The organism is Halorientalis brevis, assembly GCF_023077655.1.
In genome coordinates, this window is sequence record NZ_JALLGV010000004.1 from 557,372 (window position 1) to 612,914 (window position 55,543).

Annotated in this window: 58 protein-coding genes (2 of these 58 cut by a window edge); 28 read left to right on the forward strand and 30 right to left on the reverse strand. The window is 66.0% G+C overall.

The genetic code is table 11. From position 1 onward, the window contains the following. Positions 1-531, reverse strand: partial view of an NAD-dependent epimerase/dehydratase family protein gene (locus tag MU553_RS11025; RefSeq protein WP_247376897.1) — the 5' portion only. 441 nt of this gene lie to the left of the window's left edge; the window shows 531 of its 972 coding nt (coding positions 1-531); its start codon is at positions 529-531; the stop codon falls past the left edge of the window. A gap of 3 nt (positions 532-534) precedes the next feature. After that, positions 535-1,704, reverse strand: coding sequence for an NAD-dependent epimerase/dehydratase family protein (locus MU553_RS11030; RefSeq protein WP_247376896.1), 1,170 nt, complete (start codon positions 1,702-1,704; stop codon positions 535-537). Between the two features lie 144 nt (positions 1,705-1,848). Here MU553_RS11030 and MU553_RS11035 point away from each other — a divergent pair, with 144 nt between their 5' ends. After that, positions 1,849-2,496, forward strand: coding sequence for a hypothetical protein (locus MU553_RS11035; RefSeq protein WP_247376894.1), 648 nt, complete (start codon positions 1,849-1,851; stop codon positions 2,494-2,496). A gap of 338 nt (positions 2,497-2,834) precedes the next feature. On the opposite strand, the gene glmS is transcribed toward MU553_RS11035, so the two are convergent. The 5 genes from glmS to MU553_RS11060 all read right to left on the reverse strand — a co-directional run bounded on the left by glmS (position 2,835) and on the right by MU553_RS11060 (position 8,860). Further along, the gene (gene glmS / locus MU553_RS11040) at positions 2,835-4,625 is read right to left on the reverse strand and encodes a glutamine--fructose-6-phosphate transaminase (isomerizing) (protein ID WP_247376892.1); all 1,791 of its coding nucleotides are present in this window, start codon (positions 4,623-4,625) and stop codon (positions 2,835-2,837) included. Next, on the reverse strand, positions 4,625-5,818 hold the full coding sequence (gene glmU / locus MU553_RS11045) for a bifunctional sugar-1-phosphate nucleotidylyltransferase/acetyltransferase (RefSeq protein WP_247376890.1): 1,194 nt from the start codon (positions 5,816-5,818) through the stop codon (positions 4,625-4,627). Before glmU ends, glmS begins: the two co-directional genes overlap by 1 nt. A gap of 111 nt (positions 5,819-5,929) precedes the next feature. Beyond that, positions 5,930-6,787 (reverse strand): CheF family chemotaxis protein, encoded by an 858-nt coding sequence (locus tag MU553_RS11050; protein ID WP_247376888.1) that lies wholly within the window; start codon positions 6,785-6,787, stop codon positions 5,930-5,932. Between the two features lie 225 nt (positions 6,788-7,012). After that, positions 7,013-7,867, reverse strand: coding sequence for an undecaprenyl-diphosphate phosphatase (locus MU553_RS11055; RefSeq protein ID WP_247378074.1), 855 nt, complete (start codon positions 7,865-7,867; stop codon positions 7,013-7,015). 54 nt (positions 7,868-7,921) lie between these two features. Continuing rightward, positions 7,922-8,860 (reverse strand): ferritin family protein, encoded by a 939-nt coding sequence (locus tag MU553_RS11060; protein WP_247376884.1) that lies wholly within the window; start codon positions 8,858-8,860, stop codon positions 7,922-7,924. A 176-nt stretch (positions 8,861-9,036) separates the two neighbouring features. Here MU553_RS11060 and MU553_RS11065 point away from each other — a divergent pair, with 176 nt between their 5' ends. After that, positions 9,037-9,690, forward strand: a complete 654-nt coding sequence (locus tag MU553_RS11065; protein WP_247376881.1) for a helix-turn-helix domain-containing protein — start codon at positions 9,037-9,039, stop codon at positions 9,688-9,690. 52 nt (positions 9,691-9,742) lie between these two features. Here MU553_RS11065 and MU553_RS11070 read toward each other — a convergent pair whose 3' ends face one another. From MU553_RS11070 to MU553_RS11090, 5 genes are all read right to left on the reverse strand, one after another. After that, positions 9,743-9,994 carry a type II toxin-antitoxin system HicA family toxin gene (locus MU553_RS11070; RefSeq protein ID WP_247376879.1) on the reverse strand — a complete coding sequence of 84 codons (252 nt, stop codon included), beginning with the start codon at positions 9,992-9,994 and terminating at the stop codon, positions 9,743-9,745. A gap of 3 nt (positions 9,995-9,997) precedes the next feature. Next, positions 9,998-10,267, reverse strand: coding sequence for a type II toxin-antitoxin system HicB family antitoxin (locus MU553_RS11075; RefSeq protein WP_247376878.1), 270 nt, complete (start codon positions 10,265-10,267; stop codon positions 9,998-10,000). A 138-nt stretch (positions 10,268-10,405) separates the two neighbouring features. After that, positions 10,406-11,956, reverse strand: coding sequence for an aldehyde dehydrogenase family protein (locus MU553_RS11080; protein WP_247376875.1), 1,551 nt, complete (start codon positions 11,954-11,956; stop codon positions 10,406-10,408). 113 nt (positions 11,957-12,069) lie between these two features. Beyond that, a complete protein-coding gene (locus MU553_RS11085) occupies positions 12,070-13,644 on the reverse strand; it encodes an SLC13 family permease (protein ID WP_247376873.1) in 1,575 nt (524 codons plus the stop codon). Between the two features lie 83 nt (positions 13,645-13,727). Further along, positions 13,728-13,982: a hypothetical protein gene (locus tag MU553_RS11090; RefSeq protein WP_247376871.1), complete on the reverse strand. Its 255-nt coding sequence runs from the start codon at positions 13,980-13,982 to the stop codon at positions 13,728-13,730. A gap of 241 nt (positions 13,983-14,223) precedes the next feature. Here MU553_RS11090 and MU553_RS11095 point away from each other — a divergent pair, with 241 nt between their 5' ends. From MU553_RS11095 to rnhB, 4 genes are all read left to right on the forward strand, one after another. Further along, entirely contained in the window at positions 14,224-15,123 is a 900-nt protein-coding gene (locus MU553_RS11095; protein WP_247376869.1) for an esterase/lipase family protein, read from the forward strand. A gap of 52 nt (positions 15,124-15,175) precedes the next feature. Continuing rightward, positions 15,176-16,474, forward strand: coding sequence for a tRNA pseudouridine(54/55) synthase Pus10 (locus tag MU553_RS11100; RefSeq protein WP_247376867.1), 1,299 nt, complete (start codon positions 15,176-15,178; stop codon positions 16,472-16,474). Positions 16,475-16,543: 69 nt separating this feature from the next. After that, positions 16,544-16,729 carry a hypothetical protein gene (locus MU553_RS11105; protein WP_247376866.1) on the forward strand — a complete coding sequence of 62 codons (186 nt, stop codon included), beginning with the start codon at positions 16,544-16,546 and terminating at the stop codon, positions 16,727-16,729. A gap of 63 nt (positions 16,730-16,792) precedes the next feature. Next, positions 16,793-17,440, forward strand: coding sequence for a ribonuclease HII (rnhB, locus tag MU553_RS11110; protein WP_247376864.1), 648 nt, complete (start codon positions 16,793-16,795; stop codon positions 17,438-17,440). A gap of 228 nt (positions 17,441-17,668) precedes the next feature. Here the strand turns inward: rnhB and MU553_RS11115 are convergent, their stop codons facing one another. Both MU553_RS11115 and secF read right to left on the reverse strand, forming a co-directional pair. After that, positions 17,669-19,219, reverse strand: coding sequence for a preprotein translocase subunit SecD (locus tag MU553_RS11115; RefSeq protein ID WP_247376862.1), 1,551 nt, complete (start codon positions 19,217-19,219; stop codon positions 17,669-17,671). Then, positions 19,216-20,106, reverse strand: coding sequence for a protein translocase subunit SecF (secF, locus tag MU553_RS11120; RefSeq protein ID WP_247376860.1), 891 nt, complete (start codon positions 20,104-20,106; stop codon positions 19,216-19,218). Before secF ends, MU553_RS11115 begins: the two co-directional genes overlap by 4 nt. A 300-nt stretch (positions 20,107-20,406) precedes the next feature. Between secF and MU553_RS11125 the strand changes: the two genes are divergently transcribed. Further along, complete coding sequence (locus MU553_RS11125) at positions 20,407-20,760, forward strand: DUF7968 family protein (RefSeq protein ID WP_247376859.1); 354 nt, start codon at positions 20,407-20,409, stop codon at positions 20,758-20,760. Here MU553_RS11125 and MU553_RS11130 read toward each other — a convergent pair whose 3' ends face one another. The 3 genes from MU553_RS11130 to MU553_RS11140 all read right to left on the reverse strand — a co-directional run bounded on the left by MU553_RS11130 (position 20,761) and on the right by MU553_RS11140 (position 23,726). Further along, entirely contained in the window at positions 20,761-22,530 is a 1,770-nt protein-coding gene (locus MU553_RS11130; RefSeq protein ID WP_247376857.1) for a histidine kinase N-terminal 7TM domain-containing protein, read from the reverse strand. It lies immediately after the preceding gene. Between the two features lie 139 nt (positions 22,531-22,669). Continuing rightward, entirely contained in the window at positions 22,670-23,134 is a 465-nt protein-coding gene (locus MU553_RS11135; RefSeq protein ID WP_247377559.1) for a DUF5812 family protein, read from the reverse strand. Positions 23,135-23,180: 46 nt separating this feature from the next. Beyond that, complete coding sequence (locus MU553_RS11140) at positions 23,181-23,726, reverse strand: DUF8056 family protein (RefSeq protein ID WP_247376854.1); 546 nt, start codon at positions 23,724-23,726, stop codon at positions 23,181-23,183. Between the two features lie 111 nt (positions 23,727-23,837). On the opposite strand from MU553_RS11140, the gene MU553_RS11145 reads away from it, so the two are divergent. The 3 genes from MU553_RS11145 to MU553_RS11155 all read left to right on the forward strand — a co-directional run bounded on the left by MU553_RS11145 (position 23,838) and on the right by MU553_RS11155 (position 27,159). Next, positions 23,838-25,157 carry a glucose-6-phosphate isomerase gene (locus MU553_RS11145; protein WP_247376852.1) on the forward strand — a complete coding sequence of 440 codons (1,320 nt, stop codon included), beginning with the start codon at positions 23,838-23,840 and terminating at the stop codon, positions 25,155-25,157. Between the two features lie 591 nt (positions 25,158-25,748). Next, entirely contained in the window at positions 25,749-26,900 is a 1,152-nt protein-coding gene (locus tag MU553_RS11150; protein WP_247376850.1) for a CPBP family intramembrane glutamic endopeptidase, read from the forward strand. Positions 26,901-27,027: 127 nt separating this feature from the next. Further along, positions 27,028-27,159 (forward strand): CopG family transcriptional regulator, encoded by a 132-nt coding sequence (locus MU553_RS11155; RefSeq protein WP_247376848.1) that lies wholly within the window; start codon positions 27,028-27,030, stop codon positions 27,157-27,159. 75 nt (positions 27,160-27,234) lie between these two features. On the opposite strand, the gene MU553_RS11160 is transcribed toward MU553_RS11155, so the two are convergent. Together MU553_RS11160 and MU553_RS11165 are read right to left on the reverse strand one after the other, a co-directional pair. Further along, on the reverse strand, positions 27,235-27,693 hold the full coding sequence (locus MU553_RS11160; RefSeq protein WP_247376846.1) for an NOB1 family endonuclease: 459 nt from the start codon (positions 27,691-27,693) through the stop codon (positions 27,235-27,237). A 13-nt stretch (positions 27,694-27,706) separates the two neighbouring features. Next, on the reverse strand, positions 27,707-27,946 hold the full coding sequence (locus MU553_RS11165; RefSeq protein ID WP_247376845.1) for a PRC-barrel domain-containing protein: 240 nt from the start codon (positions 27,944-27,946) through the stop codon (positions 27,707-27,709). Between the two features lie 206 nt (positions 27,947-28,152). Between MU553_RS11165 and infB the strand changes: the two genes are divergently transcribed. Together infB and MU553_RS11175 are read left to right on the forward strand one after the other, a co-directional pair. Further along, positions 28,153-29,976 carry a translation initiation factor IF-2 gene (infB, locus tag MU553_RS11170; RefSeq protein WP_247376844.1) on the forward strand — a complete coding sequence of 608 codons (1,824 nt, stop codon included), beginning with the start codon at positions 28,153-28,155 and terminating at the stop codon, positions 29,974-29,976. Between the two features lie 76 nt (positions 29,977-30,052). Continuing rightward, positions 30,053-30,283 carry a DUF8015 family protein gene (locus tag MU553_RS11175; RefSeq protein ID WP_247376842.1) on the forward strand — a complete coding sequence of 77 codons (231 nt, stop codon included), beginning with the start codon at positions 30,053-30,055 and terminating at the stop codon, positions 30,281-30,283. Positions 30,284-30,466: 183 nt separating this feature from the next. On the opposite strand, the gene MU553_RS11180 is transcribed toward MU553_RS11175, so the two are convergent. Next, a complete protein-coding gene (locus MU553_RS11180) occupies positions 30,467-30,826 on the reverse strand; it encodes a DUF5811 family protein (protein WP_247376840.1) in 360 nt (119 codons plus the stop codon). 40 nt (positions 30,827-30,866) lie between these two features. Then, on the reverse strand, positions 30,867-31,343 hold the full coding sequence (locus MU553_RS11185; protein WP_247376838.1) for a pyruvoyl-dependent arginine decarboxylase: 477 nt from the start codon (positions 31,341-31,343) through the stop codon (positions 30,867-30,869). A gap of 277 nt (positions 31,344-31,620) precedes the next feature. On the opposite strand from MU553_RS11185, the gene MU553_RS11190 reads away from it, so the two are divergent. Further along, positions 31,621-31,968 carry a DUF7344 domain-containing protein gene (locus MU553_RS11190; protein WP_247376836.1) on the forward strand — a complete coding sequence of 116 codons (348 nt, stop codon included), beginning with the start codon at positions 31,621-31,623 and terminating at the stop codon, positions 31,966-31,968. A 73-nt stretch (positions 31,969-32,041) separates the two neighbouring features. Continuing rightward, positions 32,042-32,314, forward strand: coding sequence for a hypothetical protein (locus tag MU553_RS11195; RefSeq protein WP_247376834.1), 273 nt, complete (start codon positions 32,042-32,044; stop codon positions 32,312-32,314). Between the two features lie 42 nt (positions 32,315-32,356). Here the strand turns inward: MU553_RS11195 and MU553_RS11200 are convergent, their stop codons facing one another. The 5 genes from MU553_RS11200 to pyrH all read right to left on the reverse strand — a co-directional run bounded on the left by MU553_RS11200 (position 32,357) and on the right by pyrH (position 39,680). Next, a complete protein-coding gene (locus MU553_RS11200; protein WP_247376832.1) occupies positions 32,357-34,264 on the reverse strand; it encodes a heme-binding protein in 1,908 nt (635 codons plus the stop codon). 40 nt (positions 34,265-34,304) lie between these two features. Further along, positions 34,305-35,231, reverse strand: a complete 927-nt coding sequence (locus tag MU553_RS11205; protein ID WP_247376830.1) for a zinc metalloprotease — start codon at positions 35,229-35,231, stop codon at positions 34,305-34,307. A 107-nt stretch (positions 35,232-35,338) separates the two neighbouring features. Continuing rightward, a complete protein-coding gene (locus MU553_RS11210; RefSeq protein ID WP_247376828.1) occupies positions 35,339-37,162 on the reverse strand; it encodes a site-2 protease family protein in 1,824 nt (607 codons plus the stop codon). A 98-nt stretch (positions 37,163-37,260) separates the two neighbouring features. Next, a complete protein-coding gene (gene lysS / locus MU553_RS11215; RefSeq protein WP_247376826.1) occupies positions 37,261-38,991 on the reverse strand; it encodes a lysine--tRNA ligase in 1,731 nt (576 codons plus the stop codon). Continuing rightward, the gene (pyrH, locus tag MU553_RS11220) at positions 38,988-39,680 is read right to left on the reverse strand and encodes a UMP kinase (protein WP_247376824.1); all 693 of its coding nucleotides are present in this window, start codon (positions 39,678-39,680) and stop codon (positions 38,988-38,990) included. The genes lysS and pyrH overlap by 4 nt, the downstream gene beginning before the upstream one ends. Before the next feature lie 104 nt (positions 39,681-39,784). Between pyrH and MU553_RS11225 the strand changes: the two genes are divergently transcribed. The 3 genes from MU553_RS11225 to MU553_RS11235 all read left to right on the forward strand — a co-directional run bounded on the left by MU553_RS11225 (position 39,785) and on the right by MU553_RS11235 (position 42,425). Next, the gene (locus MU553_RS11225; protein ID WP_247376822.1) at positions 39,785-40,615 is read left to right on the forward strand and encodes a molybdopterin synthase; all 831 of its coding nucleotides are present in this window, start codon (positions 39,785-39,787) and stop codon (positions 40,613-40,615) included. Between the two features lie 278 nt (positions 40,616-40,893). Then, positions 40,894-41,142, forward strand: coding sequence for a DUF7123 family protein (locus tag MU553_RS11230; protein ID WP_247376820.1), 249 nt, complete (start codon positions 40,894-40,896; stop codon positions 41,140-41,142). 167 nt (positions 41,143-41,309) lie between these two features. Next, a complete protein-coding gene (locus tag MU553_RS11235) occupies positions 41,310-42,425 on the forward strand; it encodes a site-2 protease family protein (RefSeq protein WP_247376818.1) in 1,116 nt (371 codons plus the stop codon). Between the two features lie 12 nt (positions 42,426-42,437). Here the strand turns inward: MU553_RS11235 and thiL are convergent, their stop codons facing one another. Beyond that, on the reverse strand, positions 42,438-43,331 hold the full coding sequence (gene thiL, locus MU553_RS11240; protein ID WP_247376815.1) for a thiamine-phosphate kinase: 894 nt from the start codon (positions 43,329-43,331) through the stop codon (positions 42,438-42,440). Positions 43,332-43,415: 84 nt separating this feature from the next. On the opposite strand from thiL, the gene MU553_RS11245 reads away from it, so the two are divergent. The 8 genes from MU553_RS11245 to truA all read left to right on the forward strand — a co-directional run bounded on the left by MU553_RS11245 (position 43,416) and on the right by truA (position 49,962). Next, positions 43,416-44,459, forward strand: a complete 1,044-nt coding sequence (locus tag MU553_RS11245; protein ID WP_247376813.1) for a lysylphosphatidylglycerol synthase transmembrane domain-containing protein — start codon at positions 43,416-43,418, stop codon at positions 44,457-44,459. Positions 44,460-44,528: 69 nt separating this feature from the next. Next, positions 44,529-44,990 (forward strand): 30S ribosomal protein S19e, encoded by a 462-nt coding sequence (locus MU553_RS11250; RefSeq protein ID WP_247376811.1) that lies wholly within the window; start codon positions 44,529-44,531, stop codon positions 44,988-44,990. Positions 44,991-45,097: 107 nt separating this feature from the next. Then, positions 45,098-45,565, forward strand: a complete 468-nt coding sequence (locus MU553_RS11255; RefSeq protein WP_247376809.1) for an SRPBCC domain-containing protein — start codon at positions 45,098-45,100, stop codon at positions 45,563-45,565. 54 nt (positions 45,566-45,619) lie between these two features. Then, entirely contained in the window at positions 45,620-45,970 is a 351-nt protein-coding gene (locus MU553_RS11260; protein ID WP_247376806.1) for a DNA-binding protein, read from the forward strand. Then, positions 45,971-46,600, forward strand: coding sequence for a DUF7411 family protein (locus MU553_RS11265; RefSeq protein WP_247376804.1), 630 nt, complete (start codon positions 45,971-45,973; stop codon positions 46,598-46,600). A 75-nt stretch (positions 46,601-46,675) separates the two neighbouring features. Further along, a complete protein-coding gene (locus MU553_RS11270; RefSeq protein ID WP_247376802.1) occupies positions 46,676-47,668 on the forward strand; it encodes a DUF7972 family membrane protein in 993 nt (330 codons plus the stop codon). 51 nt (positions 47,669-47,719) lie between these two features. Further along, on the forward strand, positions 47,720-49,024 hold the full coding sequence (hisS, locus tag MU553_RS11275; protein WP_247376800.1) for a histidine--tRNA ligase: 1,305 nt from the start codon (positions 47,720-47,722) through the stop codon (positions 49,022-49,024). A 119-nt stretch (positions 49,025-49,143) separates the two neighbouring features. Beyond that, positions 49,144-49,962, forward strand: a complete 819-nt coding sequence (gene truA, locus MU553_RS11280; RefSeq protein ID WP_247376798.1) for a tRNA pseudouridine(38-40) synthase TruA — start codon at positions 49,144-49,146, stop codon at positions 49,960-49,962. 22 nt (positions 49,963-49,984) lie between these two features. On the opposite strand, the gene MU553_RS11285 is transcribed toward truA, so the two are convergent. After that, positions 49,985-50,143 (reverse strand): DUF7331 family protein, encoded by a 159-nt coding sequence (locus MU553_RS11285; RefSeq protein WP_247376796.1) that lies wholly within the window; start codon positions 50,141-50,143, stop codon positions 49,985-49,987. Positions 50,144-50,297: 154 nt separating this feature from the next. Then, the gene (locus MU553_RS11290) at positions 50,298-52,262 is read right to left on the reverse strand and encodes a cation:proton antiporter domain-containing protein (RefSeq protein WP_247376795.1); all 1,965 of its coding nucleotides are present in this window, start codon (positions 52,260-52,262) and stop codon (positions 50,298-50,300) included. A 274-nt stretch (positions 52,263-52,536) separates the two neighbouring features. Between MU553_RS11290 and MU553_RS23770 the strand changes: the two genes are divergently transcribed. The 3 genes from MU553_RS23770 (at position 52,537) to MU553_RS11305 (ending at position 54,974) form a co-directional block, all read left to right on the forward strand. Beyond that, positions 52,537-54,081: a methyl-accepting chemotaxis protein gene (locus MU553_RS23770; RefSeq protein ID WP_247376792.1), complete on the forward strand. Its 1,545-nt coding sequence runs from the start codon at positions 52,537-52,539 to the stop codon at positions 54,079-54,081. A 98-nt stretch (positions 54,082-54,179) separates the two neighbouring features. After that, positions 54,180-54,566 carry a hypothetical protein gene (locus MU553_RS11300; RefSeq protein WP_247376790.1) on the forward strand — a complete coding sequence of 129 codons (387 nt, stop codon included), beginning with the start codon at positions 54,180-54,182 and terminating at the stop codon, positions 54,564-54,566. Positions 54,567-54,590: 24 nt separating this feature from the next. Further along, the gene (locus MU553_RS11305) at positions 54,591-54,974 is read left to right on the forward strand and encodes a hypothetical protein (RefSeq protein WP_247376788.1); all 384 of its coding nucleotides are present in this window, start codon (positions 54,591-54,593) and stop codon (positions 54,972-54,974) included. 63 nt (positions 54,975-55,037) lie between these two features. Here MU553_RS11305 and MU553_RS11310 read toward each other — a convergent pair whose 3' ends face one another. Further along, a protein-coding gene (locus MU553_RS11310; RefSeq protein ID WP_247376786.1) for an MBL fold metallo-hydrolase crosses the window boundary here: on the reverse strand, positions 55,038-55,543 show its 3' portion. It continues 415 nt past the right edge of the window; the window shows 506 of its 921 coding nt (coding positions 416-921); its start codon lies beyond the right edge, outside the window — the gene reads right to left on this strand; its stop codon occupies positions 55,038-55,040.

A 55,543-nucleotide genomic window follows, 5' to 3' on the forward strand; every position in this document is an offset into this window, starting at 1 on the left:
CTGCATCTCGTGGTCGGCGCAGTAGTCCGCGAGCAGGGACTCGGCCTGGTACTTCGCCTCCGCGTAGGGATTGATCGGATCGGGGTCGACCGACTCGTCGATGTCGGTCGAGAGCGCCCGGCCGTAGATGTTACACGACGACGCCGAGACGACGTTCCCGACGCCGAGTTTCCCCGCGGCCTTCAGTACGTTCTCCGTGCCGTCGTAGTTGACGGCGAACGTTTCGTCGCGTCGGTCGTGCGTGCTCGCCGCGCCCGTGATCGCCGCGAGGTGGATCACCGTGTCCACCCCGCGCATGGCGTTCTCGACGTCGCCGTACTCCCGAACGTCGCCGCGTCGGAAGTCCAGCGCCTGGGCGTCGTCGCCCTCGCCGTCGCTGTCGACCGGGGAGAGCGTCCCCAGCAGCGCGCGGGGCGACCCACTCTCTAAGCTGTCGAGGACGACGATACGATCGACGGCGTCGTCGCTACGTAGCATCGGGATCAGCGCGCTCCCGATGTAGCCGCAGCCGCCGGTGACGAGCACGTCCATCGCCTACTCCTCCAGGACGCCGGGCAGGAACCGGTCCTCGTGGGCTTCGATGGTGTCGTCGTACTGGGTCAGCGTCCCGAAGATGTCACGGACGCCGCCCTCGAAGTCCTGGGCCTGCTCGCCGATGAGGTCCATGTACCGGTCGTTCTCGATCTCCATCTTGTGAGTCTCGTCCTCGTCGCGCGGGTTCTCGAAGTGTTCGACGTCGACGTCGAGTTCGAACTCGTCGCCTACGTCGGCGATTGTCTCTGCGATCTCGACGATGGAAATGGCGCGCGTGACCTGGTTGTACACCGTCAGGTCGTCGGGCCGATCGTCGGGATCGGCCAGCGCCAGCTCTGCGAGGCCTTCGACGGCGTCCTCCAGACTGATGAACGGCTTGCGCTGTTCGCCCTTGCCGTACACCGTGACGGGGTAGCCCGCGACGGCCTGGGCGGCGAAGCGGTGTCCGACGGTGCCGAAGTAGTAGTCGAAGTCGAACCGGGTCTTGAGCCGGTCGTCCCCGCGTGTTTCCTCGGTCTCGGTCCCGTACGTGATCGCGGTCCGGACGTCCGAGATCGGGATGTCGAACTGCGAGTGGGCCAGACGCATGTTGGCCGCGTCGTGGCTCTTGGTCAGGTGGTACCAGCTCCCGGCCATCGCGGGGAAGGGCACGTCGTCGCGCTCGCCCTGGTTCTCCATGACCGCACCGCCCTCGGGGATCGGGAACTCCGGTGCACCGTAGACGCCGGTCGTCGTCGTCTCGATGAAGTGGGTGTCGTTGAGGTCGTGCTCTTCGAGGCCCCACAGGAGGTTCCGCGTGGCCTGCATGTTGTTGTGCTGGGTGTAGTTGGCCCGTTCCCCGTTGATCTGGGAGTACGGCGCCGAGGGCTGGGCGGCCGCGTGCACGATGACGTCCGGCTCGTGGACCGTCAGCAGTTCCTCGACGAAGGACTTCTCGGCCAGGTCGCCCTGCACGAACGAGAGGTTCGTCACGCCGTGGACCTCTTCTGCGGCTTCGATGCGTTCGTCCATCCACCCGACCGGCACTGCACTCACCGAGCCGACCTCTTCGACCCAGTCACGACGGGCGAAGTTGTCGACGGCCAGGACGCGGTCGTCGGTTCGAGTCGCGATTCGCAAGGCGGCGGGCCACCCGATGTAGCCGTCACCACCAGTGACGATGATCGTCATAGTTACTCAGAATGTGAGTAACCGAACTGTGATAAACGTTGTGTCATCGACAGCTGATGCTGATCAGTCCAGATCGACCCAGAAGCGGTTCACGCAGTCGAAATGGCTATACGATCACCGTCTGAGTGACAAACGAACTCGACGATGACAGACTGGGAGCGCGCGCGGTCGACCTCCGTCGTCGCGAGAACCAGCACCGCGGTCGCCGAGCGCCTCGATGCGGCAGCGAACGAGTCACGGATTCGACAGTTTCTCGGGGACGGCGAACGACTGCTCGCCCGCGCGATAGCGACCAGTCGCGCCGGTGCCGTGGGACGGACACTGGATCGGTGGGGTCGCGACTCGTGGCTCTATCGGTGGCTCACGAAAGAGCCCGATCCGGACGTCGTCGTCATCGACCTCCGCGAGACCTGGACGATCAGCCCAATTCTCGCCGTGCTGGATCGAGTCGTGGGGGCCGTCGCGACGGCCGACGAACGTCTGGGCCTCTCGCGAGCGGCCCAGGCAGGTGCGGAGACCGTTCGATCCGCACCGCTCCGGGTCCTCGGAACCATCGCGTTCGTCGCCGTCTTCGTCAACACACTGGCAGCCGTAGCCCTCGGCGGTCTCAGTGACGCGGGCCTCGGCAGCCGCCTCCTGGTGCTGGCGGTCGCCACGCTCGCGACGCGGGTCGACGCGACGTGGGACGAACTCCGCGACGGTCGCGTCGGCTCACTGCTTCTCGCGCTCTTCGAGCCACCGGAGCCACCCGACGAGGGGACCGAGAAAGTCGGAGATATCGAGGACCGCTGACTACCTAGATCAAAGTGAAAATCCAGTCCAGTTAACGCTGATCAGGGAGGAAGGATTTCCATACTTGTCAGTCGTTTGATCTCGGTTTCACTCAGCAAACTGAACAGAGGTAGAGCCGCTGTTCTTCTCCGTCCTCGACTGTCGAACTACCATTCTGCATAGGGCGTTTCAGTTCACTCTACTACTTATAATTTATATTGAGTGGAACGGCCACACGTAGTCGGAGTTGCCAGGATCCCACTGTCTCAACGAGGAGCGTGCGAACCCGCAAGTGATCGCCGTGGATCGACAATTGATACCTCAGTGAGAAAAATCCCAGATTTATATGATGTATTAGATCATTCCACTGTGACGCTTTTCGCCAGGTTGCGCGGCTTGTCGATCGACCGCCCGAGCATGTTCGCGGTGTGGTAGGCGACGAGCTGGAGCTGGACGTTCGCGACGACGGCCGCCACGCGCGGGTGCGTGTCGGGCACTTCCAGCACGTGGTCGGCGTAGCGCTCCACGTCTGACTCCCCGTCGGTCACCGCGACGACCGGGGCGTCCCGCGCTTCGACTTCCTTGACGTTCCCGATGGTCTTGCGAGCCATCTCGTCGTCACCAGTCACGGTAGCAAACACCGGCGTGTTCTCGGTGACCAGCGCCAGCGGCCCGTGTTTGAGTTCGCCCGCCGCGAAGCCCTCGGCGTGCTTGTAGGTGATCTCCTTCATCTTCAGGGCGCCCTCCAGCGCGACGGGGTAGTTGAGGCCACGGCCGATGAAGAAGTACGACTCGGCGTCCCGGTAGGTTTCGGCGACCTCTCTGGCGACCGAGTCGTCGAGGATCTCCTGAACGGCGCTGGGTAGATCGCGCAGCCCGCTGATGACCTCGCGGTCGTCGTCGACCGACGTGATACCTAACGTGAGAAGATTCAACGCCGCGAGCTGGCTGGCGAACGTCTTCGTCGCGGCGACGCCGATCTCCGGGCCGGCCCGGATGTACAGCGCGTGATCGCACTCCCGCGCTGCAGTCGAACCGACGGTGTTGGTCACCGCGAGCGTCCGCGCACCGCGACGACGGGCTTCTCGGAGCGCCGAAAGGGTGTCCGCAGTCTCACCGCTCTGAGTGACGCCGACGACGAGCGCGTCGCCGATCGGCGGCGTGCTCGTGGTGTACTCGCTCGCGAGGAACGCCTGGGCCGGGATGCCGGCCTGCTGGAACAACTGCGTGGCGTACAGCGCCGCGTGATAGCTGGTTCCGCAGGCGACGAACTGGACCGCCCGCGGCGTCAGATCCCCGAGATCGCCCAGGTCGACCTCGCCGGTGAGTTCGCCCACGCGCCCGCGGAGGCACTGCCGGAGCGCGCGGGGCTGTTCGTGGATCTCCTTGAGCATGAAGTGGTCGTAACCGCTCTTGCCGGTCTCCTCGGGGTCCCAGTCGACCGTGTCGACGTCCTTGTCGACCGGTTCGCCGGCGAGCGTCGTCACGGTCCAGCCGTCGGCGTCGATCGCCGCGAACTCGCCGTCGTCCATGTAGATCACCCGATCCGTGTGATCCCGGAACGCGGGCACGTCGCTCGCGAGATAGTAGGCATCGTCGTCGATACCGAGGACGAGCGGCGAGTCGTTGCGCGCGGCGAAGATAGTGTCCTCGCCGGCGATGACGGCTGCGACGGCGTAGCTCCCTTCCAGGTGGGCGATCGCCTCCCGGACTGCCTCCTCGGGGGCGGCACCGTCGGCGAGTTCGTCCTCGATCAGGTGCGGAACGACCTCCGTGTCGGTGTCGCTGCGGAACTCGTGGCCGGCCGTCGAAAGCTGGTCGCGGAGCGACTGGTAGTTCTCGATGATGCCGTTGTGAACCACCGCGACCTCGCCGAGACAGTCCCGGTGCGGGTGGGCGTTCTCGTCGGTCGGCGGGCCGTGGGTGCTCCAGCGCGTGTGGCCGATGCCCACAGTGCCGGAGAGTTCGCGCTCCGAGAGGGCATCGCGCAGGTCGTCGATCTCGCCGGCGGTCTTGCAGACGTCGATGTCGTCGGTTGCGAGTGCGACGCCCGCCGAGTCGTAGCCGCGGTACTCCAGTTTCGACAGGCCGTGGACGAGGACGTCGAGCGTCTCGCCCTGCCGGCCGGCACAGCCGATGATGCCGCACATCAGCGCATCACCTCCGCGGCTTCGGCGATGCGACCGTGGACGTGGACGCCGGTGTGCAGGTGCGCCGAGGGACCCACGAGCGTTCCGGGATCGATGCTCGCGTTGCCGTCGGCGGTCACGCGGTCGGCCAGCACCGCACCGAGTCGCTGGTCCTCGAACACCGTGTTGCCGACGCGAACGTCGGCCTCGCCGCCCGGGGCGACGGTCCCGGCGCCGACGTGGACGTCCTGACCGGTGACGGTATCGAACAGCGTCGACCCGGCGTCGACCCGCGTGTCGACGTCCAGGACCGAGCGTTCGACGGTCGCGTTCGCACCGATCGTGACGTTCCGGCCGAGCGCGGTGTCGGGCCCGACGACGGCCCCGGGTCCGATCTCCGAATCCGGGCCGACGACGACTGGCGCACGGAGCGTCGCGTCGTCGTGAACCAGCGCGTCCTCGTGGACCCAGACGCCGTGGGATTCGGCTGCGGCGTCGATCCGTCCGCGGGCGAGGACCTCGCGCGCCATCTTCAGGAGGTCCCAGGGATACGTCGCGTCGACCCACATCCCCTCACAGCGGACGCCGCGAACCCTGTCGCGATCCATGAGCCTGGCGATGGTGTCGGTCAACCCGAGTTCGCCCTGCGTGCGGGGGGTATCGGCAATCTCGTCGAAGATACCGGTACCGAAGGCGTAGATGCCGGCGTTGATGAGCCGGTACTCGTCGCTCGTCGGTTTCTCGATGAGTTCGGTGATCTCCTCGTTCTGCAGCGAGATCGCGCCGTACTGGCGTGCTTCGGGATGTTCGAGAACAGCCAGGGCGGCCGACGGCTCGTTGCGTTCGAAAGCGTCGACGACGGTTTCGATCATGCTCGTCTCGATGAGTCGGTCACCGTTCACGACGAGCGGCGGGCCGTCGACGGCCGACCGGGCCTGCAAGAGGGCGTGACCACTGCCGAGCTGTTTGTGCTGGCGCACGTACTGGACGGGAACCGACCGGTACGTCGGGCCGAAGTGGTCCTGTACCCGGTCGTGTTTGTAGCCGACGACACACACCAGCCGTTCCATGCCGGCGTCGACCAGGGCGTCGAAGACGTGCTCCAAGATTGGGCGGTTGGCAGCGGGCAGCATCGGTTTCGGGCGGTTGCGCGTCAGCGGGCGCAACCGAGTCCCCTCACCTGCCGCAAGGACGACCGCAGTGCTGACGCTCATACGAAATGGTCACCGTCGCGCCGTTTCAAGGTTCCGACTGTGGCAGTCAGATTTCCGTATCTTCCGATAGTAGCCGGCGTTTAACTATACGTCTGTCCGGTTAGTGACCTACTACTGGTCACTCATTGCGTCGCTCGCCATATTTCTGCCACGTGCATTTAGTTCGACCTCCGTCCGCACGCGGACCTCGTCGACGGCACCGATCTCCAGGAGGTGTTGATAGGCGTCCTCGACCTCGTCGACGGGGATGCCGACGAACTCGGACATCTCGAACGGCGACACGCCAGAGTACAGCGCCATGAGTACCTGACTCTCCTGTTCGTCAAGTTGCTCGACGCTGGCTTCGTTCTTCTCGACTGCCGTCGAAAACAGCGAGTCCAGCGCGTTCGTATGCGCGTTCGTTCCAGTGAGGTAGGTTTCGACGCTCAGATCGTCTTCGGTGTGTTCGACGGAGACGACCAGGCGAGACTTGTCGCGGACCGTCTTCTCGGTCGTGTCGATGTTGCCGACGTTGTCCACGTCGATTGAGAGGCGGCCGTCCGAGAGCGCCATCTTGATCGTGTCGTCGACGTACCGGAACTGCGCTTTCTCCCAGTCGGCCTCCTGAACGACGCCGCCTTTCACCGCCGGGTGTTTCACCAGGATGACTTCGTCGTGGAGGATCGCCCGACAGACCTCGACGTCCAGCGTGCCGTCGGGAACCGAGAGGAAGATGACGTTCCCACCGACCGACACCGCCGTGATGTCGGCCATGTACTCGGTGGCGTCGATGTCCGGTGGGTCCTCTTCGATCTCGACTTTGGCAATCGGCACCGTCTGTTTGTTTCCGCTCGTTGCCAGGACGAGCCGCTTGTTCGTCAACACGAGCCGGCAGGACCGCCACGACGCCCCGTCGTTGACCTGTCCGTCCTTGACGGCGTACAGATAATCCCCCTGCGTGTCCAGCAGTTTCTGTTCACCGTCGCTCATACGTACTGGCGAACACCCCGACGGACAGTAGGCAGTTCGTTCATGTGAGCAGGGTCGCGCGGGACGACGGGAGCACTCTCGCGACGTTAGTCGTCTCCATCTACCAGTTCGATAAGATAAATGTTGCCGGAACGTTTTCAGTTTCGATACGAACGTCGCAGCCGACGCCCGCTGGCGTCACTGACGCCGTCGTCGACGCAACGGTTCGGGAAACGGCGTTCGGACCTACAACACCAGGAGCGCGCCCCCGACGACTGCCAGCGAGCCGAACCCGATGCAGATGCCCCAGAACGCGACGCGACGAGCGAGCGCGACCAGCGCGCCGACGGTCAGATACCCGACGACGCCGCTGACGGCGAGCGCGACGACCGCAGCCCCAGGCGAGATGCCCGCAACGCCCGTGTCGAGGACAGCCAACACGCCGGCACCGAGCGCCGCCGGAATCGAGAGCAGGAAGGAGAGTCGCAGGGAGTCGACGCCCTCGTAGCCCCGCAGGAGCAGCGCGCTGACCGTCGTTCCCGACCGAGAGACGCCGGGAAGGATCGCCAGCCCCTGGAGCCCGCCGACGAGCACCGCGTCGAACAGCGTCGGTCGCTCTTTGTCGGGGCCACCACCGCGAGACTCGGCCACGCGCTGGACGAGGCCACCACCGCGAGACTCGGCCACGCGCTGGACGAGGCCAGTCACGATCAACAGCCCGCCGATGAGCGCGACGAACGCACCGCCGGTCAGGTCCGACACCAGGTGTTCGAGGAGTTTGTACGCGGAGATCGCCACGACGCCGGAGACCGCGGTCCCGACGCCCAGAAACGCCAGGTCAGCCGTCGGCCGCTCGAACGCCGACCGGGGTCGCAGTCCCGGGAGCGTTCGGAGCACGTCGACGATCTCGTCCCGGTAGAAGACCGTCGCGGCCATCGCGGTGCCGGCGTGGAGAAAGAGCGCGTAGCTGACGGCCGCGTCCGGCGTCGCGTCCGCGACGATCGTCAGCGTCAGCGCGATGGTCCCCTCGCTGGAGACCGGCAACCACTCCAGGGCACCCTGCACGACGCCGACGAGCACGGCGACCAACCACTCGTCCATACCGGGCGAGCACACCGGAGAGAGAAAGGCGATTCGGTTAGCGAACGCAGGTCGTCAGTCGGCGGTCGCGCCGGCCTCGCGCTCGTCCATGTCGACGAGTTCGTGGACCGGCGGGACCTCGGCGTCGGCGTCGGTGATGATGTCGATACGGCGCGTCAGTTTGTCGCGCGCGTACGTGACCAGCGGCGTCGGGTCGATCGCGTCGCCGAAGTCGCTGACCGTCCCGGCGACGTGGGGCATCAGGTCCTGCAGCGTGTCCTGGACGACCTGCTCGTCGACCTCGCCGCGCTGGACCGCGTTGCGAACCTTGTGCATCCCGAAGCCGACGTGGCGACCCTCGTCGCTGCGGATCTTGGTGATCCCGTTGACGATGCCGTCGAGGTCGGGCCACTCGCGCAGCGCCACCTCGTCGGATCCCCCGTCGGAGAACGCCGACTGGAAGCCGTAGTAGCCGGTCTGCGCCAGCACGGATTCGACCGTCAGGTGGTAGTGGCAGTAGGCGGTCACGCGGTTCTCGGGCGTGTCCTCGGTCAGGAGCCGTTCCATCGCGGCCTCGGTCTTGTCGAACAGCGCGACGTAGTCGTCGTTGAAGTAGTGCTGAGCCGTCGGGTTGGTCTGCTCGTACCCCAGTTCCTCGGCGACGGGGTCGACGACCTGGCGCCAGTACCGGTCGAAAAACTGGGTGTGCTTTGCTTCCTCGTAGATCTGACTGGAGAGGAACATCTGATCGTTGATGTCCTCAAAGACCAGGGCCAGCGGCATCAGGTCCTCCGTCACCGCCTCCTCACCCGCCCCGAACCGCGAGACGGCCGTCCGGAACTCCTCGAACTCCGCCTCGGTCGGTTCGTATTCGAGGAACTTCTCCTTGTCTTCGGCGAGCCCCTCGATCTCGTAGGGGTCCCAGTGACGGTACACGGCGTTCTCGAAGTAGCCCTGTGCGAACGAGTCCGGATCGAGCCGCATGTCGCGGCTGGCGTCCTCTACCTGTGTCATCGTACACCACGACCAACGCCGGAAACGGCCCTATCCGTGCTGCAAACGTATGTTGGGGCCTTTATCCCGCACTCCCACACCGCGTATTCGACGGTGAAAATCCCGGTTTTCGGGCGAGATAGCGGAAAATTGAACGAACCCCGAAAGACAAGAGGGGGTAGTCCGTCTTGATTGACATGCGCTGCGCAGAGTTGGCGCTGCGGCCAGGGCGGGAGGGGTTTCATCCGGCCGACAGGGCGCTCCTCGACGCCGCCGAGGTCGAGCGAGTCGCCATCCACCACATCAACCAGCTCGACGACGGGACCATCGTCTTCCTCTACCAGTTGCAGGGCGACCTCGACCGAGCGCGGGAGATCATGGGGAACCACGCCGACGTGCTCACGCACAGCATCTCGGGCGACGGCCAGGACCTCATCGCGTACATCCACTTCCAGCCCAACGAGACGGTCGACACCCTGTTCCGACTCCCACAGGAGTACAGCCTCGTCGTCGACACGCCCATCGAGTGCCTGAAAGACGGCGGGATCCGCGTCAGGTCGATCGGTGAACAGGCGACCATCACCCGATCGATCGACCTCATTCCCGACAGCATCGACGTGGAACTGGAGACGATGGGCGAGTACCACCCCGACGACCGACAGCTGTTCTCGAGGCTGACCGACCGCCAGCGCGAGATTCTCGTCACTGCGATCGACGCCGGCTACTACGACGTGCCGCGGAACGCGACCTACGAGGACGTCGCCGCCGAACTGGATCTCGCCCCGGTCACCGTCGGCGAACACCTCCGCAAGATCGAATCGCGAATTCTGAAAGAGATCGTTCCAGGATGAGATCTCGGTCGTTCAAGTTCGATCCAGTATTCAGGGATTCACCACTGGCCAGCTACGAGTTCCGGTCGATCCAGTTACAAAAGTCCTCGAAGTCCCGTGCACCTGCGCTCTCGGCGATGTTCCGGAGGGTCCCCACTCGGAGTTCGTCGTGCAGCGGAACCGTCACCTGCCGACGATCGTCTTCGTTCGTCGGGTGTTCGTAGTACAGTTGCGCGTGGTCACCGGCCGTGCGTCGCCACTCGAACCCACCGACGTTGACCAGCACCTTCACGACCTCCATGCCAGAGAACGGTCGACGGCCCATCGACTAGTTGAGGACGTCTGGCGGCGCTCCGTCGTCAGTCGTATTGTCCTCGGGGTCGATGCCTAGCTCGCGCAGTTCTTCGTCAGTGGGTTCACGCCCGATCTCGCCCTCGTGAAGGGCCACGGCCTCGTCGAGGTTATCGAGCGCGGCCGCTCGGGATTCACCTTGGCTCGTAACACCCGTTTCGACGTCCTTCGCGACCCACCAGTCGTCCTCGCGCCACAGTCGGATCTCCTCTTCGTGTGGCTCCCCGTTCCGCGTCGAACTGGCCATCTCAGTTCTAGTTGCAGGATGACCAGTATAAGCGTTCGGCTCGAACAGAATCGCTCAGCGGAGTTGGGTGCCGGTACACTGTGAAGACCACCGAGCACATGATGTCAACGCACACCTCTACAAAGACCGCTACCGACCTCACCCCATCTTCGGCAGGCCGCCGAAGTTCATCGTCACCGACTTCGTCTGCTGGTAGTCCTCGAGCGTCTCCTCGGAGAGTTCCCGCCCCATCCCGGACTGCTTGTAGCCGCCGTAGGGGCTCGGCTCGAACATGTCGTTCCAGGTGTTGATCCAGACAGTGCCGGCTTCGAGGTCGTCGGCGGATTTCTTGGCGTTGTCCAGGTCGGTCGTCCAGACGCCCGACGCGAGTCCGTAGATCGTGTCGTTGGCCTGGGCCATCATCTCGTCGTAGTCCGACCACTCGATGACAGACAGGACGGGGCCGAACACTTCCTCGCAGGCGACGGTGTCGTCGTTCTCCACGTCGGTGAGGATCGTCGGCTTCAGATAGGGGGCACCCTGCAGCTCCTCGTCGTCGGGCTGTTCGCCGCCGTAGGCCAGCGTCGCCCCTTCCTCGACCGCGGTGTCGACGTACGACTGGACCTCTTCGAGGTGGTCGTGGTCGACGAGCGGGCCGACGTCCGTCAGCGGGGACAGGGGATCGCCGATGGTGAGGTCGTCCGTCGCCTCGATGAATTTCTCCATGAACTCCGCTTTGACGTCCTCGTGGAGGAACAGGCGCGAGCCCATCGTACACTGCTGACCGACGTTGAACCAGGAGGCGATGATGGTGCCCTGGACGGCCTTCTCGACGTCGGCGTCGGGGAAGACGATGTTCGGGGACTTCCCGCCGAGTTCGAGCGAGACGGGCTTGATCTGCGTGGCGGCGTTCTCCATGGTGAACTGGCCGGCCCGCGTCGAGCCCGTCAGTCCCACTTTCTTGACGCCCTCGTGCTGGGAGATGGCGTTCCCGACCTCGCTGCCCGAACCGGTGACGACGTTCATCGCGCCGTTGGGCAGCACGTTCTGGATGGTGCGCGCCATCTCCAGGGTCGACAGCGTCGCGCGCGAGGAAGGCTTGTAGACGACGGTGTTGCCCGCTGCGAGAGCGGGGGCGACCTTCCAGCCGACGAACATCGCCGGGAAGTTCCACGCGCTGATGAGGCCGACGACGCCGTAGGGCTCTTTCTGCGTGTAGGTCAACCGGTCGTCGCTGGCCGGCGGCCGACGGCCCTCGTCGGCGGTGCGACAGAGACTGCCGAAGTAGCGGAACTGCTCGATGGCGATCTCCAGGTCGACGAACGCCGAGTGCTGGTTGGCCTTGCCGACTTCGAGGCTGTCGAGGCGCGCGATCTCGGCGCGTCGCTCGTCGAGGCGGTCGGCGATCTCGAACAGCTTCTCCGAGCGCATCTGCGGCGACACCTGATCCCACTTCTCGAAGGCGTCCCAGGCGGCGTCGACGGCCTCGTCGACGTCCTCGGCGGTCCCGTCCTGGAACCGAGCGAGCGTCTCGCCGGTCGTCGCATCGACCGATTCCATCGTCTCGCCGCTCGTCGAATCGACCCAGTCCCCGCCGATCAGGTGCCCGTATTCGTCCTCGTCGATGACGTCCGCCGCGACGTCGGCGTGTTTCTCCGCGATCGAGTCCCCCACGGCCACCCGTGCTTTGTCGAAGTAGTCGCGTTGCATGCGATGTGAGAACCCTTCACCAGAAGCGGAGTTAGGGGTAGTGCCTCAATAACTCGCATTTTTAAATGGCGCGTGCAGCGGAGAAAGAAATCAGCGTCAGTAGCGGTCAGCGACTAGAAGAGGATCACCGGCCAGACGAACTTGAACATCAGCCAGATGAGGCCGGTGAGCACGAGCGTCATCAGGACGTTCAGGACCATCCCGGCGCGCATCATGTGGCGCTGCTTGAGGTGGCCGCTGCCGAAGACGATGGCGTTCGGCGGCGTCGCGACCGGGAGCGCGAACGCGAAGCTGGCGGCGATCGCGCCGCTGACTGCCAGGAAGACGGCCGCGGAGACTTCAGAGAGGCCGAGCGTGGTGGCGAAGATGCCGCCGATCCCGATCAGGATGGGGACGATGATGGTCGACGTCGCCGTGTTCGAGGTCATCTCGGTGAGGAGGACGACCACGAGCACGACCGCGCCGACGACGAGGATGATGGGCGCGCCGGTCAGCGAGCCGAAGATGGTCTCGGCGAGCCACTTCGTCGCGCCGGTCGCCGCGAGCGCGTCGGCCAGCGCGATCCCACCACCGAACAGCAGGATGGTGCCCCAGTCGATGTCGACGATGTCCTCCCAGTCGACGGTGTCGGCCAGCACGAGCGCGGGGATGGCGTACATCCCGACCATGACGTAGTAGAGCAGTCCCTGGTGGCCGGTGACGCCCAGCACCGTCATCCCTTCGGAGGTGCCAAAGAGCGTGTTGAACCACGTGGTGGGGAGGATACCGAGCCGTTCGACGAGCAGGTCGAGCCCGCCCAGCACCCACAGCCCGGCGGTCGTCGCGAAGATGTAGGCGACGCGGCGGCCGCGCGGGGAGAGCGAGCCCTCCTCCTCGAGGTACTTGCGCGCTTCCTGACGTGCGTCGCTGACGTCGTCGATCTCCGGCGGGTAGAGGCGGAAGGTGAGCAGGTACCAGACCAGCGGGAGCGTGACGGCGACGACCGGCAGGCCGATCGCGAGCCAGTCGACGAAGCCGATCTCGTAACCGAGGATCGCGTTGAGTTGGGTCGCGAGCACCGCGTTGGGCGGCGTCCCGATGAGCGTCCCGACGCCACCGACGCTCGCCCCGTAGGCGGTCCCGAGCAGCATCGAGATCTGCATGTTCGAGAACGCCTCCTCGCTGTCTTCCGCTTCCTGTAACTCGTCGCGCCCGATGACCTGCGCGAGGACGCCCAGCGCGATGGGCGTCATCATCGCGGTCGTCGCGGTGTTCGAGACCCACATCGAGAGGAACGCCGTCGCGAGCATCACGGCGAGGATGAGCCGCCGCGGGGACGACCCCATCTTGGTCATGATCCACAGCGCGATCCGGCGGTCGATGTTGTACTTCTGGAGCGCGTTCGCGATCATGAACCCCGCGATGAACAGGAAGATGAGGTGGTCGGCAAAGCCCGTCAACGCCGCGTCCATGTTGTCGTACACGCCGAAGGCAGTCAGTAGCACCGGGATCGACAGCGCAGTCACGGCCAGCGGGATCGCACCTGTCACCCACAGTACCGCAGCGAAGAACATCGTCGCGATCGCGTATTGTCCTTTCGTCGATAGGTTCGCCGGATCAGCGGCGAATGCGATCAGTCCAGCACCGAGCAACGCCATCGCGAAAACGGCTAATTTACCCTTTTCCGAGTCCGTCTGCAGCTGTATCATTGATACACGTATCTCAAAGAACCCCTCTATTTATCATTTGCTTTCTCTGATAGATGCGTTACCACACCGCGCAACGAGTGACCTCAGAAGTGCGTCACGAGCGCTTCGATCTGATCGGCGGAAAGTTCGGCGCTGTACAACTCGAAGAGCGCGTGCCGGCGCGAAGCGGACAGGCCGCGACTCCCGTTTTCTAGCATCGAGATGTGGGCCTGCATCAGATCGTCGACTTCCTTCTCGACGGTCCGCTGTTCGTAGCCAGCGGCCGTACGCAGCAATCGCCAGGCGTCGGGAGAGATCTCGCCGACGTCGATCGCTGCGGACTCCTCTGACGACTCCATCAGTCGACACTAAACGTGAAACGGCGTAAAAACGTTCGCACCTGACGCGCCACCCGAGTCCGCGCCAGTAAGACAGGTGCAACACTCCGATGATTAGCAGTCGTCGTTAACCAAATCAGTTGCTCAGCAAATTTTCGGTAACTCCAACCACCCTCTCGACTGACATAGGTCGTTATTTTCGCTGCTTTGCGATCGTTGTAAACACATAAGTATATATGACACACGTTCACACAAGACACGTATGTCTACTGATAGGGGGCCAGCAGGATCGCCGGGCCTGCTGGGGAAACTCACGTCGAACCTCATGGAACTGCGGCGCTGTCGGCGGCGCGACGGCTGTCGTCGCGACTGCGCGCACGACCGAACGAGCGACGCGCGGCTCCCTTGGGCGACGGAGGGCTACGGCGGGTGGGGCGGGCACGAGCATCACGGAACCGACCCAGGCACAGAGCAGACCCCGGTCGTGTTCGTGCACGGGAACCAGCGCGACGCCTGTGACTGGGACGTCCACGCCGAGTTCTTCCGGAACCGATCGTACGGCGGCGACGACCTCTGGGCGATCACGTTCGGCAGCGGGAGTCCCTCCCACGACGAGATGGCAGACCAACTGGACGCGTTCGTCGCCCGGGTTCGAGAGTACACCGGCGCGTCGTCCGTCGCCGTCGTATCGCACAGTCTCGGCGTCACGGGCACCCGCTACTGGCTCCACCGCGAGGACCGGTACGACTGGGTCGACACGTTCGTCGGCCTCGCCGGTGCGAACCACGGCACGGTGTTGAACTCGATGGCAGTCCGGGCCGGCCTCACCACGGGCACGTACAAGATGAGTCGCTTCCTCCGGAAGGACTACCACCGCCTGTCCGAGCATCCCCTCGCCGACCTCAACGCCGAGGAGACGCCCGGCGACGTGGATTACTACACCCTCCGGGGGACCGACGACCCGCTGTTCTGGAACTGCCTGGACAGCCCCGCGCTGGAGGGCGCGGAGAACGTCGCCATCACGGCCGACCACGACGGCGTCCGGGCGAGTCTCCCCGCTATCGAGCACGTCTTCGAGTGGTGTAGCGGCCAGAAGCCGTACAACTTCAGGGCGCTCCTCGGGTCCGAGAGCGACGACGGGGACGAGCCCGCGCGTCCGTAGTCGCCGAAGCGAAGGGCAAGGGAATTACGGCCGCCCCGCCTTGAGAGGGGTAATGACTGTCCTCGAGACGGCCCGGCGCGCGATCGACACCGGGCCACTCTGTGACGCGTGTCTCGGTCGGCTCGTCGCCGACCGGAGTTTCGGACTGACTAACGTCGAGCGAGGCCACTCGCTCCGGGTGGCGGTCGCCCTCGACGACGACGAGCCGATCGACGACCTCGAACCGGACGGCGAGTGCTGGGTGTGTGAAGGCGAATGCCAGCGCTACGACGAGTGGGCAGACCGCGCCGCCCACGCCGTCAGGGACTACGACTTCGCCACCTACCAGACCGGGACGAAAGTGCCTCCGCTGCTCGAAGAGAACGACGAGTTGCTGCGGGAGGACGTCGGCCTCGAACCCGACGCCGGCGAACTCCTCAAAAGCGAGTTCAACCGCGAAGTCGGCAAGCGTCTCGGTCGCCTCACCGACACCGAGGTCGACTTCGAGCGCCCGGACGTGCTGGTGTTGCTCGACCTGGCCACCGACGAACTCGACGTCCAGGTCAACTCCGCGTTCGTCTACGGCCGCTACCGCAAACTCGAACGGGACATCCCCCAGACGAAGTGGCCCTGCAACGACTGCGGCGGGACCGGCCTCAAGCGCGGCGCGACCTGTGAGGGCTGCGGCGGGTCGGGCTTTCGCTACGACGAGAGCGTCGAGCAACTGTCGGCACCGGTCGTCCTGGATGCCATGGACGGCGAAGAGGCCGTCTTCCACGGCGCCGGCCGCGAGGACGTCGACGCGCTGATGCTCGGCGGCGGCCGCCCGTTCGTCATCGAGGTCAAGGAGCCCCGGACCCGTGACGTCGATCCCGAGGAGCTGGAGGACGAGATCAACGAGTTCGCCGAGGGGAAAGTCGAAGTCGAGGGGTTGCGGCTGGCGACCCACGACATGGTCGAGCGCGTCAAGGAACACGACGCCTCGAAGACCTACCGGATGGCCGTCGAGTTCGACGAGGCCGTCACCGCCGACGAACTGGACGCCGCCCTCGCGGAACTCGACGGCGCGACAATCCATCAGGACACGCCCCAGCGGGTGTCCCATCGCCGCGCGGACATCACGCGGACCCGCGAGGTGTACGGTATCGACGGCGAGCTGGAAGACGACACGCACGCCACCCTCGAAGTTCACGGGGAGGGCGGCCTCTACGTGAAGGAACTCGTCTCGGGCGACGAGGGGCGCACCGATCCCAGCCTGTCCGGCCTGCTGGGCGTCGGAGCCGTCGTCACCGCACTGGACGTCCTCGACGTCGAAGGCGAGGAGGAGCCGTTCGCGCTCCCCGAGTTCTTCCAGCACGAAGCCGAATCGTAGCGCCGTATTTCTTTCCCGCAACAACGTTTAGGGACCTGAACGACCTCACAGATAGTGAGGAGAGATACCATGTGCCACCATCTTGGAGACGGAGTCATCGACTGGGAGGCCGAGTGGGAAGCCGCCGAAGCCGAAGCCGAAACCGACGAGGCTGAGGGCGCGGACGAGCCACCGGAAGTCGACATCGAAGCGCCACCGATCGGGGAGGTCGAGATCGACGAACCCGAAATCGAGCAGCCGGAACTGGACGACTGACCCGGCCGAGACAGTCGCGAACCCACCGTCTTTATTCCCGTCGCTGGCCGACCAGCCGACAGCATGCAATTCGGCGTCGACGAAGCCGGCAAGGGACCCGTCCTCGGGTCGATGTTCGCCGCGGCGGTGCGTGCCGACCCGGCGGTGCTCCCCGCGGGCATCGACGACTCGAAGAACCTCTCGGTCGCTCGTCGCGAGGAGTTCGCGAGCGCGCTCCGCGCGGACGACCGCGTGACCGTCGGCCTCGCCGAGATTCCGCCGGACCGCATCGACGATCCCGAGACCGACATGAACACGCTCACCGTCGCCGCCCAGGCCGACGCCCTCGACGCGGTCGCGCGAGACGGCGACCGTGGTGCCGTCGACGCCGGCGACACCGACGCCGCCCGGTTCGGCCGACGAGTCGGGGACCACGTCGCTGCCGACCTGGACGTCGTCGCCGAACACGGAGCCGACGAAACGTACGCCCTCGTCGGCGCAGCGAGCATCATCGCGAAGGTCGCTCGCGACGCGCACGTCGAAAACCTGGCCGCCCGGCACGACAGCTACGACGACGTGGGGAGCGGCTACCCGAGCGATCCGGCCACCCGCGAGTTCCTCCGTGCGTACGTCAGCGACCACGGTGAGCTCCCGTCCTGTGCCCGGGCGTCCTGGCAAACCAGCCAGGACGTGCTCGCGGCCGCCGCACAGACGGGTCTCGACGAGTTCTGAGCAGCAGGAAAAGTGCCTGGAAGTGGGGAAATGTGGCGTTTGGGGGGAAACGCCACGTGGTGTGGGGGGGTGGGGCCAGGATCGCTGGGGGCGTCTGGCCGCGCCTGAACGTACGACACCCAGCTACACAAAAGGCAGGGAGCGTTTTCTCGTTTTGAAAACACCTGCGAACGCAGCGGACGAATCGCGAGAAACCCGTTCGGAATCGGACGACTGCAGCGTCGTCGGTTACTCCTCGTACTCGTCGAGCATGAGGTTCCGGAGGATGTCACCGTAGGCCGGCCGCGTGACCAGCACGCCGATGAGGACGCCGACGATGGTGACGATGGCGAACCCGGTCAGGTCACCCAGCGACAGCACCGTCAGCGGGCTCATGGCGATGATGGTCGTCGCCGCGGCGGCGCCGATGACCCAGAACGCCTTCTTGAAGCGGTTCTGGAACACCCTGCCGGTGGCGACGTCACCCTCCTGTAAGATCTCGTCGGCGATGATGATGAGGTCGTCCACCCCCGTCCCGATGACGGCGATGAACCCGGCGATGTGCGAGAGATCGAGCGCCAGGCCGACCGTCGACGCGAAGCCGAGCAGCAGGAACACCTCGGCGGCCGCCGTCCCCAGCATCGGCACCGCGACCCGCGGACTGCCGTAGCGGAGGAAGACGACGAAGCTCACCGCGAGCCAGGCGACCAGGCCCGCGATCACCGAGAACACCTTGAACTCCTGGGCGAGGCTCGGCTGCAGGTAGTAGGTCGTCCCATCGTCGATGGCCAGTTCCGTCGGCAGCGCACCGGCCTTGAGGTTGACCGAGAGCTGCTGTGCCTCGGTCATGTTCGTCGCGGTGATGACGAACGACGGGTCCTTCACGAAGTCGCCGGATTCCATGGACCCCGCGAGCCCACGGCTCATCTGCGCCGCGTAGACGGCTCTGCCGTCCTGAACGGTGTACAGACAGTAGCCGGAGGCGTTCTGCGGGTCCTGGAGCGCAGTCCGTGTCGGACAGTTCGCGATGCCGTCCTGACTCGTGAAGCCGAACCGCTGCATCGCGTTGGAGTAGTTCCGCGCGGCCTCGTCGGTCAGCGCGACGGAGACGTACGGATTAGGCTGTGCCTGGTTCGGGGGCTGTGCCGACCCGATGTTGACGAAGTCCTCGTTGGTCAGCAGCGTCACCTGGCGGTGGCTCCCGTTGTCGGCCGGGAAGTGCGCCACCATCTCGACTTGCCCGCGGTCCGCGATGAGGTTCAACACCTCGGTCCGGTTCGCGTTGGGCACTTCGACGACGACGAAGTGTTGCCCGGTTCCGGACGTGGTCAACCGCGCACCGCCGCCGGTCAGTCCGGCCTGGTTTACCTTCTCGTCGAGGATCGCGACCGCGTCTTCACGAGTCTGTTGCGTGACGCCCGAACGGACGTCGTCGTCGGCCACGTCGAACCCGTTGTCGTTGAGCGCAGTGACGAACGCCTGTTCGGTGACGTTGTCGGAGTACACCTCCACCGCGCGTTCGCGCGCCCTGAAGGTCACGTCGCTCTCCGAAACGTTCAGCGCATTCGCGAGCGCCGCGCGCTTCTGGTTCTCGTTCTCGACGGTCTGACTGATGTTGACGTTCTCGGCAGTCATCCCGACCAGCGGCGCGCGGATACTCGTCCCGCCGGACAGTTCCAAGCCGTACTGCAATCCAGTGGCGCCGTCACCGCCGCTGACGGCCGGTGCGAGCAACGCGACCCCGCTGGCGACGACGAACACGACCAGCAGGACGACGCGCCAGTTCTCGCGCAGGTTCATTGCTTGACCCCCTCGTACTTGTACCAGCGAAGCAGGCTGAGATTGAGCATGTACGTGTTCATCAGGTCAGCCGAGAGGCCGAAGACCAGGACGATCCCGATTTCGGGCAACAGCGGGATGCCCATCAGGTACGCCGCGATGGTCATCACGGCCATCGCCGAAATCGAAGTCAGCGTCATCGTCACACCCGTTCGCATCGCGCGGTAGGTCGACTCATAGAAGCCCCCGCGCCGACGGAGAATGTGGTTGTTGAGCAGCACGTCCGAGTCCACGCTGTAACCGATGAGCATCAGGAGCGCGGCGACGGTCCCCAGCGAGAGCTTGATGCCGAAGACGTTCATCAGCGCGATCGGAATCACGATGTCGGAGAACGCCGAGATCACGACGGCGATCGACGGGACGAACGTCCGGAACAGGATGAAAATGACGAGACTCATCCCGACGAACGCGACGGCGATGCCCATCAACGCCAACTGGACGGAGTCGGCCCCGAAGCTCGCGGCCGTCTCACTCATCGAGATCTGTTCGTACCCGGCCGAACTGATCGCGCTCTGGATCTGCTCGGTGTTGGTCGACTGGGTCGTCACGATGTACCGGTCGCTCCCGCGAACCGGCTGGACCGAATCGACCTGGAAACCGAGATTGCTCTCGATTGCCGACGGCGAGTCGGTCGCGACGATCTGTACCTCTGTGCCTCCGGTGAACGCGATTCCCAAATCAACCGGAGAGCCGGGACTCGCTGGTTGGCCAGTGACGAACAGCGACCAACCGACGAGGATCAACAACGACACGCCCAGCACGGCGAGCGGAATCGCCGCCAGCTGGCGGTTCGTGTACTTCGTGTAGTCGATCTCGGGTAAGCGGTCCGGCAGGTCTCTCACGCTCATCCGGACCACCCCCTGCGCCCGGCTGCCGGTACCTCGAACTCCACCATACGCCGTGGATTGCAACAGCCCCGAATAAGCCTTCTTATCTCGGTGTCACTCGCGCGCGACCGTCCGAGACGTAGCTGACTCTCGCCTCGATACCAGTCCGACGGGATCAGACAACTGAGCCGCACTGTCTGGCAGCGACGTCACCCGGCAGCCGTCGCGGGATTTCCGCGAGGTCAGTGCACGAGACGGCAGTTCCCCGGGCACGTCACACCCGCGACCAAGGGCTTTCTCCCTCGAATCCGTAGGGGACGTATGGTATCCGAACGAGACACCCACGAGGCAGGCGAGGAGACGGAAACAGTCGCTCGTCGGGTCACCGTCTCCTACCCCGCCGACCTCTCGGCGTGGGGCAGAGACCAGGTAGCGACGCCTCATTTCAAAGCGTATCTCCGGAAAACCCACGACACCGCCGAATCCGGCGACACCTGGCCGGAGTTCGTCGGCGTCGGCTGCTGTGGCAACAGCCTGGACGTCCCGCTCCAGATCGAACGAGTCGAGGGAGGCTCGCGCGTGACGAACGAAACGAGCATCGAGTACGAGGTTCGAGAAGCCTGCGACGTCCAGGGCGGCTGGCGCGTTCAGAGCGCCGGCGGCCCGACCCAGTAACTAGTTCGCGTCGACCGGCGACTGGTCAGCAGCCCCCGTCGGGGCCACAGGCTGGCGACGCGGGATCGTGATGGTGACGACGCTGCCGCGCGGCCCGTCGTCGGGGTCCGAGGACCCGTCACCGGCATCCGCCTCCCCCGCCCGGTCGGTGAACTCGATTTCGCCGCCGAGCATCGACACGCCCCAGTTGACCAGCCAGAGCCCCAGTCCGCTCCCGTGTTCCAGCGGCGTCTCCGTCCCTTTGATCAGCACCTCGCGTTCCTGGTCCGGGATGCCCGGCCCGTTGTCGGCGACCGTGATCTCGATCTCCTGGGCGGTCGGGAACTCCTCGACGGCCACCTCGATCCAGGGGTCCGGATGGTCGTTGTGGACGGCGGCGTTCTCCAGGACGTTGTGAAGTACCGATTCCAGAATCCCCGTCGAGCGGATCTCGAGCGAGTCGGGGACCGCCGTCTCGACGTCGATCTCGGGGTACTCGTGGCGAATGGTGTCGACCTGGCGTTTGACCAGCGGCGACAGGTCGATCGGTTGCGGGTCGTTGTGGCGTCGCGACATGATGCGCTCGACTTCGCGGGCTTTCGTCCCCGTCTCGGCCAGGTCCCGGGCGACCATCCGAATGCGATCCGCCAGTTCGGCGTTTTCCCCGTGTAGCTGATCGCTCAGCTGCGTGGCACAGACGTCGATGACGTTCATGTCGTTCCGGAAGTTGTGCCGCAACACGCGGTTCAACACCTGGAGTTGCTGGCGGCGGTTCGTCCGGTCGGTGATGTCCCGAACCACTAGGACGCGGCCGACGGTGCGGTCGTGCTGGTCGCGCAGCACCGAGCTTTTGATCTCGTACTCCAGCGGCCCCGGTGCCGACCAGACGACGGTGGTCCCGCTCTCGGGGACCTCGAACGTCGGGTCCCGGAGGATCTCCTGAACCGGCTGACCGATGACGTCGGCCGCCTCGCAGTCGAACTGTTCCTCGGCGATGGGGTTGACGTCGATGACGACGTCGCCGTCGTCGAGCACGACCACCCCGTCACGCATGTTCCGGACGACGGCGGTGCGGCCGATGCGACGCGTCGCCGGGATGCGATCCAGCAGCTCCGACTTGTACAGCGCGTAGCCGAACGTCACGCCGCTGACCGTGAAAGCGAACGGCGTCAGATCCAGACCCGGGACGGGGGCCTGCCCGGCGATCGAGACGAGGTTCGCCACCAGCGGGACGAGCGCCCCGACGAGCAGGGCGAGCGCCTGATCGGCAAACAGGTGGTCAGCCGTGAACACGAGCCTGAGCAACAGGACGACGCCGGCGAGCACCAGCGTGTACGCGTAGAGGAGATGGACCCAGAACGCCATCCCGTAGGACTGTTCGACGAGCAGCAACCCGCCAGCGGTGACGACATCAGTGTCCGTCCAGACCAGGTGATGCCACGGGTTCGTGACGGCGAGCGTGGCAGTGACTGCCGGAAGGACCGACAACGCGCCAACGGTGCCGCGCGTGACCTCGTCGCCGTGGCCCGTGTACTGCAGCGCGAAGACGAACCACGCGACGGGCGTGCCGACCGACAGCACCAACACCCACCGATGGATCTGGAGCCGAAACAGCCGGTCGTGGAGCGAGAGCGCGATGGCGTACCAACCGATCCAGAGCGCGACCACGACGAGAAGGACAGTCAGCGCTGTCGTGCCCGGTTCGGGCCGTCGTCGCCACGTCACGACGGCGAACCCGAGCGCAACTGCCACCGAGACGGCGAGCGCCAGGATGTACGGTGAAACAAACACGCGACTTGCTACTTCCCCCTACGCCCCCGCGGACGTAACAGTCGCTTACGCCCCTATCTCATTAAGAATACAGCCGGTAGCTTCCGGTTATATTTAAGTACACGAACAGGGGGAAGCGCCGACCTGGAGAGACAGCGTCTCAGGGCAGGTATCGCACGCTGACGACGCCGTCTGCGGCCCGCACCTCGACGTGCGCGACGTCGAGCCGCGCCGCCCGAGCGCGCGTCTCCTCGTCCTCGACGATTTCCTCGGCCGCGTCGGCCGTCTGGTCGGCTGGTACGGTGAGCACGTGGACTTCGCCCTCGCCAGCCCGCTCCCGGGTCGTGAGATCGCCGACCTGCTGGTCGGCCGCCAGGTCGCGCGCCTGTTGGGTCGGCGGTTCCTCGCTGTGTTCGACCGGGATCGTCCGTCGACGGCTCTCCTCCGCGATCCGCCAGGTGACCTCCATCGGCGGTTCCGGTTCGAGCGTCGCGTCCAGGACCTCACCGACGGCGAAGTCGTCGCACTCAGCGAGCGTGTGGACCTGCCCGTCGGCCACGTCCTGGACCACGGCGGACTCCTCGTCGACGTGCGTCACGAGAAACGTCCCGTCTTTCATTGCCACCCGGTAGGGACTGGTGCTTTTTCCCGGTTTCGTCACCGATCCGCCCTCACGTCAGGCGCCGGTGCACGAGATACAGGACGAGCCCGGCGAGCGTCGGCGGCACCAGTCCGTAGATCCCCGGCAGGTCGTAGAACAACTGGACGACCGCGTTCGACGTCGGCTCCTGCTGTTCCGGCGGGATCGAGAGAAGCAACGCCAGATACAGCGAGAGAACGAACACGTACCCCGCAAGCCCGAGCGCGGCGTCGTAGCGTGGCGTCGACCCGGTCCGGCGGTGTCGGCGCGCGACCGACAGCACCGGTGCGATCAGCGGGAACACGACGACGAACCCCACGAAGATGACGAACGCGCGGGAAAAGGAGAACACGCCGCCCGCGGTCCCGGTCGTGTTGGCGACGATACCGACGAGCGAGAGCGTAAACAGGAACGCGATGAGGCCCGCGAGCAGGCCACCGATGACGCCGTACGTCTTGAACAGCAGCGACTCGCTGGCCCGGATCGCGTACGGGAACGCGCCCAACACGCCGTTGTAGGCGTCCTCGTCGGCTGTGCGTTCCTCGTTCGGTGTCTCGCCGCTCGCCGCCTCCGTCATTGGCTCCCCGTAGCACCCCAGCCCCGTTAAGGAACGCGATTGCCGTTCGCGGGAGCCGGGGTGCCGATCCAACGAGGAAGTGTTTTCTCCAGGCGGTGACCAGGGTCGGGTATGAGAGTCGACATCGGTAACGCACTGGCGAGCGTCGCTTCCCCCGGCGTCTCCCGGGACGCGCTCGATCAGCTCGACGAAACCGTCGCCCGCGCCCACGAGCGCATCGAACGGGGCCGGGCCGACGACGAGTTCGGCTACGCCTCGCTGAACCTCCCCGAGCGAACCGACGCCGCGGCCATCGAGGACGCCGTCGAACCGCTCACGGACGCCGAGGCCATCCTCACCGTCGGCATCGGCGGCAGCGCCCTGGGCGCAGCGACTGTCTCGCAGGCGCTCGGCGGCCTCTCTGCCGACGGCGAGAACGCAGACGCAGCCCCGCTGTACGTGCTGGACAACGTCGATCCCGCACGGGTTCGCGAGATCCTGGCCGAAGTGCCGCTCGACCGGACAGCCGTCAACGTCGTCTCGCGCTCCGGGACGACCGCCGAGACGCTGTCGAACTTTCTGGTCGTCCGCGAGGCGATGGAAGCGGCGGGCGTCGACTGGACCGAGCGGACCGTCGTCACGACCGGCGAGGAGGGCCCGCTGCGCGAACTGGCCGACCGCCACGACATGCCCGCGCTGGACGTTCCCGAGGGCGTCCCCGGTCGCTTCTCGGCGCTCTCGGCCGTCGGGCTCGTCCCCGCTGCCATCCAGGGCCACGATATCGAGGGACTCATCGAGGGCGGTCGCGCCGGCGCCGACTCGCTCGCGGGATCGCTGTTCGAGTCGCCCGCCTACGCGTACGGGGCCGTGAGCTACGCGCTGGATCAGCGCGGCGCGTCGATCACCGCGATGATGCCCTACGAGGAGCGCCTGGAGTACTTCGCCGAGTGGTTCGCCCAACTGTGGGCCGAGAGCCTGGGGAAAGACGGGCTCGGTCAGACGCCCGCGCGGGCGCTCGGTGCGACGGACCAGCACTCCCAGCTCCAGCTCTACCGCGCGGGCCCCCGAGACAAGATGGTCACGCTGGTGCGCGCTCGCGAGCGCGCCGACCGGGAGATCCCCGAGACGGACATCGACGGACTCGCCTATCTGGGCGGGTCGTCGCTGGGCGAACTCCTGGACGCCGAGTTCGAGGCGACGGAGGCGAGCCTCGCGGCCGCCGGCCGGCCGAACGTCCGGATCGAACTCGACCGACTCGACGCCGAGAGCGTGGGCGAACTCCTCTACGGCATGGAGGCAGCCTGCATCCTCGCCGGCGAGCTGTACGACATCGAGACGTTCAACCAGCCGGCAGTCGAGTGGGGCAAGCGCGCCGCCCGCGGCCTGCTCGGTGGCGGCGACTTCGAGGAGGCCGACGCCGTCGCCGAGAAGACGGAACTGCTCGTCAAATAGTACCTTTTTTAACGGGGGGATCGCGCTCGCCAGAGGCGAGCGCTCAACCCCCGTCAAAAAATCTACGCTAAAAAAGGCCGCGAGTCGCGCCTACGGCGCGCTCGCGGAGAACCGCGTTCACTTCGTTCACGCGGATGCTGGTGCTCAGTACAGACAATAGTCTTATCAGCGTTTGCGTCAACAATAAATCATGAAGCGAGAGGAGCGGGCTATTTTTGTCGGTGTAATCGGACTTCTCGGAACTGTGATATTCAGTGGGCTGACTGTCTATCCACTTCAGTATAGTCTGTGGGAAGGTGCATTGTTGGCAGGTGGCTTTGTTCTCTTTACGTTGATTGTGTTGGACACGAGATTTTGAGCAGGGAGCGGCTATCCATCGAATACCCGATACGCACACAGTGAACAAGCATCCGCCGAGCGAGCGCAGCGAGCGAGGGGGTTCACTCCGCGCGAATGTAATGAGCGCGGAGCAGTTTTTAGTCCAGGTTTTTGCTTCGGGGGGTGCCCGCAGCGAAGCGAGGACACCCCCGCAGTAAAAAAGTGGGGTCGGAAACGTAGTCACTAAACCGCCAGAGGTCCAGGCACGTAGCAATGGCAACAGCACACGCAGCCGAGGACGGCGCGCCCGCGACCGGCGCCGCGCCGACGCTCGGCCTGGTCCTCGCGGGCCTCGCGCTGGTCGCCTCCTTCCTGCCCTGGACCGGCCAGCCGTCACTCGTTTCCGTCCCCGGAATCGACGGGAGCGCCCTCGCTGCCACCCTCGCGCTCGGGGCAACAGTCACGTTCTCCCTCCGCCGACACGGCACGCTCAACCGACCGCTCGGCAGCACCATGGCCGGCCTGCTCTCGTTCGGGGTCGCCGTCGTCGCACTCGCACGGCTCGTCACGCCTGCGCTGGGCGAGGGAACGACACCCACGCTCGGCCTCGGCCTGCCCATCGCCGGAGTTGCAGGGTTGTTCGCTGCGGTCGTCGCGGTCGCGGACTTCCGTGCGATCACGGACGACCTGCTGTGGACGCAGGTTCGCGCCGTCGCGATTGCGATCGTCATCGGCTTCGCCGGCTTCCTGGTGAGCACGGTCGTCGCCTACTCCTTTGCGATCGTGCCGATGGCGCTCGTCTCCTCGTTCGGGACGAGTCAGATGTACCCGATCGTCACCGCCGGGTCCGGGATCGGTCTGGGGCTGTTCACGCTGGGGTACCTGCGCTATCGCGACCTCGGCCTCGACTACATCGACGTCAAACGGCCCGACCTGCGCGACGTCGGTTACAGTCTCGGCGGTCTGCTCGTCATCTTCCTCGGGGCCGGGCTGGTCTCGTACACGTTCACGCAACTCGGTCTCCCGACCGCGGACAGCAGCATCCAGCGGCTCGCAGAGCAGGTTCCCGAGCCGGCGTTTCTCCTGCCGCTGGTGCCGCTGTCCTGGCTCGCCATCGGTCCCGGCGAGGAACTCGTCTACCGCAACGTCCTCCAGAAGTACCTCTACGAGTCGTTCTCGCGGCGGACGGCCGTCTTCGTCGCCAGCGTCACCTTCGCCGCGATCCACTTCCAGCAGTACGCCGATCCCAATCCCATCGCGATGCTCTCGACGCTGTTTATCGTGTTCGTGCTCTCGCTCGTCCTGGGCTACAGCTACTACAAGTCCGAGAACATCCTCGTCCCCATCTTCATCCACGGGACCTTCAACGCCATCCAGTTCTACGCACTCTACGTCGAGTTGACTGGCACCATGCCCGGTCTCTAGGGCCGCGACCTTCTTTCAGGGACGGACACGAAATTGTACCGTCGAAGGCAACAACCCAGCGCGTCTGCCGCGCGATGAGACGCCTGTCTGACGGGTATTTATCCGCTGAAATCTCCAAGTCAGTAGCATGCCGACCCGTTACTCGGTCGTCTGCGACGACGACCTCGCACGGGAAGTCAAGACGCTGGCCCAGGAGTACGACCTGACCGAAGAGGAAGTGCTCCGCCAGCTGATCGACGTCGGACTGGATCACCTGTAGGTCGCCAGGTGGGACTGGCGGCTGCCCGAACTGACAGCGTACTGTAGAAGCAAACGGCGGAAGCGTTGGGAACGACTACGCGGGATTCTTCCGGGTCAGTTCGCTCCCGCAGATCGGACACCGGTCGTGGTTCTCGTCGAACTCGCGGCCACAGCCGGAACACTGGAACAGCCAGTCGCGCTGTTCGTCGATGCCGTCCTGGGCGATGACCTCGACGGAGACGTCGAGTTTCTCCGCGACGTTCTGCATCGCGTAGTCGTCGGTCACCAGGTGCCCGTCGAGTTCGAAAGCGGCGGCGACGAGCCGGACGTCGGTCCGAGAGAGTTCGTCGAGGTCGCCGGTCTCACGCGCGGCGCGCTCGATGCGCTCGACGGTCTCGCCCTCCGGGATGTGGAGGTGCATGCCCGACCCTTCGAGGGCGTCGAAGCGGTAGGCACTCTCGTCTTCGAGTTCCTCGCGGACCATCGGAATCGACGCGATGCGCTCTTGGGTGTGATACTCGTTTATGAATGCCGAAGAATCGAGAACGTACATCGAAGGACAAACGTCAGTTCTGGACGATCATGTGATCTTTGACCGCCTGTACGCGAGTGACGGGAATCAGAAACCGACCGGCGTCGTCCGTGTCGAACCCGGTGTCCCGGGCCATCTCGTCCGGTTCGACGACGAGATTGTGCAGTCGACCCGAGTTCGCGTCCATCGTGATGTTGTACAGCATGCCGAGTTCGGCCCCGTCCGAACCCATAACGGCCTTTCCCGAGAGGTTCTCGGCGAGTATCTCTGCCATACCGAGAGGTGTGTATTCCACTCACATAAACGCCACGGGCCGTGTGACGCGGGTCAGACGCTGGAACCCGCGAGCCGGGCGTCCTGCGGGTCCGATCAGTCGCGCGGGCGGCCGTGCGTCATCCGCTGACAGGCGTCCCCAAAAGGAGGAAGCTTAAATCCCGCGCACGGTTGGTATGGGGTAAGGATTCTCCACGGTGATATGCCATGTCTGACTCTGACCCGGACACTGAGACCGGTACGGCGGGGGACGAATCGAACGCGCTCAGGACACCGATCGTTGCAGTCCTCGGCCACGTAGACCACGGGAAAACCACGCTGCTGGACAAGATCCGCGGCTCGACCGTCACCGAGGGCGAAGCGGGCGCGATCACCCAGCACATCGGTGCGACCGCCGTCCCGCTCGAAACCATCTCCGAGATGGCCGGGAGTCTCGTCAACCCCGACGACTTCGACTTGCCGGGCCTGCTGTACATCGACACGCCCGGTCACCACTCCTTTTCGACGCTGCGCTCGCGCGGCGGCGCGCTCGCAGACATCGCAGTGCTCGTCATCGACGTCAACGACGGGTTCCAGCCCCAGACGCTGGAGGCCGTCGACATCCTGAAACGGACCCAGACGCCCTTCATCGTCGCCGCGAACAAAGTGGACACGGTCCCCGGCTGGAACCCCAACGAGGGCGAACCCATCCAGCAGTCCATCGAACAGCAATCGGACCGCGTCGAGGGCGACCTGAACGACCGCCTGTACAAGATCATCGGGCAGCTCAGCGACGAGGGCTTCTCCGCGGACATGTACTGGCGCGTCCAGAACTTCCAGAAGAACATCGGCGTCGTCCCCGTCTCGGCGATGACCGCCGAGGGCGTCCCCGACCTGCTGACCGTCCTGATGGGCCTCTCCCAGCGCTACATGAAAGAGGAGATGGCCATCGACGTCCAGGGTCCGGGCGCAGGCACGGTTTTGGAGGTCAAGGACACCCAGGGCTTCGGGACGACCGTCGACGCCGTCCTCTACGACGGCACGATCCGGGCGGACGACGAGATCATCGTCGGCGGCCTGAACGCACCGATCACGACGGAGGTACGCGCACTGCTCCAGCCCCGGCCGCTGGCCGAGATCCGCACCGAGAAGCAGTTCGAGAAAGTCGACGAGGTGTCGGCGGCGGCGGGTGTGAAGATCGCCGCGCCCGATCTCGACGACGCCATGGCCGGCGCGCCGATCCGCGTCGTCCGTAACCGGAACAAGGACGAAGTCGTCGCAGAGGTCGAGAAGGAACTCGCCGAGATCGAGGTCCGCACGGAAGAACAGGGCGTCATCGTCAAGGCGGACACGCTCGGGAGCCTGGAGGCCATCGCGAGCACGCTCGACGAGTCAGAGATCCCCATCGTCCGCGCGGAGGTCGGCGACGTCGCCCCGCGTGACATCCGGGTCGCCGAGACCGCCGCCGAGGACAAACACAAGGCGATCCTCGCGTTCTCAGTCGACATCCTCGACGACGCCGAGAAACTCGCCAAACAGGAGGGCGTTCGCATCTTCGAACACGACGTCATCTACCGGCTCATCGAGGAGTACGAGGAGCACGTCGAGGCGATCGAGCAGTCCCAGCAAGAGCAGGTCCTGGAGAACATCACCCGCCCCGCGCGCTTCCAGATCCTCAAAGACCACACCTTCCGCCAGTCCGACCCCGCAGTGGTCGGCGTCGAGGTCCGGTCGGGAACGGTCAAGCGCAACACGAACGCCGCGAAGTTCGAGGACGGCGAGTTCAAGCGCGTCGGCAACCTCAAATCCATCCAGGACGAGGGCGAGGACGTCGACGAACTCCGCGCCGGCGAGCGCGCGGCGGTCTCCATCGACGGCCCGACCGTCGGCCGCCAGATCGAAGAGGGCGACGAACTCTGGGTCCACCTCCCCGAGAAGCACGCGAAGATCCTCGAACAGGAACTCACCGAGGACATCCCGGCGGACGAGCGCGAAGCGCTCTCGATGTACCTGGAGAAACAGCGCAACCGCGACCCCTTCTGGGGGAAGTGAGCGGACCCCCGGCACGGGAATACCTCCGTTTTCTGCCAAGTAATAATATTTAATTAGCTCGCTGTGGACGGTGTGAGTGGAGGCAACCATCTCAGACACACGTCTCGATCGAGTGTCCGAGCCGGATCTGGTCCTCTCCGTGATTCCGGGACCACTGATAGTGGCGGTTGTCATCTGGTTTTTCGTCGGCGTGCCGCTCACGCTGGCGCTGGCAGTCGGGAGTCTGCCCGCGAGCGCTGCAATGGGCTACGCGCTGTTTTATTCGCCGCCGGTCGACGGCGAGACGAGCAGCAAGTGCGAGCGGTAGCGGCGCGGTTTGCTGACTACCCGTGCTAGCTGAGCAGCAGGAGGTCGCCAGCATCCGGCGAGCTTGCTCGCCGGTTCACCGGACGCGAGGCGAAGCCGAGCGTCCGGCTTTTTTAGCGTAGATTTTTTGACGGGGGTTGAGCGCTCGCCAGAGGCGAGCGCGATTCCCCCGTTAAAAAAGGTACTATTGGGCAGTCTGGGAGTTCGTATCGCCCATCGCCTGTTTGACCTGCAGGGCGGCACTCGCGGCGAGCCCCTGCGCGATGTCGGTGCGTTCGTCCTCAGCGATGCGGATGTCGGTCGTGTCCTCCGGGGTGTAGCCGGCGCTGACCATGGAGCCGACCGGGGGCTGGACGGCGACGGTCGCCCGGGGACCCTCGGGGCTCGCGGACAGTTCGAGACCGACGGCGAACTCGTCCGGGAGCAACTCGCGGGTTCGGGCGGCGACGCTGGCCAGATCGCGGCGGAGGTGCTGGCGCTGCTCGGCAGAAAGCGTCGGCACGTCGACGTCGTCGGTACCCGCGAACGGGGCGTTTCCGTACATTTCCGCTGTTCTATGTATGTCGAACGTATAAATCCGCCGGCTAGCGCAGGATTGGACGACTCTCCCCGTAGGCCGCGATGACCACGACCGTCGAGTACGCCTCGGGGTCGGAGTCGGCCTCGACGACGACTACGTCCTCGTCGGTGAACGACCAGTCTCGCAGATCCTTCCCCGCGTCCAGTCCGTCCCGGATGCGGTCGCGGACGGTCGCCTCGTCGTCGCCCGAGGACTCGTAGAAGATACCGCGCCCGGACTCGCTGCGTGCCCAGCCGATGCCAGCGGCGCCTGCGTCGCCCGGCCCCCGCGTGGCTCGGCCCTGGACGACCGTCAGCGAGTCGCCGACGTCGCCGAGGTCCGGGGCAGTCTCGACGACTTCGAGCTGCGCCGCCGCGGGGATGACCGAGGAGACGGTGATCAGGTTGAAGTTGTGGACGTTCGCCGCCGCGAGCGCCGCGTCGTAGGACGCCGTCGGCGTTGGCCCAGTTGCTCGTCCCCAGACGAGCCGAATGACGCTCATACCCGATATAGACCGCGGCCAGCGGTAAGGGGTTACGATTCCCCCCCAGCCACACCGTGCACCCGATCTGTCACTCACAGCTATCGGCACGGCAGTCCGCCGCGTCGGGACAAGCCGCAACAGAAGCGGACCGAGCGGGCACGCAGTCTTCGAGAAGGGCGATAAAACACCTATACAGTTACTGTGCGATTCCGCAGTGTGAATACGGTCATCGGCCGGCGACGGTGACGCGAGTCGAGTCGGACCGCCGCCCCGTGGCCGCGTTCACGGACAAACGATGAGACGAGACACAGACCGGACTGTCGACGAACTCCTCCGAGCACTGGCACACCCGCACAGGCGTCGGCTCCTGCGACGCCTGCACGAGCAACAGACGACGGACGGCCGGGACACGGTCTCGTTGACGACGGTCGAAACCGCTCTCGATGCCACCAGAGAACGGGCACAGGTTGCCCTCCATCATAGGCACCTGCCCGCGCTCCAGGCAGTCGGCCTCGTCGAGCACGCCAGCGACGAACAGACCGACGGGGGGACCGACAGTCGACAGGACGCGAACGACGATGACGTCGCGCCGGGACCTCGCTTCGAACGCGGAATCACGGTTCTCGAAGCGCTGGACGAGTAAGCACGCCGACGAGCCAGCCTCGCAGCGCTCCCAGCAAAGACGCACCCGAACAGGCCGTGGCCACTGTTCTTTAATGGTGCAGATCGACAGCAACAACGAGTCACAGAGCACGAAAGCAGCGGTCGCGGACGCCGTTCGTGACGCCGTCCCGTTTCTGGTCATCACCGCCCTCTGGATCGTCATCATGCTGGCCGTCTACGGGCTCTTCCTCGTGACGAAACCGCCGAACGTCGACTACGACGCCTGGGTACACGCCTCGGTGTTCGCCGTTCCTGGCATCGGGTTCCTCGGGCACGTCCTCCAGCAGGCACTCACGGGCAGCCACGCTGGCGAACGAGCCGACTGAAAGCGGTAGGCGAAAACGAGCACGCGGGGAACCGTTGTGCGGTTACGCCAGGAACACGTGCCGCGGGCGGTCGGCGAGGACGTCCTGTCCCCAGGAAACCGTCTCCGAGAAGGCGTCCGAGCGGAAGAAGTCCATCGCGTCCTCCTTGGCGCGCCACTGGCTGGAGATGAACATGTCGTTCTCGTCTTCGTGGTTGACCATCAGGGCCGTGTCGTGGTGGCCCTCCATGTCAGCGAGCAGTTCGCCGACTTCGCCGAACTTCTCGACGAAGTCCTCGCGGTGCTCGGGCTTGACCGTGTAGAACATCCCCATCGTCCCGAAGCCGGACTCTTCGCCCGCGCGGGCGACGATGCCGGGCAGGTCCGAGAGGAAATCGGAGGCCGTGTCGGCGGCGCTCTGGGTGTCCCAGATGCTGACGACGGCCGTCCGGTCGTCGTCGCCCGACTCGGAGTCGTACAGCGCCGTCTTCACGTGGGTGTCGTAGCGGTCGAAGCCGTCCCGGAGGTCGTCGACTTCCGCGAACAGCTCCTCGCGGTCGGCCTCGGAGTACAGCACCAGCGCGTACACGTCCTCGCCGTGTGGCTGGCCGGCGTAGATGTCCAGGTCTTCGAGTTCGCCGCGGATCTCGTCGCCCGCGTCGGTCTCGGCGTCGTCGGTCTCGCCGTCGCCCTCGCCGAGCGGACCGCGGTACCCCTCGACGATCCCCGAGAGGTCGTTGAGGAAGCCGCTTGCCGTGTCGGCGGCGCTCTCGGTCTTCCAGACGCTGGCGATGGCCGCCCGGCCCTCGTTGGCCCGGACCGTCGTCAGCACGTGCGTGTCGTAGTGCTCGAAGTTGCTCCGCAGGCCGTCGACCTCGTCGGCGAGGTCCTGCGCGTCGGCCTGGGAGTAAAAGACCAGGCCGTGGTCGCCCTCGTCGTAATCCTCACCGGGGTAGAGTCCGAGGTTGCCGAGTTTCTGCTGAATCTCGTCGTCGGCTTCGATCTCGTCGTCCTCGTCGCTGCCGCCCGTCGGGGGACCGCCGGCGTGAGAGTCGCTGTCGGACGTTCCGTGGCTGCCAGTCTCACCGCGAGGGTGACCGCCGGAGTCGCCGGCGTGAGCGGGTGCACTCGTCTCGGCGTGCTGGCCGGCGGTGTCGCTGTCCCCGGTCGGCACGTCGTCGCCCGCGAGGACGGCCGGCAGGTCTGCCGGCGGGAACTTCCGACCGAAGAAGAACGGACCGAACTCCGCGAAGTGGCTGGACGAGGGGTCGAACCGCATCTCGTTCAGGAGGTCCTTGATGTTCGTGGGGTCGTCGGCCCACAGCGTGATGCCCCACTCCCAGTCGTCTAAGCCGACGCTGCTGGCGATCATCTGGCTGACCTTCCCGGCGTAGCCCTTGCCGATGTTGCCGTGGCGTTCCATGATGTCGGCCCGCTCGTCGAACGGCATGTCGTACCAGTTCTGCTCGGGCTGGCGGCGCTTGCTCATCGGGTAGAAACAGACGTGCTCCGAGTCCGGGACCTCGGGATGGAGCCGTTTCTGGATGTACTGCGCGAGACTGGAGTCGTCGTCGACCTCGCCTTCGAAGTAACCGCGGGCCGACTCCGTGTAGCCCGACGCCTCCGTCACCGAGAGGTAGGAGTTGGGCTGCTCGGTGAACTCGGCGAAGGCGGTCTGCTCGAACCGGCGCTCGGCGGTGTCCAGTTCCGCGACCGTCTCGCGGAGGTGCATGATCAGGACGTCGGCCTTGTGTCCCACGACGGTGTAGACGGCGGTCGCACCGCCGCCGAACTCGTCGGGGTCGGTCACGTCGTCCAGGTTCGCGTGGGACTGGAGGTAGTCGATCCCCTCCTCGAGCGCGCGCTCGCGGCGGTGTTCGGGCGCGTTGCGCCAGGCGTCCCAGTCGATCGTCCGGAAGTCGTGCAGGGCGTACCAACCCTCTTCGGTCGGTGGCGGATCGCGCTGTTCCATACGGGGCCGTTCGGAACGGTCCGTAAGGAGGTTTCCGTTCTCAGTCTTCGAGAACCGAGCCGTCGTCCTCGGCTCGCGCTCGGGTGAGACGGCGCCGAATCTCGCGCGGCCGCGGATTGATCTGCGAGTCGTTGATGTGTTCCCAGTCGTCGAACGGGCCGTCGTGAGTCAATCTGATCGGTGAGTCCGGGTAGTTGTAGTTCATCACGCTCGGGTAGGTGGCCGCCGACACCGCGTACGAGTCCACGCCCGCGTAGTCGTCGGCGTCGATCCCGAGCGAGTGGCCGAGTTCGTGGACGAACGTCCCCGCGAAGTCGCCGCCCTGGTACTCGATCGCCATCTGGCGGTAGCCGGGTCCCGACGATTGAAACCCGGTCCGCGTCCTGTTCTCGCCGCCCGCCTGTCCGACGAACACGGCGTAATGGTAGCCGACCGACGAGTTGTCGAAGTGGGCCTTCCGAATCCGAGAGAGTTCTTTCGGGGTCGTCGCGGTGGGAGAGCCGATCTCGTCGTCGATGACGAAGTGGACATCGATCCCGGTGGAGCCGTCCGGGTTCCGGACGGGAGCCGCCTCGAAAACCGCCGCGACTCGGTCGAGCGTCTCCCGGGACGGGCGCTTCCCGGTCACGTAATCGATCTCGACGAACACGTCCCGCTGCAGCGGGTCAGCGCCAGCGATCGGCGGGCCGCCGACCAGTTCGACGCTGTCCGAGAACTCGTCGTCGTCGGTGTCCGCCGTCGTCGGGTCGGTCTCCAGCGCCGAGAGCTCGTACCAGTCGTCGAGGCCGTCGCCGTCGGAGTCCGCTTTGAAGGCGTTCGTCCCCAGCGCCCGCTCGCGCTCGTTGCTGAGGCCGTCCCGATCGAAGTCGCGGTCCGGAAACCCCGGAACGTGCGTGATCGGGACGAGACCCTGCGTCCAGGCGAGGACGGCGAGGACGAGGAGAGCGATCACGACCCGGCCGTTCATACAGCGCCACGGTCGACCGAATCACACGTTGTACGTCGGACGTTACCACGGTCAGTTCCGGGTAAGACACGACTAGACCACGATGAAGAGGCCAGCGCGACCGACCGTTAGGTGCTGGCCAGCAGACCGGGGCCGAAGATCATCAGGAACAGGCCCGCGAGCATCACCAGACTGATCGAGATGGTGACGGCCGTGGTCAGCCGGCGACCGCCCTCGATGGGGAGCCGCGAGATGACGGCCTCGGTGCTCGTCCGCAGGATGTGCCCGCCGTCGAGCGGGAAGGCCGGAACGAGGTTGAACATCCCGAGCTGGAGGTTGATCCACGCCGTCCAGAACGTGACGTTCGCCAGCGTGAACACGCCCCCGCCGAGCGCGGCGAGCGGCCCCTCGACGGTGTAGAAGCCGACGACTTCCGGGACGAAGCCCGCGAAGTTGTACGAGAAGTTCGGGTCGAGGACGCTGATGAAGGGCAGCAGGAGGACGGCGAACACCTGGCGGACGAACGAGCCGTCGGTCAGGCCACCGAGGGGACCGCTCCCGCCGCCGAGCAACCCGAGGAAGCCCTCGGCAGGGTAGATGTCGATGCCGAAGTCGTTGACGGCCAGGCCGCTCGTCCCGCCCTGGAGGAAGACGCCGAGGTACGCGCCCTCGCCGTCCGGGTCCTGAACCAGTGAGACGTTGTAGGTCGCCGGCTGCGCCCGCTCGCCCTGCAGGACGTACGCCTCGACGGTCACCTCGTCACCGGCGTCGTGCTGTGCCAGCGCCGTCTGGAGCGTCGCCGTATCGGTGACGCGCGTCTCACCGAACTGCGTGATGACGATCGGCGTCCCGTTGGTCGGTGCGCCGGCTTCGTCAAGCGGGTCGCCCGCGCTCGCTCGGGTCACGTACGCACCCACTGGGAACGTCGCGTTGCCGGCGGTGGTCGACACCGTGACGAGCGAGCGGTTCTGGATCGCGTCGGCGAAGCCCTGTTCAGTGTAGACCGCCGTCCCGTTGACGGCGGTGATCGTCGGCGGCGTCGCCCCGCTAATGTTGACGCCGGTTTCGCCGGGCCGCCCGTCGAGCACCCCAGGGACGGCCCGCGTTATCATCAGCGTCCGATTGACCGTCACCGCGGGGGCGTCTTGCCGCTCGACCGTGACCGTCCGGTCGGTGGTGTTGACGAGCACCGAGTCGAGTTCCGAGGCGTTGGCGACGGGCTGGCCGTCGACGCTCGTGATGACGTCACCGCCCTCGATGCCGGACGCTCCAGCGGCCGACCCCGGGAACGTCTTGCCGACGGGGACGCCGCTCACGACCGAGATCGAGCCGATGATCGGTCCGAACAGCAAGAGGAAGGCGACGAGCGTGATCGCGAAGTTGTTCGTGACGCCGGCGGCGAACATCCGCGTCTGTGCGCCGCGGTTCGCCCGGTTCCGGCTCTCCTCGCTGGGTTCGACGAACGCCCCGATGGGGATGAACGCGAACAGCGCCAGCCCCATCGAGTCGATGTCGATGTCCTCGACGCGGCAGAGCAGTCCGTGGCCGCCTTCGTGGACGATGAGACCGGCGACGAGCCCGAACACGATCTCGGGCGCGGCGGACATCGGGAGGAAGTCATTGACGCCGGGAATCACGAGGACGTTCTGGGGGTTGCGGACCGGCGTCGCCTCGGGTTGGCTGAACGACCGGATGCCGGCGAGCAACACCGTCACGAACATGCCGATCATCACCACGAGTGCGATACCGACGCCGAAGTTCCCCCAGGCGCGCCAGAACCGACGCGGGGACGCCAGCCAGTTCAGGAACGCGCGACCACGCTTCGTGTGGATCGTGGTAATCGGCCCCTGAACCCGGATGTACTCGGGAATCTTGCCCTGGGCCCGCAGCGCCATCGCGACGAGCGTATAGAGGAGAACGCCTGCGAGCACCCAGGTCAGCGTGCTTACCATCGTCCGACGAGACGGGCCTGTGAGTCAAGAGAGTTTGGTTCACGACACCGGCGGGCGACCGCCGGGTGACCGCGGCCCGAGGGCGTCCCCGAACAGTGCTACGCGTCCCGACGGAGGCGGTCGAGCACGAACTGCTCGTCCAGCGCGGCCAGGAACGGCCCGAGCCGCGGTCCCTGGTCGGTGTCGAGGAACAGCTGGTAGCCGGCCGCGAAGAAATCGCCCACCTCCACGTCGTTGCGCTTTGCCGCCTCGTAGATCTCGCCCTGGATCTCCTCGCCGTCGTGCCCGGCTTGGACGAAGTCGGCCAGTTCGGCCAGCGCAGCCGCCACGTCGTCGTCGAAGTCGGTCTCGGGGAGGTCCTCGGCCAGCCGGTAGTTGTACTCGTTGTCGGTCCGCTTTGCCCACTGTCGGGCGCGCTCGACGCGCGCGAGCGCGGCCTCGATCTCCGCCTCGGTGGCGTCCTCGGGGATGTGGCCCTCGCGCCGCGCCATCTGCTCGCGGAGTTCGGGGTCGTCGGTCATCCCCAGCACGGCGGCGAACGTGTACGGGATGCGGATGGGCTGGTCGTCGGCCGCCTCGCCGTCGCCGGACTGCGTCCGGCTTCCCGAGGCACTTCGTGCCTCGCTACCGACGGCCATCGGATAGGCTCGCTCGGCGAGTTCCGCTTCCTCCTCGTCGCGGGGCTCCTCGGTGCCGTAGTACACCCGCTCGAACTGGTCGAACTCGTCGACCAGCTGGTCGAGCGTCGTCACGTCGAAGTCACGCTGCTTGCGGGGGTTCTTGGTGAAGAAGTACCGGAACACCTCGGGTTCGAGCAACTCCAGCACCTCCGAAACGGTGACGATGTTGCCCGACGACGAGGAGAGCGCCTCGCCGTTGAGCGTGAACCACTCGTACACCATCGGCACCGGCGGCTCGACGTCGAGGACGTTCCGGGCGATGTCCTCCCCGCTCGGCCAGGAGCCTTCTGCGTGGTCTTTCCCGAACGGCTCGAAGTCCACCCCCAGGATGTCCCACTGGGCGGGCCACTCGAAACGCCACGGGAGCTTGCCGTCCCGGAGCGTCGCCGTGCCCTCGTGGCCACAGCCCTCGATGGTCCGGTCGCCGGCTTCCATCTCGGTGCACTCGTACGCGACGGTACCCTCGTCGAGATCGACGTCGACGATCTGGCCCGTCAGCAGCCCGCACTCGCTGCACTGGGGCGTGAACGGGACGTAGGAGTCGTCCACGCTGGCCTGGTACTCGGCGAGCGTCTCGCGGGCTTGGTCGGTGTGTTCGAGCAGGAAGCGCGTGATCTCCTCGAACTCCCCGTCGGCGTACAGTTCGGTGTTCGAGACGAACTCGACGGGCACGTCCACCAGGTCCGCGCTCTGTTCGAGGAGGTTGGTGAAGTGCGCGCCGTAGGAGTCACAGCAGCCGAACGGGTCGGGGATGTCCGTGTAGGGTTTCCCGAGGTTCTGGCCGACGGCGGCCGAGTCGACGGCGTCGTCACCGAAGTCGACGACGTTCCAGTCGAGGTCGGCCAGCGTTCGGGGGATCTTCCGGAGCGGGTCCTTGTCGTCGGTCGTGAACACCTGGCGGACCTCGTGGCCGCGGTCTCGGAGGGCTTCGGCGACGAAGTAGCTCCGCAGAATCTCGTTGAAGTGGCCGATGTGCGGGACACCCGAGGGGGAGACGCCGCCCTTGATGACGATGGGCTCGTCGGGCTCGCTCGCCAGAATGGCGTCCGCGACGGCGTCGGCCCAGAACGCGCGGCCGGCCGTGCGTCCGACCGCGTAGGGGTCGTACAGGTCGATGTCCTCGACTGCGCTCTCGGCGTCCTCGCTCATCGGTCACCACCGGGCCGGATCTCGGTCCCGTCGTGCTCGTCGTCGTCGATCGCGCTGGCGACCCGTTCGGGTTCGGTGCCGTCGAGGACGATGGCGCGCAGGTTCGCCCGCTGGATGACTTTCGCGGCCAGCAGGTCCACCGGGGCGTTGCTGCCCGCCTCCATCTCGATGTCGGCGATGATGTCGACCAGTTCGTCGGGCGTCATCTCCGCGAACCGGGTGGCGTCCTCGTGTTCGTTGGGATCGGCGCTGAACACGCCGGGGACGCTCGTCGCGTACACCAGCAGGTCGGCGTTGACGTACTCCGCGAGCACGGCGCTCACGGCGTCGGTGGTCTGTGCTGGCGTGACCCCGCCCATCACCGGCACGTCCCCGCGGTGCATCGCGGTGCCCGCGTCCTCGTAGTTCTCGGGCGGCGTCGGAGCGGCCTGCTCGCCCATCGCGGCGATGAGCAGTTGGGCGTTCAGCCGGGTGACGCCGATGCCGAGTTGGTCGAGTTGCATCTCGTTTGCGCCCAGGTCCCGGGCGGTCGTGATGTAGTCCCGAGCGACCGTGCCCCCGCCGACGACGACGCCGACGCGGTGGCCGTTCGCGACCAGCCCTTCGATGACGTCCGCGTAGGCGCGTACTCGGTCCGGTTCGAGGTCGGGCGCGAGCACGCTCCCGCCGATAGAAACGACGACTTTCATTACGTCCGGGTTGCTCCGAGCCGTTCTTAAGCGTTCGTACTCCGCGTCGGCCGGGCGATCGCGGGACCGAAAGCTAATGCGCCCAGACGGCCTGCGATTCAGGTATGCACGTACTCGGCGTGGTGGGGCCGTCCGACTCCGGGAAGACGACGCTCGTCGAACGGCTCGTCGAGCGACTGACCGACCGCGGACGGGTCGCCACGGTCAAACACCTCACGCACGCACCCGACGTCGACACCGAGGGGAAAGACACGGACCGCCACCGGACAGCCGGAGCCGCAGCGACCTACGGCCTCACCGACGACGAGGGCTGGTTCGCCACCGGCACCGAGCGAACGCTGGACGAGACGCTGGCCGACCTCGCGCCCGCGTACGATTACGCAGTCGTCGAGGGGTTCAGCCACGCTGCGATCCCACAGGTCGTCCTGGGGGACCGCGAGCACGCCGGCCCCGAACTCGCGGCCGGTCCGGACGCCGACGCCGTCGACGTCGACGACGTACTCTCGTCGCTCGCGTCGACCGAACCGTACGTGACCCTCGACACGCTGGTCGAGGAGGTCAAAGCGTCACCAGCGGCCGAACGCGCCGGCGCGATCGCGACGTTCACCGGCCGCGTCCGCGCGAAAGACGCCCCCGAGGACGCTCCGACGGAGTACCTGGAGTTCGAGAAGTACGAAGGCGTCGCCGAGGAGAAGATGGAGACCATCAGCGCCGAGCTCGAAACCCGAGACGGCGTCGTAGACGTTCGCCTCCACCACCGAACGGGCGTCATCGAGTACGGCGAGGACATCGTGTTCGTCGTCGTGCTCGCCGGCCACCGCGAAGAAGCGTTCCGGACCGTCGAAGACGGCATCGACCGGCTCAAAGACGAGGTCCCGATCTTCAAAAAGGAAGTGACCGTCGACGAGGAGTTCTGGGTCCACGACAGGGAGTGACCGACCGCGCGCCAGGCGAGATGCGGCAACATCACCCGCCAAATGGCGCTGCGAGTGGCCGTGTCAGTCCCACTCGGCCACCCTGGAGTAAGAACATCATAACGGCCTTAGATTCGTTTGTAAAACGTCTCGCGCCCTCTCGAAACGTTATGAAAGAGTTGTTTTACACCGATTTAGGCGGAAAAAGGCCCGAACCGACGCTAAAACCGCCGAAGTGACTCGAAGCTTCCTGGCTTTATATGCAGATGTAGTTGATACGAACGGATGAGGTGTCACAAATGAGCGCTACAACGCAGCCCTCCACCGAAACGCAGAGCAAGGAAGAACGACTCCGGTCGTACCTGAAGCAGAAAGCCCAGGACGGCGAGATGTACTTCAAGAGCAAATTCATCGCAGACGAGGTCGGCCTCTCGCCCAAGGAGATCGGTGCGCTCATGGTCAAACTCAGCGAATCCGCGACGGATCTGGAAGTCGAGAAGTGGTCGTACACGAGCGCGACCACGTGGCGAATCGAGCCCGCCAACTAGACACCACGACGCAGCCTCCCCGGCCGTTCCCCCGACGACAGCCGTCCCGAACCGCCGTCTCGGGGCCCTCCCCGACCCCCGAGATCGACCGTTCGAGACACTGACGAGTTCTTTCGTGTGATATTCGGACCGGAGATTTATACGGTCGCGTGTACAAGGGGAAATCGATGGATGGGAGCGGTGTCCCGGGGGACGCGCCCGCGGTCGACGAACTCTCTTCGGCGTTTCGCGTCTACGAGGTGCGGACCGACGGCGACAAACTCCTGTATATCGGTCGCCCAGCAGTCTCCTCGGACGTTCTGGAGCGTGAAGTGTGGCCACTGTTCCACGAGTACGACTACGACGTGTCGCTCCAGCAGCAGCCGTCCAGAGGCCCCCAGTTGATGGCCGGGAACTACGCGCTCGTCGCGAAACCCCGATCGCTCGGCCTGAACGGGATTCCCTGGACGAACGTCGTACTTGCGGTTTTGACAGTTCTCTCGACGCTGTTCGTCGGCACCGTCTGGTACGGAATCGACGTCGGGAACGACCCGCTCAGCCTCCTGGAGGCCTGGCCGTTTACCGCTGCTGTGCTCGGCGTCCTCGGGACGCACGAACTCGGCCACTACGTGATGAGTCGCTACCACCGGGTCGACGCTAGCCTGCCGTATTTCATCCCCTTCCCCTCGATCTTCGGGACGATGGGGGCCGTCATCAAGATGCGCGGCCGAATACCCGACCGGAAGGCGCTGTTCGACATCGGCGTCGCCGGTCCGCTGGCCGGACTGGGCGCGACAGTCGTCGTGACCATCATCGGCCTCCACCTGGACCCGGTGCGGGTGCCGTTCGAGTTGTCGTTCAACCACCCGCTCATGCTGCAGGTGCTGTCGGCGATCACCGGCCAGCCGCTCACCTACAGCGCCCCGAACAAGATCTTCAATCCGGTCGTCTTCGGCGGCTGGCTCGGGATGTTCATCACGTTCCTGAACCTGCTGCCCGTCGGCCAACTCGACGGCGGCCACATCGTCCGAGCGATGTTCGGCAAGCGGACGGAGACGGTGTCTGCGGCCGTCCCAGCCGGCCTCTTCGGCCTCGGCGCCTACCTGTTCGTCGCCCGGAGTGGCCAGGCAGTGTACATCTGGTTCATCTGGGGCGTCCTGGCGCTCGGTCTCGCCTACGCCGGGCCGACCGACCCCATCGACGACTCCCCGCTCGACCGGAAACGGTTCGCGGTCGGACTCCTCACCTTCCTGCTCGGACTGGCGTGTTTCACGCCGATCCCGATCGAGGTCGCCGCGGCCTGAGCGTCGCTCTCGTTACTCCGCGTCGTCCTCGCCGGCGTGCGTGTATCCTCTGTCCCGCAGGGCGTCGCCAGCGAGCGTGAGCCCCTCGTCGGGCTCGGTCACCGTCCCGATTTTCGTGATCTGTACGTCACAGCAGTCCCTGACGCCCGGCAACTGGCCGGGTGGGATCGTGAAGACGAGTTCGAAGTCCTCGCCGAAGAAGACGCCCAGTTCGCGGCGCGTCGCCTCGTCGGGTGCGACGTCGTCGACCGCCTCGTCGATGGGCAGCGGCCGCTCGATAGCGAAGCCGCAGTCGCTGGCGTCGGCGAGTTGGTGGAGCGAGCGGGCGAGGCCGTCGCTCGAATCGATCATCGCCGTCGCGTGGGAGGCCACAGCCAACCCGGGGACGACCCGGGGCGTAAACCGGAAGAGGTCGTTCGCGCGGTCGTACTCGCCCTGCTCGAACAGCCGGATCGCGGCCCCGCTCCGTCCGAGCGTGCCGGTGACGCAGACCGCGTCGCCCGGGCTGGCGCCGGACCGACGCACCGGCGAGTCGGTTCGTCCCAGGACCGTCGTCGAGACGGTAAACTCCTGGTGGCGGTCGAGATCGCCGCCGACGTACTCGGCCTCGACGTACGCACAGACGTCGCGTGCACCCCGGACGAACTCCCGGAGTTCGGATTCGTCGAACGACGGGGCCGCGTAGACGGCGACGGCCGCCGTCGCTTCCGCCCCCATCGCGGCGACGTCCGACAGCGATGCGCCGACGGCGCGCCAGCCGGCCGTGTAGCGTGTGGTGCCGACCGGGAAGTCCGTCCGGTCGTGAAGCATGTCCGTCGTGAGCACCTGCTCGCCGACGACGGCCGCGTCGTCGCCGGCGGCTGGCAGGTCATCGGCTAACAGCGCGAGTGCCGCCCGCTCGTCCATACCCGCCCTTCGGGGGCGCCCTCTAAAATCCCGGGGGAGGTGGCAGTCGGTGCCTTCAAACGGAAACCGGTCGTTGGCCCGGGCATGAACGGGGACAGACGGGCCACGGTCGCGGGGTTTGCCGGCGCCGTGCTCGTCCTGGTGGTGTTGTTCTGGTTCGTCGGCGTCGACCAGATCCTCGCGGCGCTCGCGAGCGCCGATCCGGTGATCGTGGCCGCGCTCGTCCCCGTCGCACTCCTGTGGCTCTCCTCGTGGGGACTGGCACTGTACACGGTGCTCCAGGCGATCGACGAGCCCGTCTCGGCACCGAAGGCGGTCATGCTGTACACGGCCGCCGTGTTCGCGAACAACGTCACGCCGTTCGGGCAAGCCGGCGGGGAGCCGCTCACCGCACTGCTCATCTCGAAGGCCACGGACAGCGAGTACGAGAACGGGCTGGCCGCGATCGCCAGCGTCGACGCGCTCCACTTCGTCCCGTCCGTCGGACTCGCGACGATCGGCCTCGCGTTCTTCGCCGTGGAGACCGTCACGCTCGGGCGGAACCTCCGGATCGCCTCCGTTGCCGTGGGCGCGCTCGCGCTCGCCATCCCGGTCGCCGCGTACGTGGGCTGGCGCTACCGCTACGAACTGGAAGCCGCGGTCGTCCGCCTGCTGACGCCGGTCATCCGCGCCCTCGGACGACTCGTCCCCCGACGAAGTCCACCGGATCCCGGCGTCATCGAACACCGCATCGAGGGATTTTTCACGGCGATCGATCGCGTCGCCAACAGCCCACGGCGGCTCGTCCTCGCGCTGGCGTTCTCGCTTGGCGGCTGGCTCGCGCTCACGTCCTCGCTGTGGCTGTCGGTCACCGCCCTCGGGTACGACGTGCCCTTCGCAGCGGTGCTGGTCGTCATTCCCGTGGGCGCGCTCGCGAGCGCCACGCCGTTCCCGGGCGGCCTCGGCGGCATCGAAACGGCGTTGACCGTCCTGCTGGTCTCGACGACCGGCATCCCGGCCGCCGCAGCGGGGGCCGCGATCGTCATCCACCGCGCCGCCACCTACTGGTTCCCGACGCTCGTCGGGGGCGGGTCGGCTGCAGCCCTCGGTGCCCGTCGCGGGGAAGAGCCAGTTGTCGAAGACGAGTGAACGACCCACACGGGCACCGGCGAGTGCCGAACGATGCGCTTTTATGACGCCAACAGGAACGACACTGCAATGACGACGCTATTCGACGTTCCCGCCGAGGACCTCAACGAGGCGCTCGCAGAGCGACTCGCCGACGAGGACGCCGTGGCGGAACCCGACTGGGCTCGCTTCACGAAGACAGGTACCGGCCGCGAACTCCCGCCGGAACAGGACGACTTCTGGCAGCGCCGCGCCGCCAGCCTCCTGCGCAAGGTCGCCATCGACGGTCCCGTGGGCATCGGCAGCCTCCGCACCGAGTACGGCAACTCCTCGAAGGGGTCGACTCGCTACCAGGTCCGACCGAAGCGCTCCACGAAGGGCAGCGGGAAGATCATCCGTACGATCCTCCAGCAGCTCGAAGAGGCCGGCTACGTCCAGACCGCACAGGGCGAGGGCCGCAAGGTCACCGGCGACGGTCGCAGCCTCCTCGACGACACCGCCGGCGAGGTCCTCCAGGACCTCGACCGTCCGGAACTCGAACGCTACGCGTAAGTTCGCTCCCTTTCGCGTTCGTTCTCCCCCTGAGCTGCTGGACTCGTTTCTCTCACTGTCTCGACACGCTCGCATAGCGCTATAGCTGCTGGCGTCCATTGGACGCTATGCACACGCTGGAGACGACCATCGACATCGACGCACCGCCAGCGGTCGTGTGGCGGGTGCTGTCCGAGTTCGAACGCTACCCCGAGTGGAACGAGTACGTGCGAATCGAGGGCACGCCGGTGGCCGGTGCGCGGCTTACCGTCACACCCGGGCCACGAGCGGGCCGGCAGCCGTCCGCGACGTCACGAGTGCTCCGAGCCGAGCCGGAGTACGAACTCCGGTGGCGCAGCCACCTGCTCGTCCGCGGGCTGTGCGACGGCGAGCACTGTTTCACGATCGAGAACCTCGGGAACGGACGCTCTCGGCTGACGCAGGCCGAGCGGTTCGTCGGGCTGCTCGCCGGGCCGTTCGTGCGCCGGTACGGCAGGCAGACGGCGGCGACCTTCGAGGGCGTCAACCGGGCGATCAAGCGGCGGGCCGAGACGACCGCCCGAACGAGGCCGACGACGACACCTCGTGCTCCCTGAGAGAGGAGTCTCCGTAACGGTTTTCCAGCAGACGCAACAAGTATTACAATAGCTATGAGTGGCGAACCCGACGACGAAGAGCTCGAACGGCTGCGACAGGAGAAGATGGAACAGCTCCGCGAACAGAAAGAGCAACAAGGGGGCGGCGAGGCCCAGGAAGCCCAGCGTCAGCAGGCCGAAGCCCAGAAGAAAGCGCTGCTGCGCCAGCACCTCACCGACGGGGCGCGCAAGCGCCTGAACACAGTGAAGATGTCGAAACCGCAGTTCGGCGAGAAGGTCGAACAGCAGGTCCTCGCGCTGGCCCAGAGCGGGCGTCTCCAGGACAAGATCGACGAGGAGAAGATGAAACAGCTGCTCTCGGAGCTGAAGCCGGACTCGAAGAGCTTCGACATCAAGCGACGGTAAATGCACGTCGGACTCTGCTACAGCGGCGGCAAAGACTCGACGTTGGCCGCTCTCCTGCTCGATTCCTTCTACGACGTCACGCTCGTCGCGGCGACGTTCGGCGTGACCGACGCGGCCGCACACGCTCGCGACGCCGCCGCCGCCGTCGGCTTTCCGCTCATCACGGTCGAACTCGACGAGTCGGTCGCCCGCGACGCCGTCGACCGCATGGTCGAGGACGGCTATCCGCGCACCGGAATCCAGCGCGTCCACGACCACGCACTCGAAACGGTGGCGGCTGGGGAGTTCCGGATCGACGCCGCCGACGAACTGCGCTCGTTCGACGCCATCGCGGACGGAACGCGCCGTGACGATCGCGTTCCGACCGTCTCGCGGGCACAGGCACAGAGCATCGAGGACCGCCACGACGTCGACTACCTGGCTCCGCTGTCGGGATTCGGTCGAAGTGCCGTCGACGACCTCGTGGACGCGACGCTGGAGGTCGAGACGGGACCGAGCGAAGAGATCGCGAAGGGCGATTACGAGGCGGAGCTCCGCGCCCTGATGGCCGAGGAGTACGGCGACGACGCCGTCACAGAGGTGTTTCCCGCCCACGACCAGACGCGCGTCGTGGGCCTCCGAGAGCACTGAGAGTCGCCCGTTTTCGGTCGTCGACCGAACAACTACCCCGGCCATCTTTGCCGCTAGCCATCGTACGGAGCGACGATGCGAGCCGGCGAAAGTCGGGACACCGATCGTGACACTGAGAGCCATCGCCAGCGGTGGCAGGACTGGTTGCTCCTCGACGGGGATCGGCGTCTCGTCGTCGGGTTCACTACCGTCGTCCTGTTTCTCGTCATCGCGTCAGTGGTCGTGAGTGAACTGGCACCGTTACGCGACCTCCAGCCGCTGTTCTACGTGCTGGGCGGGTTGATCGGAGGAAACCTGACCGTCATCACCGTCGTCGTCTCGATCAATCAGTTGCTGCTCTCGCGGGAACTACAGGCGCCGCCCGACCTCGAATCCCAGATCGAGGGGATCATCGAGTATCGCTCGGACGTCGAGGACGCTGCCGGACAGGTCGCACCGGTCGAGCCGCTGGGCTTTCTCCGCCTGCTGTTCGAGAACACCCGGCGGGAAGCCCAGCGACTGGGAGGCCTCGCGACGTCCGAGACGGACGAACAGACCTACGAGGAGATCAACGAGGTCGTCTCGGAGATCACGACCCAGACGGACAGAGTCGATTCGCTGCTGCAGCAATCGCAGACCTCCACGTTCGACGTGCTCTCGGTCACGTTGACGACGAACTACGCGACGGACATCAACCGACTCCGACAGATCGAGTGGGAACACGGCGCGCAGCTCCCGGCAGACGTCAGCGACGCGGTCGACACCCTCGTCCACCAGCTCCAGAACATCGACATCGCGCGGCAGTACTTCAAGTCGGTCTACCTCCAGCAGGAACTGGCCGAGCTGTCGCGGAACCTCTTCTACGCCGGCCTCCCGTCGGTGACCGTCGTCGCAATCGGGTTACTCCTCTTGACGGGACCGAGCGGGACCGTCTTCACCAGCCCGTACTTGCGGGCCTTCGTTCCGCTGTTCGTCACGGTCGGCCTGCTGCCGATCACGATTCTGTTCGCGTACATCGTCCGAATCGCGACCGTCACGCAGCGCACGGCGGCGACGCTGCCGTTCACGACGCCCGCACAGGAGCAGTGACCGCGTACCCAAAGGACAGTTTCAAGCGCGCCGTGTGCGAACCAACCGAGCATGTACGACCACCTGAAGGGTTTCCGGGATTTCTACCCCGACGAGATGGGGGCGCGCCGGGAGGTCATCGATCAACTGGAGGCCACCGCACGCCAGTACGGCTTCCGCGAGATCGGGACGCCCGCCCTGGAGCGGACGCAGATGTACGTCGACAAGAGCGGCGAGGAGATCGTCGAGGAACTGTACGCCTTCGAGGACAAGGGCGGCCGCGACGTGGCGATGACGCCGGAGCTGACGCCGACCGTCGCGCGGATGGTCGTCGCCAAACAGCAGGAACTCTCGAAGCCGATCAAGTGGGTCTCGACGCGGCCGTTCTGGCGCTACGAACAGGTCCAGCAGGGCCGCTTCCGCGAGTTCTACCAGACCAACGTCGACATCTTCGGCTCGTCGGAGCCGGAGGCCGACGCCGAGATCCTCGCGTTCGCCGCCGACGCGCTCACGTCGCTGGGGCTCACCGGCGAGGAGTTCGAGTTCCGCGTCTCCCACCGCGACATCCTGGGCGGGCTGCTGGAAGCGTTCGACACGGACGTCCAGACCAAGGAAGCCATCAGGGCCGTCGACAAGAGCGAGAAGATCAGCGAGGCCGAGTACCACGACCTGCTCGTCGAGGCCGGTCTCACCTACGACCAGGCCGCCGAGTTCGACGACCTGCTCGCCGTCGACGCCGAGAACCTGGACGAGCTCGTCGAGTTCGCGGGCACTGACCGCGTCGAGAACGCCGTCACGAACCTGCAGAACGTGCTGGACGCGGCGGCCGACTTCGGCGCAGGCGAGTACTGTACGCTCTCGCTGGAGACCGCTCGCGGCCTGGACTACTACACGGGCGTCGTCTTCGAGTGTTTCGACTCGACGGGCGAGGTCTCCCGGTCCGTCTTCGGCGGCGGCCGCTACGACGACCTCATCGAGAGCTTTGGCGGCCAGCCGACGCCAGCGGTCGGCGTCGCCCCCGGGCTCGCCCCGCTCTCCCTGCTCTTGCAGCGCGCCGACGTCTGGCCCGACGAGTCGTTCACGACCGACTACTACGTCCTGCAGATCGGCGACACGCGCGACGTGGCCGCCGAGATCACCCGGACGCTGCGCTCGCGGGGCCACGTCGTCGAGACCGACGTCGCCGGCCGGAGCTTCGGCGCGCAGATGAACTACGCCGACGGCGTCAACGCCGAGACGGTCGTCATCGTCGGCGAGCAGGACCTCGAAGACGACGCCGTCACGGTCAAAGACATGGACTCGGGCGACCAGGAGCAGGTACCCCTCGCGGAGTTCCCGGGCGACCACGACCGCCCGACGCTCGCGGACTTCGAATAGAACTCAGTCGAGCAGGCTGTCGTCGTCCGGTTCGGTTGCGTCGAGTCGACCCGATGTCCTCGACCACGGGCGCGGTCGGGGACACAACACTCATTCCGTCGGCGTCCGGACCGCGACCAATGCGCGCGTTTCGCCTCGCCTACGACGGCCGGCCGTTCCACGGCTTCCAGCGCCAGCCGGACGTGCCGACCGTCGAGGACGCGCTCTTCGACGCGCTCCGCGAGTTGGGGGTTCTCGGGGCCGACGCCGACGCACCACCGGGGTACGCGGGGGCGGGCCGAACCGACGCGGGCGTCTCGGCGTTCGCACAGACGGTCGCGTTCTCCGCTCCGGACTGGCTGACCCCGGCTGCACTGAACAGCGGACTGCCGGCGACGGTCCGGGCCTGGGCACGGGCCGAAGCGCCCGCGGAGTTCCACGCCACCCACGACGCCACCAGTCGCAGCTATCGGTATCACCTCCACGCACCGCCCGACGCCGTGTCCGACGAGCGCGCACGCGACGCGCTCGACGCACTCCGTGGGGAACACGACTTCCACAATCTGACGCCGGACGACACCGGAACTGTTCGGACCCTCGACGGGTCGCTCTCGCGAGACGGCGCGTTCCTGGTCGTCGAACTCACCGCGGGTGGGTTCGCGCGACAGTTGGTCCGGCGGGTCGTCTCGCTCGTCGCGTCGATCGCCCGCGGGGACCGCGACCTGGCGGCCGTCGATCGCGTCCTCGCATCGGCACAACTCCCGGGGCCGAAGGGCGTGCCGCCAGCAGCGGCGTACCCGCTCGTGTTGGTCGACGTCACGTATCCGGACCTGGACTTCACCGTCGACGCTGACGCGAAAGAGAGCGCACGCACAGTGTTCGCCGACCGGCGGGACGAGCACCGGACGCGTGCACGAGTCGCCGACGAACTCGTCGCCGGGCTCAGAAACCGGCCGTAGCGCGGCTGCCAGTCAGCGGGCGTTACAGCAGGTCAGTCAGTGCCACGTGGACGTCCGACTGGAGCCAGCCGCTCGTCTCATCGCGGTCGTACACCACGACGCCTTCCGCGGTAGTGAGTTGCCCGTAGCGATTGCTCGGATGCCGATCGCGATCGACGCTTCGTCGTTCAGGGCGGGTCATCGTGTGTCTCCACCCGTTGTTTGGCACCCGAACGTGGTATAAACACGACATAGTATCCATCAGTTTCCGTCGTTTCAGACGAGTTAGGGAGATTGTAACGTCAGGTGGGACGTAAACAGAACAAAAAGTGGCCGGGCTGAGGTTGGTCGCTCGATCAGGTCGGGTTGACCATCTTCATGGCTTCGCGAACCGACTCGCGACGGCCGAGCAACGTGATGCGGTCACCGACCTGCAGTTCCATGTCGGCTTCGGGAACGTCGACGTCGCCGTCGCGGCAGACGAGCGCGATGAGACAGTCCTCGGGGAGTTCGGGGCCGACCTCCCGAACGGGTCGGTTCGCGAACGCCTCGGTGGTGATCTCGACCTCCTGGACGTCGCCGACGCGCCCCACGTCTGTCATCCAGTGAGCCAGGGCGGGGCGTTCGATCTGGTTGTCGATGGCCCACGCAGTCGCCATCGCAGAGGAGATGGTTCGCACGCCGAGGTCTTCGAACGCCTCGACGTTGTCCGGGTTGTTCGCCCGGGCGATGACGGTCTCGACGTCGAACTTCGAGTCCGAGAGCTGGGCGATGAGCAGGTTCGCGTCGTCGTCGCCCGTCGCGGCGATGACGGTCCTGGCGTTGCCGGCCCCGGCCTCACGGAGGACGTCCGTGTCGGTCCCGTCACCCCAGACGACCGTGTAGCCCTGGTTACGCGTCTTTTCGACTGTGTCCTCTACTTCTTCGACGATGACGACGTTCTCGCCTCGGTCTTCGAGGCGTTCAGCGAGCGCTCGACCCACCTTACCGCCGCCGACGATGATGACTCGCATTGGTATTACCTCCAGGTATTCCGCGATGTAGCGCGCGAGGCCGCCCTCGAAGGCGACCGTCGCGAAGATGACCAGAAAGACCGTTCCGACCAGCACCTGCGCCTGCCCGTCGAAGGTCGCCGCGTCGGCACACAACTGCGCGGCCTCGCCCGTCGCCGTGCCGGTACACACCTGGCCGACGCTCGTGCCGGCCGTCTCGGCGGCCTGTTCGCGCAGGTGGGCCGCCTCGGACTGCAACTCGACGGCGAACAGCGTCGCGACCGACGCCGGGATGATCCCGCGGGGACCGACAAAGCTCATGAACAGTTTCTCGTTGGTCCGGAACCGGTCGCCCCGCGTCGAGAGGAACACGAGCAGCGGCCGGATCACCAGCATGACCGCCGCCACCACGGCGATGCCGGGCAGCCCCAACTGGAGCAGGTCCTCGAACTCGAGAAGGGCGGCCAGCGCGATGAACACGACCGACAGGACGAGCAGCGTGATGTCGCCCTTGAACGCCGTGATCTCGTCCTCGTACGGCACGTCTGCGTTCCCGAGCAACAGGCCGGCAGTGGCGGCCGCCGCGACGCCGGCCTCGCTGGCGATGGTGTCGGCCGCGGCGAAGGCGACGAGCGCCCCCGCGAGGACGAGCAAGCGTGCGTTCTGGGGCGCGTTCCCCGGCGAGAGGTCGACGTACCTGAGGAGATAGTAGACGAGGGCTGCGACGACGAACCCCACGAGCAGGCCGATCCCCAGCCGTTCGGCGAATGCGCGGACGAACGCCTCTCCCGCCTCGTCGCTGAGGACGACGACCTCGAAGACGACGACGGCGATGATCGCCGCGCTCACGTCGTTGATGATCCCTTCCGTTTCGAGGGCGGTCGCAACCCGGTCGCGGACCGGGACGACTTCCAGGATCGGCGTGATGACCGTCGGCCCGGTCGCGACGAGCAGCGCCCCGATGAGAAACGACATGTCCCAGGGTTGTCCGAGCGCGAATCGGATGGCGACCGCCGTGCCGACCAGAGCGATCGCCGCGCCGAGGGTCACCAGTCTGAGGGTCGCCGACGGCGCCTCCTTGATCCGGCCGATCCGGAGGTGGAACGCGCCCTCGAAGACGATGATCGCCACCGAGAGGCCGACGATGGCCGGCAAGGCCGCCCCGAACGACTCGCGCGTGACGAGGCCCAGTCCCTCCGGTCCGAGGGCGACACCAGCCGTCAACAGGAAGATGATACTCGGAACGCGAAATCGGGCGGACAGCAGTTGTGCCCCCACGCCGATACCGATGATCGCGGCGACCAGGGGGATTATCTCGCCACCAGCCACAGGGGACCCTCCATGCACGCGGTGCAACGGAACGACGCGGTTTAAACGCACCCAATTTCGCCAGCGGCGACGGCCATGAATAAACTGATAACAACGCGCCGATCCAGAATATCGACTACGATAATCAGACCCCGGGATATATAGTGGAAATAACAGTACGACACTGGTAATGACTTTCAGGCGACGAATAGCCCAGCTTCTCCACGCTTCCCGCGCCCGAACGTCCGGCGAGCACACCAACGAACGGACCACGGAGCAGGACCCAGACACAGCGGTGAGTTCGTCAGAAGCTGACGATGTCCCGACCCGAAACGAGGGGGGTCCCAGATCGAGCGGCGCCGACGACGAGACGGCAGCCGGTGACGGGAAACCGGCCGACGACCTCGAGGTCGGTTCAGCAGCCGACGCTGGTGCGGCCGGTGACGGAAACGGCGCGAGCGAGCAGCGGACCGCCGCTGGGGCGGTGAGGAGTGCCGAGGTACCGGGGGAGACGGCGACCGTGGTCGCGGACGGCGGGACCCAGACGGTCGAGGCCGGCGCGCTGGAAGCGACGGCAGAGGACTTCCGCGACGCACTGGCGGCCGCGGCCGACGGCGACATGAGCCAGCGGCTGGACACGGACCGCGAGAACGAAGCGATGGCCGACGCCGCGTCGGCGTTCAACCAGATGATGGACCACTTCTCCGGGACCATCGCGGAACTCGAGGAGTTCGCCGAAGACGTCGACGACACGACCGAAGAGATGAGCGCAGCGACGCGCGAGGTCAAGGAGACGAGCGAGGAGGTGAGCGACTCGATGGATCAGATCTCGAACAACGCCTCGAACCAGGACGATCACCTCCAGGAGGTCGCCGACGAGATGACGGACCTCTCGGCGACGGTCCAGGAGATCGCGTCCTCGGCCTCGGAGGTCGCCACCATCTCCAGGGACGCCGCCGAGTACGGCCAGGAGGGCCGGGACGCGGCCGCGGAAGCAGTCGAGCGGATGGATCAGATCCAGTCGACGGCCGCCCAGACGATCGAACAGGTCGAACACCTCGAGAACCACATCAAAGACATCAACGAAGTGGTGGAGGTCATCGACGACATCGCCGACCAGACGTCGATCCTGGCGCTGAACGCGTCCATCGAGGCCGCCCGCGCCGGGGAGGCCGGCGAAGGCTTCGCCGTCGTCGCCAACGAAGTCAAGCAGCTGGCCGAAGAGGCCGGCCAGGCGACCGAAGACATCAGTACGATGATCGAAGACGTCCAGGAGGAGACGACCGCGACGGTCACGGAGATCCGCGAGATGGGCGACCGCGTCGCCGACGGGACCGACACGGTCGAGGACGCACTCGACGCGCTGGACGCGATCGCCGACCGCGTCGAGGACGCGAACGAGGGCGTCCAGTCGATCAACGAAGCGACCGACGAACAGGCGACCAGCACGGAGGAAGTCGTCGCGCTCGTCGAAGACGTCGCGGAACTGAGCGAGCAGACGGCCGCAGAAACCCGCGAAGTGTCCGCGTCCAGTGAAGAACAGACCGCTGCACTCACCGAGGTCGTGGCCAACATGGACCGGATCGCCGACCAGGCGACCGACCTCACCAGCCTGCTGTCCCGCTTCGAACAGGACAGCAGCGACGGATCGACCGACGATGGCGACGACCTCTCCTGGGACGACGCCGCGGTCCACGGCGGTGACGACGCGAGCGACGACGATGACGACCTCTCCTGGGACGACGCCGCAGTTCACGACGGTGACGACGCGAGCGGCGATGAGGACACGAGCGACGACGACCTCTCCTGGGACGACGCGATGGTCCACGACAGCGAGTAGTATCACGGGACGACGGGGGGCCACACTCACCACCTATTGCTATCAGTCCTGAGAATCGAGGGATAATACTAATAGTCAAATAGATGACTCTCTCTCACATGCCATTCAAATCCGGTGAGAACTGGGAAGTCGACATCGACCGCGAGAAAAACAGGCTGTACCTGGAGCTCGAGGGGTACATGGAGGCCGCCGACGCTGGGGCCGCGGCCGACGCGACGATCGAAGGGGCGAAAGAACTCGACGAGGGGTTCGACATGGTCAACGACCTCTCGACGTTCCAGCCGTCCGACCAGGAGGCGATGGACCACATCCAGCGCGGCAAGCAGGGGATCGCGAAACACGGCGTCGCCGCCGTCGTCCGGGTGACGGCCGAATCGACGACTGGACAGATGCAGTTCGACCGCGCGGGTGAAGACGAGGAGAGCTACCAGTTGGCGATGGCCGACTCGACGGCGAAAGCCGAAAAACTGCTGGACAAGCGCTAGAGAAACCTGAGAACGTCACAAACCATGGGAGACTGGAGCGTCGACGTCGACGAGGAGAAGAATCGGCTCTATCTGACTCTCAAAGGACACCTCAGCGCCGAGGCGGCCGAGCAGGCGGCAGACGCCGTCATCGACGCGAGTGCGCGCCTGGACCCGGGATTCGACGAGGTGAACGACATGTCCGAGTTCGAGCCCGCGGCCTCAGAGGCGATGGAGGAGATCGAACGCGGGAAGCGCGGCATCGTCGAGAACGGCGTCGAAGCGGTCTGTCGAGTCGTCGCGGAGTCGACGACCGGACAGATGCAGTTCGACCGTGCGGGCGAGGGCGCCGAGGAGTACGCGCTGGCGAAAGCCGAGTCCGTCGAAGAGGCCGAGCGTCTCCTCGACCAGCGCCGGCAGGACGCGTAGGGAGCGAAGTCCGACCCCACTGGTCCGTCACCACGTATTATTTCAAAAGTCATCGACGCAGCCTCACTCGTCGGCTGACTCCCGGTGGTCGAGATACGTCAGGACGCCGCGCACGTTCATGCGTTCTTCCCCGCGAGCCTTGCGGTCGCCCCAGACGTCGACCATCTCGGTTTGTTCGGCGAAGTAGTCGATCACGGCCTCGTCGTCGCCGAGTTCCGCGCGCTTCGTGGCGATGCGATCGACCCAGTCGGCGATGACGTCCGCGTACTCGCGCAAGCGGTCGTCCGTCGTCGCCGGTCCGAAATGGCCGTAGCAGAGCACCTCGGGCGCCAGGTCCTCGATCATGTTCGCGTCGGCGAGCACCTGCTCTAAGTCGAAGTTCGGCGGCGGCGAGGTGTGATGGACGAAGTCTCCCGACGGGACGTAGATGCCCGCGGCGTCGGCGGTGAACACGACGGCGTCGGCGGGGTCTTCGAAGACGACCTGGTGGGGTGCGTGTCCGGGCGCGTGGTGGACGTGCAGTTCGCGGTCACCGAGGTCGATGACGTCACCGTCCGAGAGTTCCCGGA

Bases quoted from the DNA above. Each gene is read 5' to 3' on its own strand.
- MU553_RS11030 (WP_247376896.1), bottom strand. From the start codon at position 1,704: ATGACGATCATCGTCACTGGTGGTGACGGCTACATCGGGTGGCCCGCC.
- MU553_RS11035 (WP_247376894.1), top strand. From the start codon at position 1,849: ATGACAGACTGGGAGCGCGCGCGGTCGACCTCCGTCGTCGCGAGAACC.
- glmS (WP_247376892.1), bottom strand. From the start codon at position 4,625: ATGTGCGGCATCATCGGCTGTGCCGGCCGGCAGGGCGAGACGCTCGAC.
- glmU (WP_247376890.1), bottom strand. From the start codon at position 5,818: ATGAGCGTCAGCACTGCGGTCGTCCTTGCGGCAGGTGAGGGGACTCGG.
- MU553_RS11050 (WP_247376888.1), bottom strand. From the start codon at position 6,787: ATGAGCGACGGTGAACAGAAACTGCTGGACACGCAGGGGGATTATCTG.
- MU553_RS11055 (WP_247378074.1), bottom strand. From the start codon at position 7,867: ATGGACGAGTGGTTGGTCGCCGTGCTCGTCGGCGTCGTGCAGGGTGCC.
- MU553_RS11060 (WP_247376884.1), bottom strand. From the start codon at position 8,860: ATGACACAGGTAGAGGACGCCAGCCGCGACATGCGGCTCGATCCGGAC.
- MU553_RS11065 (WP_247376881.1), top strand. From the start codon at position 9,037: ATGCGCTGCGCAGAGTTGGCGCTGCGGCCAGGGCGGGAGGGGTTTCAT.
- MU553_RS11070 (WP_247376879.1), bottom strand. From the start codon at position 9,994: ATGGGCCGTCGACCGTTCTCTGGCATGGAGGTCGTGAAGGTGCTGGTC.
- MU553_RS11075 (WP_247376878.1), bottom strand. From the start codon at position 10,267: ATGGCCAGTTCGACGCGGAACGGGGAGCCACACGAAGAGGAGATCCGA.
- MU553_RS11080 (WP_247376875.1), bottom strand. From the start codon at position 11,956: ATGCAACGCGACTACTTCGACAAAGCACGGGTGGCCGTGGGGGACTCG.
- MU553_RS11085 (WP_247376873.1), bottom strand. From the start codon at position 13,644: ATGATACAGCTGCAGACGGACTCGGAAAAGGGTAAATTAGCCGTTTTC.
- MU553_RS11090 (WP_247376871.1), bottom strand. From the start codon at position 13,982: ATGGAGTCGTCAGAGGAGTCCGCAGCGATCGACGTCGGCGAGATCTCT.
- MU553_RS11095 (WP_247376869.1), top strand. From the start codon at position 14,224: ATGTCTACTGATAGGGGGCCAGCAGGATCGCCGGGCCTGCTGGGGAAA.
- MU553_RS11100 (WP_247376867.1), top strand. From the start codon at position 15,176: ATGACTGTCCTCGAGACGGCCCGGCGCGCGATCGACACCGGGCCACTC.
- MU553_RS11105 (WP_247376866.1), top strand. From the start codon at position 16,544: ATGTGCCACCATCTTGGAGACGGAGTCATCGACTGGGAGGCCGAGTGG.
- rnhB (WP_247376864.1), top strand. From the start codon at position 16,793: ATGCAATTCGGCGTCGACGAAGCCGGCAAGGGACCCGTCCTCGGGTCG.
- MU553_RS11115 (WP_247376862.1), bottom strand. From the start codon at position 19,219: ATGAACCTGCGCGAGAACTGGCGCGTCGTCCTGCTGGTCGTGTTCGTC.
- secF (WP_247376860.1), bottom strand. From the start codon at position 20,106: ATGAGCGTGAGAGACCTGCCGGACCGCTTACCCGAGATCGACTACACG.
- MU553_RS11125 (WP_247376859.1), top strand. From the start codon at position 20,407: ATGGTATCCGAACGAGACACCCACGAGGCAGGCGAGGAGACGGAAACA.
- MU553_RS11140 (WP_247376854.1), bottom strand. From the start codon at position 23,726: ATGACGGAGGCGGCGAGCGGCGAGACACCGAACGAGGAACGCACAGCC.
- MU553_RS11145 (WP_247376852.1), top strand. From the start codon at position 23,838: ATGAGAGTCGACATCGGTAACGCACTGGCGAGCGTCGCTTCCCCCGGC.
- MU553_RS11150 (WP_247376850.1), top strand. From the start codon at position 25,749: ATGGCAACAGCACACGCAGCCGAGGACGGCGCGCCCGCGACCGGCGCC.
- MU553_RS11155 (WP_247376848.1), top strand. From the start codon at position 27,028: ATGCCGACCCGTTACTCGGTCGTCTGCGACGACGACCTCGCACGGGAA.
- MU553_RS11160 (WP_247376846.1), bottom strand. From the start codon at position 27,693: ATGTACGTTCTCGATTCTTCGGCATTCATAAACGAGTATCACACCCAA.
- MU553_RS11165 (WP_247376845.1), bottom strand. From the start codon at position 27,946: ATGGCAGAGATACTCGCCGAGAACCTCTCGGGAAAGGCCGTTATGGGT.
- infB (WP_247376844.1), top strand. From the start codon at position 28,153: ATGTCTGACTCTGACCCGGACACTGAGACCGGTACGGCGGGGGACGAA.
- MU553_RS11180 (WP_247376840.1), bottom strand. From the start codon at position 30,826: ATGTACGGAAACGCCCCGTTCGCGGGTACCGACGACGTCGACGTGCCG.
- MU553_RS11185 (WP_247376838.1), bottom strand. From the start codon at position 31,343: ATGAGCGTCATTCGGCTCGTCTGGGGACGAGCAACTGGGCCAACGCCG.
- MU553_RS11190 (WP_247376836.1), top strand. From the start codon at position 31,621: ATGAGACGAGACACAGACCGGACTGTCGACGAACTCCTCCGAGCACTG.
- MU553_RS11195 (WP_247376834.1), top strand. From the start codon at position 32,042: ATGGTGCAGATCGACAGCAACAACGAGTCACAGAGCACGAAAGCAGCG.
- MU553_RS11200 (WP_247376832.1), bottom strand. From the start codon at position 34,264: ATGGAACAGCGCGATCCGCCACCGACCGAAGAGGGTTGGTACGCCCTG.
- MU553_RS11205 (WP_247376830.1), bottom strand. From the start codon at position 35,231: ATGAACGGCCGGGTCGTGATCGCTCTCCTCGTCCTCGCCGTCCTCGCC.
- MU553_RS11210 (WP_247376828.1), bottom strand. From the start codon at position 37,162: ATGGTAAGCACGCTGACCTGGGTGCTCGCAGGCGTTCTCCTCTATACG.
- lysS (WP_247376826.1), bottom strand. From the start codon at position 38,991: ATGAGCGAGGACGCCGAGAGCGCAGTCGAGGACATCGACCTGTACGAC.
- pyrH (WP_247376824.1), bottom strand. From the start codon at position 39,680: ATGAAAGTCGTCGTTTCTATCGGCGGGAGCGTGCTCGCGCCCGACCTC.
- MU553_RS11225 (WP_247376822.1), top strand. From the start codon at position 39,785: ATGCACGTACTCGGCGTGGTGGGGCCGTCCGACTCCGGGAAGACGACG.
- MU553_RS11230 (WP_247376820.1), top strand. From the start codon at position 40,894: ATGAGCGCTACAACGCAGCCCTCCACCGAAACGCAGAGCAAGGAAGAA.
- MU553_RS11235 (WP_247376818.1), top strand. From the start codon at position 41,310: ATGGATGGGAGCGGTGTCCCGGGGGACGCGCCCGCGGTCGACGAACTC.
- thiL (WP_247376815.1), bottom strand. From the start codon at position 43,331: ATGGACGAGCGGGCGGCACTCGCGCTGTTAGCCGATGACCTGCCAGCC.
- MU553_RS11245 (WP_247376813.1), top strand. From the start codon at position 43,416: ATGAACGGGGACAGACGGGCCACGGTCGCGGGGTTTGCCGGCGCCGTG.
- MU553_RS11250 (WP_247376811.1), top strand. From the start codon at position 44,529: ATGACGACGCTATTCGACGTTCCCGCCGAGGACCTCAACGAGGCGCTC.
- MU553_RS11255 (WP_247376809.1), top strand. From the start codon at position 45,098: ATGCACACGCTGGAGACGACCATCGACATCGACGCACCGCCAGCGGTC.
- MU553_RS11260 (WP_247376806.1), top strand. From the start codon at position 45,620: ATGAGTGGCGAACCCGACGACGAAGAGCTCGAACGGCTGCGACAGGAG.
- MU553_RS11265 (WP_247376804.1), top strand. From the start codon at position 45,971: ATGCACGTCGGACTCTGCTACAGCGGCGGCAAAGACTCGACGTTGGCC.
- MU553_RS11270 (WP_247376802.1), top strand. From the start codon at position 46,676: ATGCGAGCCGGCGAAAGTCGGGACACCGATCGTGACACTGAGAGCCAT.
- hisS (WP_247376800.1), top strand. From the start codon at position 47,720: ATGTACGACCACCTGAAGGGTTTCCGGGATTTCTACCCCGACGAGATG.
- truA (WP_247376798.1), top strand. From the start codon at position 49,144: ATGCGCGCGTTTCGCCTCGCCTACGACGGCCGGCCGTTCCACGGCTTC.
- MU553_RS11285 (WP_247376796.1), bottom strand. From the start codon at position 50,143: ATGACCCGCCCTGAACGACGAAGCGTCGATCGCGATCGGCATCCGAGC.
- MU553_RS11300 (WP_247376790.1), top strand. From the start codon at position 54,180: ATGCCATTCAAATCCGGTGAGAACTGGGAAGTCGACATCGACCGCGAG.
- MU553_RS11305 (WP_247376788.1), top strand. From the start codon at position 54,591: ATGGGAGACTGGAGCGTCGACGTCGACGAGGAGAAGAATCGGCTCTAT.